This window comes from Paraburkholderia humisilvae (assembly GCF_902859855.1).
In the GTDB taxonomy this organism is placed as follows: Bacteria; Pseudomonadota; Gammaproteobacteria; order Burkholderiales; family Burkholderiaceae; genus Paraburkholderia; species Paraburkholderia humisilvae.
The window spans coordinates 1-56,997 of the sequence record NZ_CADIKH010000007.1 but is presented as its reverse complement, the minus strand read 5'-3'; the positions used below and the strand labels follow the sequence as shown (position 1 = coordinate 56,997).

The following is a 56,997-nucleotide window of genomic DNA, read 5'->3' as shown; positions in this document are numbered from 1 at the left end:
TCTCATCTCCGACGTTGCCAATGGCCATGCCGATTTCTGCGTCATCCTCGTTTATGACGTGAGTCGATGGGGGCGATTTCAGGATGCGGATGAAAGTGCGTACTACGAATACATCTGCCGGCGCGCCGGCATCCAGGTTGCGTACTGCGCCGAGCAGTTCGAGAACGATGGGTCACCTGTCTCGACCATCGTTAAAGGCGTAAAGCGTGCAATGGCCGGTGAATACAGCCGCGAGTTGTCCGCGAAGGTGTTCGCCGGGCAGTGCCGTCTGATTGAGATGGGCTTCCGGCAAGGGGGTCCAGCGGGCTATGGGTTGCGGCGCGTACTGGTCGACCAGCACGGCCTCATGAAGGCGGAACTGTGCCGCGGCGAACACAAGAGCCTGCAGACCGACCGGGTCATCCTCATGCCGGGCCCTGAAAGCGAGGTGCGAACCGTCAATCTCATCTATAACTGGTTTATCGATGAGTCGCTCGATGAATACGCAATCGCAGCTCGCCTGAATGGCATGCATGTGCGGACTGACCTTGACCGCGAGTGGACACGGGCAACCGTACGGGAGGTACTGACCAACGAAAAATACATCGGCAACAACGTCTACAACCGCGTGTCGTTCAAGCTGAAGAAGATGCGCGTGACCAACACGCCGGACATGTGGATTCGAAAGGAGGCAGCATTTCAGGCAATTGTGCCGAGCGAAACGTTCTACACCGCTCAGGGCATCATGAGAGCGAGAGCGCGTCATTACTCGAATGAGGAGCTTATCGAGCGACTGCGCAACCTGTACCGCAGTCGCGGGTTTCTGTCTGGCGTCGTGATTGACGAAACCGATGGCATGCCTTCAACCTCTGTCTATGTGTACCGCTTCGGCAGTTTGATTCGTGCCTACCAGACCGTGGGTTTTACTCCCGGCCGGGATTATCGATACGTTGAGACCAACCGCTTCCTGCGGCAACTGCATCCGGAAATCGTTGCGCAGACGGAGAAGAAAATCGCGGACCTGGGCGGCACGGTAGTGCGCGACCCGGCGACCGACCTGCTGACGGTGAACGACGAGTTCACGGCGTGCATCGTGCTCGCGCGCTGCCAGGCGCATGACAATGGCCGCAATCACTGGAAGGTGCGCTTCGATACGAGCCTCCTGCCGGATATCACGGTCGCGGTGCGGCTCGACCACGCGAATGCTTCGGCGCTGGACTACTACCTGTTGCCGCGTCTGGATTTCGGACAGCCTCGCATTCATCTCGCCGACCAGAATCCAATCGAATTTGAGAGTTATCGCTTCGACACGCTGGACTACCTCTATGGCATGGCAGCGCGCGCCCGTCTGAGGAGAGTAGCGTGAACGCGCGGCAGCAGCTCGGAGAAATCCGGATGGTCCCCGTCAATCAGATTGAAGTCATCAATCCGCGGGAGCGCAATGGTCGGGTTTTCAGTGAAATCGTCGACAACATCAAGGCCATCGGTCTCAAAAAGCCAATCCTGGTCACGCCGCGAGCAACGGCTGGCGGCATAGAAAAATACCTGCTCGTGTGTGGCGAGGGGCGACTGAAGGCGTTCCGCTCGCTTGGGGAAGCGACCATTCCGGCACTCGTTGTGAGCGTGAGCGACGAAGACGCGTTCGTCATGAGCCTGACTGAAAACATCGCGCGCAGACAGTGTCGCCCACTCGAGCGGCTTGCCGGCATCCGGCAATTGCAGGAGCAGGGATATGCGCCGAAGGTCATTGCCGAGAAGACTGGTCTTACGCCGGCTTACGTTCACGGCATCCTCACGCTGCTGCACCAGGGAGAGGAGAGACTTGTCGTTGCGGTGGAGAAAGGGCTTGTTCCCCTGAATGCGGCTCTCACGATTGTCGGCGCCGGCGATGACGACGCCGAAATACAGGCAGCACTCCAGGAGGCGTATGAGTCGGGCAAATTGCGGGGCAAGCAATTGATGAACGCACGCCGTGTCATCGAGCGCAGAAAAGCACTCGGGCGAAGCACGGCGCGCAACATGACGAGCAGGACTGCCGGCGTCACGACATCGAGTCTCGTACGCACGTATGAGCACGAGGTAGAACGTCAGAAGTCCATGGTGAGAAAGGCCGAATTCACGCAACAGCGTTTGCTATTTGTGGTCGGCGCATTGAGGCAACTGTTTGCCGATGAGAACTTTGTCAACCTGTTGCGCGCGGAGGGCCTGGCGAGCTTGCCGAAGTATCTTGCCGAACGCGTCTGGTCAGGCGGGAGTGCCACATGACTGGCGTAACCCTTGGATTCATCCCTGAGCCGCTGTCGGTGCCGGTCTCGAGCATCCTGCCATCGCGCAGAATACCGACGCCCGTGATTGAGTCGCGTAAGTTCAAACAGATTAGGACGTCCATTGAGGAGGTAGGCCTCATTGAACCACTCTCCGTAACGCCTGCGAACCAGTCCTCCGGACAACATGTTCTGCTCGATGGGCATCTACGCCTGCTTGCCATCCAGGACCTGGGGCACGAGCACGCTGCCTGTCTTGTCGCGACCGATGACGAGAGCTACACCTATAACAACCGTGTCAATCGCCTCTCTACAGTCCAGGAGCACTATATGATACGGCGCGTTATCGACAGAGGCGTTTCGCCCGAACGATTGGCGAAAGCGCTCTCCGTGGACGTATCGCAAATCATAAAGAAGATGTCGCTGCTCGACGGCATTTGCCCGGAGGCGGCTGAACTGCTCGGAGACCGGCAGTTCTCGCCGGACCTTGTTCGCGCGATTCGCAAAATGAAGCCCACGCGGCAGGTCGAATGCGTTGAGCTGATGGCGGCCGCGAACAACGTGTCAGTCGCCTACGCCGAGGCATTGTTGGTAGCCACGCCTGCGGCACGTCTTGTGGATGGCAAGAAGCCGCGCAAACTGACTGGCGTTAGCCCGGAGCAGATGGCGAAAATGGAGCGGGAAATGAGCAATCTGCAGGGGCAGTACAAGCTCGTGGAACAGACTTACGGTCAGGACGTGTTGAATCTGGTGCTTGCGAAAGGATATCTCGCCAAGCTCCTCGAAAACGAATCTGCACGTCAATACGTTGCCCAACGCCATCCGGATTTGATGGTGGAATTCGAGTCCATCATCGCGACGATTTCTCTCGACCAGCAGCAATTCAGCGCAGCTATCTAGCCGCACTCTCACATAGTGGCGGTCCGCATCGCGGGCGACGCGCTCCGAGATGAGCGACGGCGTTTGCGCTCTGCGCAACGCAATGGCAATGTTGTCGTCTTCGCTTCGCTTTTGCTTAGCTGCGTCCCAGTTCTACGACCGCTGCTTTACTCCGAGCTTCGAGTCGTACTCCACTCGGGGCAGGGAATTCGTTACTGATACCGACCGACCCGAAACTCCTGAGGCAGAGCCAGAAAGTACGGATTAGTGTTCCGCCCCAAGCGCGCCGCTTTTGCTTCCGTGCCTCAATTTGCTGCGCTATCGCGATATTTGCCCGACGCAACTGCTCGGCGAGTCGCTCCTCAGAAAACAACTCGGGTATTTGCTCGCGTATCTCCGCGAGCGCCTGCTGAGCTTCTGCGATGCTTTGAACAAGTGCCTGCATTTCGGCATCACTCGAGAAAGAGAATTTCTGTTTCATTTTATTACTCGGATTCGTTTTTCATTCAGGTACCTTCGAAGGGCTGCCCAATTGCGACTGCCCGGAGAAAGGTCGAAGCTCATCGCTGTGGAATCGGCGTGTTCTCGCCAAAACTTTACTCCCGAAGGCGTCTCGACTAGGTCTAGCAATCTTCTACATCCTTTCAATTCAGAAGGGAGCTTTCGAACAACCTCATCCGAAATCGCGCCGTCAAAGCCCAGTCTTGCAAACGTATAGGCACCGTTATGCCGCATGGCCGTAGTCGACTCGGCGCTCTGAATAGCCTGCAGTTCAATCTGGCGAAATCCTAAGGCCGTCGCTGTGTTGGCACAGAGAGCAACCATACGAGTAGCGACTCCTTTAACTTGGTGCCTAGAACTCACCTCTAGCTTCTGCGGAAAAATTCGATGCGGTCTACGCGCCTCGTCAAACGTGAGAGGCAACATGAACGGATTGACCAACATTTCGTCATTTGCAATAAGCATAGAAACAACTCCACCGACGCAATCCACGGACACTGTGCTACCCGATGGCGCACCAGAGAGTAGCTTCCAGTCGCTTTCACTCCAATCGAAAGCCTGCCTGACGGAGGGGTTGATATAGATATGTACTTTCGTCAAGTCAAACAGCGCACGGGATTGTGCATCCATGTACATCCAGCGCTGAAGATTGCTGAGGGCTTGCCACTTGATAGGCATGTGTATTTTCTTCGATAAAATCGGGAAATTAGCAACCTCATAACGGCAAGTTGGTGACGCTTCTTTAGTTTTTTGAGAAACGGCTATCAATCTCAAGCCGAAATTCTTAGACACTAGGCTACGCTTGCAACCGTGACTAATCAGCTCAGACCGTCATAGTGGCTAATTGTTGTTGTCCGCGGCCGCTGTTCGACTAATGTGCGGCGGATACTTCAAGTCGTCGTCGATACCGGGGGAACTGATGCAGCACGGACGAGAGCCAGATGTATCTTGCTGCCAGGGACTGGTCGTCTTTGCAAGTCAAACTCAAGACTTTTCGCTCCGACGATGGCCAGCCGTCCCAGGTCAGCAGTCTTTACCAGTGCGCCACGCTGCGCACCATTGGGCAACGTGTGCGCACCAACTATCTCTATTGGTGACAGTAGTCTCGCAAGTGCGGACGACTTTGTTCCCATAGCCTTCGCGAGGTCTGCGAGCGGTACATAACTCTGGCGGAATGAGAGCAAATGGTGCGGCAGCACAACCCTACAAGGCTGACCACGTAACCGGATTTCTTCGGACGCTAACACGCCGGAATCAATCCAATGTGAGATGCTTTCCCATTTCCAGCCGGTCAACTTCGACAACTGCTGAATAGACATGCCGGCTTCTAGCAATGGCGTCGAAAAGTATGGGGTAACGTCGGCTCGCAGGAAGGCCATCTCGCCGAGTCTGTGACCGCGCACGACGGCCTTTACCTTGCCTTCAGCAATTGCCTGCATCAGGGACTGGATGGCTTGCCGGTCGCCCATACGTCTGCTGGTCAGTCCTGCCCACGTGAGTTTTTCGTCATCTGGGGCTGCAGCAGGTTCTGCAGCTTCGCTGATGCGCGCGACCACATCTAGTACGGATTGGCGCTCAACCAGACCGCCCTTCAGTATGTCTTCGCGCCAGCTCACATCGGACCGAATCACGCCTGCCGCCATCATGTGCTGAAGCACGGATGGCGGCACACCCGACAGCTCGCAAGCTTGCGCGCCGGTCATCCATTCACTGCGCCGTTGCTGGATGCGTGCGACTTCGGCGTGCGGGATTTCATTGACCTGCCCGCGCTTACCCGGGAGGCGCGTGCGGTAATCGCACTCTCCGGCCTGGATGGCTTTGTGCAGGCGTGAAGCACTGACGCCAATAGCTTTTGCCGCGTCGGGCGCACGCATGTACTTGGTCACCTCCTCCGCCATGGCTTTCGCCGAGTCCAGCCCGAGCGTGCCGTCGAATCGCGCAGCAGCGACTTCGATGACGATTTTGAGGAACGGCTGGAGTGCGCCGCCCAGACAGAGTTTGCGCAGGCTAATGTACCAGGCGCCAAGCAACGTGTTAAGTGTTCGGGCGCCGGGCTTACCTGCGGCAATGCGTTTCTCGACATGCGACTGGAAGCCCGCAGGCCAATCAGCCAGCATCGTTTCTAGAGGCTCGAGTAAGTCGATGGCTTCAGCAATAGAGTTCGGCAATGCGGCCCCTCGAGGAGGTGATGGCAGCGTTGGGTCGGCGTACAGGCAAAGCGTGCGCACGACCTTACCCAACTTATCGATGTCCACGCCGCCCGACTGTTGCCCAGTGCTGGCAATGAGCGTGGACAGCCAATGCTGTGCATGGCTTGAAGCTGTGCGAGGAAGCATGCGAAGGTCGTGACCGCAATCACATCGGTCAATGAGATAGCGATGGGGCGACAGCATCTCTCCACAAGCGTCGCACCTGTCGACAAGCCGGAAACGGTGGTGAGGGCACGCGGTGGCGTACGTGTGCTCCCAATAGTGACGCAGGTGGCCTTCTTCGGCCAGGCACCCCGGACAGACAGCGTCGGACTGGGCGCGATGCAGGCGGCCCCATCTGCGGCATGCCACTTCCTGGTTGCTCGCAAAATGCGCCCATGAATTTTCGAGACCAAGCTGTCCCGCGACAAAATCGGCATGACCGAGCAGTGCGCTGCGATTGCGTTGTACGCCAGCGAGGCCTGCCAGCTCGCGCCAGCTAGACAGCACGTTATCGGCAGCGAGCCTGCGGTAATACCCATGCCCGGATTCGTCGTCCCGTGGCGCATACGTTATGAGCAGACTCATTTGCCACCTCCGGATTGTTCGCGGATAACAGGAACCGGGAGGTCGTTGTCGTTCATCACCTGCACGAAGGACTGGTGAAGGGCTGCGGATGCGACATCCGACTGCATGGCAGCGTGATTCTGGAACGCTCGGAAGTGGTGGGAACCGGCGGCTTCGATTGCATCTGCTGCTGCCTGGCAGTCGTTGAACGTGAGAGGCCGTGGCAACTCATACGCCATCTGACTGGCCAGCTCCTGCATGAACCGGCTCAACACGCCAATCAGCCCGCCGGTCAGCAGGTAGCACTGGTAGGTGAGTGCAGGTATCGGCAGGTCTATCGGATAGCCAGATTCGCGAAAAAGATTTGCATAGGTCGCAACACACGTATGGAATGCCTTCATGTTCTCGGGAATTCGGGAATCGTAAGGTAAAAGGAGGCGCCGAGCCGACGTGCGCATACGCAACTGCTCGTTGTGCTCGAACAGACGCTCGAGACGTGGCACGCCGAACAGAAAGACCGTCAGGCGCGAATCCGCCAATGTCTTGAACCAGTCTCCAGCCGAGCGTGGCGGCACCCGCGCACCCGGTTCGACGAGGTGGCTCGCTTCCTCAAAAATCGCGACGCGCGTACCGGCGAGCGTCAACTGGTCCAGCATGCGGTTACCCATGGCACCAGAGGTGATGCTGCGCTGAACCGGCAGGCCAAGCGCTGTGAGCACGCTCGAAGGCAATAGCAGTGGCGACACGGGCGTGGGCACCGGCACAACGAGCAGAGGCACGTGACGCCGTCCGTCGACCTTCGTTTCCGGAAACGTCCGTCTTAGCGCATTGATGAGCATCGACTTGCCGACACGCGACGGTCCCATGACGCGCTCGATACGACTCGCGCCTCCATCAATGGCGTCCTCGATGCGCTGCCTGAGCGGCTTGAGTTGCTCAAGGAAAAGCGGATGCGGGAGTTCGCAGGTCTCGATAGCTACGCGTAATTGCTTTGCGGGTGTCATTACAGTAAATCTCCGCTGTCACGGTCCAGCACGGGAAGCAGGGCCACGTCGTCGGGCATCGGACTGATACGCCGCACGGCGGCAGGTGGCGCTTCCGATGCTGTATTGGGCCCGCCCTTCAGCAGCGGCGGCGGTAGCAGCGGACCCGGGTGCTTCGTCGCGCGCTCGATGGCCTTGGCCACTTTCTCCAGGCGTGCGGTCTCGCGGTTTCTCTCGTGCTTGCCCGATTTTTTGCTTTTGGGTGCAAGAGATTCGGCCACGACCGTTTCATGCATATCTCCGTCGAATTTCTCGGCCTGCGGAGCTGGCTTAAAGCTGGTTTTGTGCCTTTTAAACCGCTCCTTTGCCTCCTTGAACGACCAGGCCGGTGTCTCGGGTCGCAAGTGCTCATATGGCAGTGGGACGAGTGGAACATCATCGCCTTCATAGATATAGACATGTCGGAAGTCATCCGGGTTGAACAGCACGTGCAGAAACTGCTTTTCGCCATACCTACCAATCAGGGTTTCAATTTCGTCATCCTTGTAATGCAGCCCGTCTACCGTGATGCCCGTCTTCCGGCTCAGCTTGTTCTCCGTGTGCTCGCAAAGCGCAGCTAGCCACTCCGCTCGCGATGGTGGAAGCGAGACCGCGATGCATGACGCCTCGAAATGCTTCCAGCGCTCTGCAGGAGAGTCGCCCGTCAGAGAGTCCGTGAGGACGACATCCCACCGCAAACGCTCGAGTGGAGTGTGAATCCACTTTTCGTAGTACCAACGGACAACCCAGCGCTCAAGTTCATCGATTGTCAGGAGCTTGTCGCCAAGCGCAACCGGGTCACGCTTTCCATCCTCGCCGTCCATGCGCGTGCAGCCAGGCAGTCCTTCGAGGGCCTCCTTGAGAGAACGATTAAAACGTTCGATAAAAGGCTTTTGCTGCGGAGCTCTGGATTTACAGTGCTTGACGTCAACGCCGAGCTTTTGGAGGTTCTCGATACGGCTGGTTTTGGCCTCCGGCCCGTTATCGAAGATGAGCTGGCCCGGTGTGCCACACACATTCATCTCGTGGTCGATGCCCAATTCCTCGAATCGTTTCTTCTTGATGGGCGCCATATACATCTCTGCGCACGCGAGCGTATCGGTATCTCTCGGCGCGCCAACGACAAAGTGCCAACCGACTGGATAGCTTGTGCAACAGTCGATGGCATGCACGAGGTAGAGCTGGCTGCTCACGCCGCTCGGTGTCTCGACGACGTATGGCAGGTGCAGTGCATCCTGCTCCACCCGCTCGAAGGGCACTTCAGCACGGATGCGCCTCTTCGCGAATGACTTCCCTGCCACGGCGTCCCTCGGAAGCATACGGTTGTGCTCTGGGTCGGCGCTGGCGAAGCGCAGGATGGTCTCTTTCACATACCTGATGCTTATCGGAGGGTGGGTTGCGGGCAGAAGAGCGCCGAGCACGTTGCGGTTGACGTAGTCGGTCACTTTCCTCAACGACCAGCGGGACATGGGCACCAGATAAAGTCGCTCAGCGACAGTACAAATCGTATCAACGACTTCCTGCGGATACCGCGGCACGCGGTTACCCTTGTTTTTGTTTCCGCGAAGAACCGGCAGGCCGGCCATGTCGTGCCTTCGATACCGATATATCGTTGACAGCCGCGGAAAGGGTCGCGATAGCGGCGAGGCATCATGACCGTACTCTTCTGCGGCAAGTTGATATGCCTGCAGACAACTGATGCCTCGCTGCGTCTGGATGTTCTGGATGCGCCGTATGACCTCATAGGCGAAGAGGCTACGTTCGTCCAGTGCTTTGTCGCCGGGTTGCGCGGCATGACTGAAGCGAGGTTTGCCTGCGCGAAGCAAGGTCTTCTTGCCAGCGTGGATGTCTGCCGCAATGTCCTCTATTTCGATGTACCTTTCCTCACGCTTCTCGGCATCGAATACCTTGATGCATCCACCGCGAGGGTGTGGGTCAAGTACTTCCAGATAAGCGTCGCGATTGCCGGGCGGAGCAAGCCGGTCACGCCGGAGCAGGATGGGCTTCATTTTTCTACTCCCTCAAACAGGCAGAGATGGGCCAGGTCCCCATACGCCAGGGACAATTCAAGCGTGCCGCAGATAGGGTGATGGGCAAGGTCGCCTTCGAGCACGCCGCTGACCAGCAAGACAGGAATCAGACCGGGCAGTAGTTGAAGGTCTGAGCACAACGCGCGCACCGAGACAGGCCCACCTTCACAGCGACGTGTGACGCTCTCGACGAGTTCGTCGGTCAGATGCGCCTGGATTTGATGGGTAGCCTGCTTGAGCACCCTCGAATTCATCCGGATTGGATGTCCGGAGCTTGCCGGCGCCACCACGGTTCGGAGCGGGTAGCTATTGGCAGCCAGAATCGGGCGGGCCCGCGCAACTTTTTCCCAATAGACGTCGTCTCCTTCGAAGCCTTCGGCTTTGACTTCGACCGCATGATGCAGTCCGTCTTGCCAGTCGATGCTGAAATCGACCGTGTAGAACTTCGGACCTGGCACATCGCGATGCTTGTGCGAGGCTTCGCGCAAGGCATCTCTCGAAAACAGGAGGCGCTGGTCAATCAGGTCGACACAAAATGGCTGTGGCCGAAAAGCTCTGACGCGCGGGTCAATCGCCAGAAGATGCGTAACGAATCGCTCGGCGTCGGATTCGACGTTGAGGTGGCCACCTGCTTTCTCGCTGTACGTACCGAATTTCGCCTTGCCGTATGTCGACGCCGTGTGACGGATACCGGTGTTGGCTGCACTCACGCGACCGCGACGGCCATAAGCCACGGACGCGCGGGTCATTGCGCACCTCCTGTCCAGACGGAGTTGCTTTTAGTGGCTAGCCCTTCAACCGACCAAAGGGTGAAGCAAGGGCGTGCGTTAGTACCTGCATGGTTAGTCATATTGTCCTCGCGAGAAAATTGAGTTCGCGAGGCGTGTAGGCACAGTGCCTCGTAGCTAAAATTTCTACGCGGCAAAACATTTTGAGATGCGAACTCGACGTGTCTCGCTTAGCGTGCGGTACGCGAGTCAGCCGCGCCGTGCTGCACTCGCGAGGCTTGATGTGCGCCCGTCATAGGAAGTGACGCATAGAACAGTGGTCGCAATCGGGCCGCGCGACACACAATCACCTGTCGCAACTTCATCATCTAAAATCTTCAAGCACCCTGCTTGAGAGCTGGGAGCTCTTGCTCCCGTACAATCCAATGAGTGCTTTGCCTACAAGGGGCTCGTTGCCACGAATGTTTTACTTTTTTGTTCCCTAAGCCCGCAGGAAATTGAGACTTTTGTTTCGATTTCATCCTAGTCCATCTGGCATAGAATTCAAGGACCGTTCGTGGAGGCATCAACCCCGTGGACCCGCCTCGCAACGCGCGTGCTGCGTGTTGCACTTGCACGGAAGGATTTGACCTACGCGCGACTTGCAGTGGCATTGGTCGACCTCGGGTACACCGAGACCGAGCGCTCACTTATTCTTAAGGTGACGCGGGGTACCGCGAAGCTCGAGTTGCTCCTACAAGTCATCGACATCTCCTCCGCCCGACCGCCCGCCGTCTGGTCGGCAGCAATGCGCTCACAGGGGGACTGGGGGCAGCGTGCAGCCGCCGTTCTGTCGGCCGAACTGGCAAGACAACCGTGGGTTACCTCAGACGAGCTGATTCAGCGCCTTCGCCGATTCGGCAACAACATCTCGGAAAGGGCTCTTATGGCCCATATCTCAGATGGCTCGCTGTCTCTCGCTGTTGCGCTGCAGTGCTTAACCGCGTTAGGTAGCACGAGCCTCGACCAATACATCGATGCCGACGACCTGGTGGACGCTGCATTGGCCAGCGCATCCGAAATTCGCTCGCCGTAACCGCGGCATTTCTCTCTTGCGGTTCTTCACCCGCCGACCTAAAATTTAAGTGAGATTTTTGTTTCACTTTTTTGTGAGCGTTTAGTTTCTGCGAGAAACAGGTTCTTCGCATAGGAAGCAGCCGTCGGAATGGATGTTGCCCCAAGACCGGTAAGCAGTGCGGCACGGACTCACCCGGAGTCGAACTATGCCCCTCTGGCGCCCCCAGTCAGTTCAAGAAGAACCCGAAATTGTGCTCATCAACTGGTCCGTCCGGCGCACCGAGCGCGGCGAATGCCACCTCGTGGGCATGCGGGTCGACACACTGACCGGTCGCGTCTCATCTGCGATTGCGAGTTTCGACGCACACACTCGGACCGCCGAAACGAGTACCGGCCGGATGTATCGGCTGCAGGGCGAACCTGGATGGAATACCGACTCGGCGGATGTGTGGCAATCGTGGTGCAAGATGTATCGCGTTGCATCGTCACGTGACGTGACAGCCGATATTCTGGCGACGGCGAGCAAAGGCTCCTCCGCCTTCGTTGCGAGCGCTCGGGGCATCAATATCCGTGACTAGCACAGGAGGCAACGTGACAACGCCGGAGCAACGAACGCGTGCGGTCATCAGTACTCGCGACTTCTTACAGACCCTTGCGACAGCGAAGGAAATTTCCATCCCCGGCCTGGTTCAGTCTGTTGCGCTTGGTCTCCTGCGTCACTACCCGCTGGACGCTGACATGGCCGTATCTGCCTCCATGCTCCCCAGCCTCTGGTTACAACCTGATAGTAAATCGCAGGAGGCGCCTCGTATTGCGGCCAGTACGGCTTACCTGCGCGATGCCCATAACAAGAGGGTATCGGTACATACTCGGATGCGATGTGCGTTTGAATCTGTCTATTTTTGTTGCTGTGAGCTTGCCGAAAGCCAAGGCCAGTGCATCGATGGAATGAAGCATCCGAATAGCGAAGTCATGCAACTTGGGCTGTCAGCAATGAACGCGTCAGCGTCGGACGACCATGCGGTCAAGTTGCTAGCAACGTGGAATGCCGAGGCGAGCCCGTACCTGCCTAGCGTACCAATCGAAGCTGCTTGCAGTCTCGCCGAGCGCATCCATCACATTGCTGCTTCGGTACTCTCACAGCCAAGGCCGAATTGGGTCGAACCTTGATGTCATCTGCTAGAGTTCAGCGAGACCAAATGAGGCGCACCGGGTGGGCCATCGCGATGCGGCGCATCGGCGACGAATTCGATATAGCGCAATTTTTGGCGTCGGCGCTTGTGCGCAAAATCGCTGCAAACAAATTCCAACTACTGGCAGCCGAGCGAGACACGTTTCACGAGCTGCCTGATGACGTCATTGCTCGCATAGAACAAATTGTTTGCGAGGCGTACCTTGAGGCCGGCGAAGATGTGGGCGGCGACATCCTGCGTGAGCACCTTTGGCAGCAAGCGCTTCGCGCGCGGCGCGATATGGTTGCAAATGGGGAGCTGATTTCCGAAGCCGATTTCCGCCAACGCCTCGGCGTGACTGAGGGGCGTCTGAGCAGCTTGTTAGCAGACGGGAGCCTCTTCACACTGGAGGTCGACGGAGCGGTGTACTACCCAGCACAGCTTGCGGACCAAACACACAATCGAAGTCGGCTACAGGCAATATGCCGAATCATTGCATCTGCACCAGCTGACTCCCGGCTGGGGTTTTTATCCTCGCGGCGTGGAAGCCTTGGTGACCGCAGCCCGCTCGACATGCTCGAGAACGACGATGATTTCAAATCGCTGAGTCGCCTAGCTGCGGCTTGGGCCGCAGAGTGGTCGCGCACTGCCGTCAAAATGTACGAGGGCGAACACCAAGCCGTGCCGACGGATGTCGAGCCGCTGTACACAGCGGTAGTAGAAATCGACCCGCGCCGACCGCTGTGGGAACGCGCCTCTGAAGCGTTGCACGCGCCCGGATACGAATGGCCTTTGGGCCCATACCCCAAACTAGCGCCGTTCACGCTTTTTGTTGAGCGACAGATAGCAGGAAATCCCGAACCGATTTCAGAGGCCCTTGTGCAGATAAGCGTTGACGGCGAATCACTCCGTGTACGCGTCGTCCATAAGGACGCGCCGGCTCTGCCACCACAAACCTTGCCTGCAGGGAAGCGTCTATCCGTCGTTGAGGTAGCCCAACGGGTCATCGCTCACCTCATGAAACGCTAAGCGCGGGGCCCGCGCTTTCAAATGTCACGATGCCCTGAATTAGGTCACTGCCATGCCACGAGTCACGGTCAAAGTGCTCTCTTGCGGAGACCCCAGCCCCGGATGCCGCACGCACCCCGGTCTTGTAGCGCCGATGGACTACGCGTGGACCATCGACAGGGCGGATTTTCTCAAAGGCCCGCGCTAGATGCATACGCAACTTTCTGCCGCGTATCTACTGCCACCGCCGAGACGCCGCGGTGGACTGGTTCTCTATGTCGATTTCGATGGGGTGGTCCAGCCCGAGAGCGTCTATTTCTATCCCCGTCTCGGGCCGGTGCTGGTCAACGCGCCCGGCCACGAGTTGTTCGAACACGTCTGGCTTCTCGAACAGGAACTGGCTCCCTACCCAGACGTCCAGATTGTCCTTAGTACATCCTGGGTACGCAGATATCACGGCAGCATTGCGAGGGTCTCCCGCCGGCTGACGCCTAGCTTGCAGGAACGCGTCATTGGAGCGACATTCCACTCCAGAATGGATGAGAGAGAGTTCGCAGCGGCACCGCGAGGCGTTCAAATATGGGCTGACGTTGTGCGCCGCAAACCATTGGATTGGCTCGCGCTGGACGATGATGGTGCACAGTGGCCTGCATGGTGCCGCGACAAGCTCGTGCAAACTGACGAGATTCTCGGCATCTCCGCACCAGAGGTTCTCGAGGAGTTGCGGACGAAGCTAACCGCGATGGTGCACCGATGATGATAGGGCAATACAAGGTGGGATGCCGACGTCGCGCGAGTCAGCAGGCGACTGCGCCGAAGTCTTGTATACAAGGATACACGCGCGACTGGCAAGCCTTTCTGAATGGCCACCGCTAAAGCAAACGACCTGATGTCAGTGGGCGAACTCGCACAGCTGCTGAATGTGACGGCTTCTTATGTGCGAAAGAAGCTTCTGCGCAAGCACGTCTTACGCCCAGTCACAATACGGCGCGGCCGCAAGTATGCATCGCGCACGAAAGCGGAGGCCTATTGCGCAAAACGCAAGAAGGTTGCACGCAGGGCACTGCGAGGACTGGCGCGCGTCTCGCAGGAAGCGGGCTTGTACCGTGATGCCATCACCGCAACAAACAGGTGAGGAGAAACGTGATGACACTTGGTGAATGCATATGCGTTGCTCATTGCGCACCTCCGCTCATAGCAAGCGATAGCGGCGCACCTTGCTCCAGTGGCGAGCCGCGACGCAGTTGTTTGGCGAGAGTTCGTGAAACGTGGATGGAGCGACGATTCTGTTCAGCATCGTGCAGTCACTCGACCATCCTCGGCACAATTTCTAGCTAGTGCGCGGCGTTGTCATTATTAGATGCACGCGAGCGCGTATTCGCGGTTCGCTCGCGCGCCCAGTCAGCGCGCGGGGCCGGTGTTTACGCCGGCCCGCGATACTGGGGGCTAGGCGGCAACGGGGTTCCCGTCTCTCGCGAGCCGTGCGCGTGTTCTTGCGATGTGCCTGAGCAATGTTCTATTGCGCAGTGAGACAGGACGCCCTCGGGCCGTTCGGCGTTGCAATCAGCGAAGCTCCCGCGTCTGCAGTCACGCGGTGTCAGCGGCCGGAACCCACTGAATTCGGCGAAAGGGCGCGCGTGCGAGCGCCACGTCGGATAAAATCGTAGAAATCTATTTGTGTCCAAATAGATTTCCTTCTGCAGCACCCGCGACCGGTGAGGCAGTTTCTCATGTATTTGGCTGATGTTGGCAAACAAGCGATTTCAAATGGACGTGCACTCTCTACCAGACCACATGGACGATAGGCCAATTGCAGACCGATGGCAGGACATCGTCCAACACGTGAAGGAAGAGTATCTTTCAGAAACTCAGGCATACCCTTGGATTGTCGGGTTTTCTGGCGGAAAGGATTCGACAGTCGTGGCACACGCCGTATTCGAGGCTCTGCTCTCCATCCCGCCTTCGCGTCGCAATCGACCCGTGCACATCGTATCGAACGACACGATGGTCGAGAGTCCGCTCGTAATGGCGCACCTCGATAGCGTTACGACTTTGATTGAGGGAGCCGTGGAGGGGCTAGGTCTTCCGATGACGGTAGCGCGCACCAAGCCAGATTTGGATAAAACTTTTTGGGTTCTGTTAATCGGAAAGGGATACCCAAGTCCAAACTCGCAGATGCGTTGGTGTACGGACCGTCTTAAAATTCAGCCGACTAGCACCTACATTAAAGACAACATCTCAGCACACGGAGCGGCGATTGTAGTGCTGGGTGTGCGTCGAACAGAAAGCATTCGACGGATGCAGACCGTTAATAAGTACGAGAACCTGCGGGGCTCAAACTTGAACGAGCACTCTAGCATCGCTGGCGCGTACATTTTTCGTCCCATCCTAGAGCTGAGCACGGATGATGTCTGGGAATTACTTGGTTCGTTTCCAGCGCCGTGGGGAGGCACACACACCAAATTGTTTCAGCTATACCGCGATGCCGAAGGGGGAGAGTGTCCCGTCGTACTCAGCAAAGACGAAGCTCCGGGATGCGGCACTAAAAATAGTCGGTTCGGCTGCTGGACGTGCACGGTAGTTGAAAAAGATAAAAGCCTGCAGGGATTTATCGACTCGGGACAACATGCGTACAAACCCCTAGTCGCCTTTCGTGATTGGCTGGTAGATATTCGCAACGACCCAGCGCGAAGAAGCGCGATTCGAAGGAATGGGCGATTGACCTTTGACCTTTCCGGAAAGCACATTCCGGGTCCTTTTACGATTCAGGCTCGGCGGGAGATTTTAGAGCGCTTGCTTCAGGTTCAAAGCGAATTCGGCGGGCAATTAATTACGGACGATGAGGTCAATCTCATCCACAAGTTCTGGGCTATGGACTTGCAACAACAAGAGGGGCTTGCAAATGTCTGAAATAAATAACGACGAGACCAACGTTGCAGATTTGCCGCTGTGGTGCGACGAAGAGGCTAATACTCGGTTGCTCGAGGTGTGCGAAAAATTCAAAGTACCGATTGATGTGTTGACGGAATTGGTTTCTCTTCAGCGAGAGCGACAACATCAAGAGCGGGCGCATGGGATTTTTTTACGTTTTGAAGAAATTCTCGGAAGAATGGATTAAGGGGCTGCCACGTGTGGATTTCAAAAATTGAATTAACTAACTTTAAAAGTTATCAGCACGCGGAGCTTGAATTTCCTGAGCCGTCGAACGGTAGAAATATTGTTCTGGTCGGTGGCATGAATGGATACGGAAAAACATCGATTTTAGAGGCGCTGTACCTCGCACTTTACGGCAAGGATGCGATTATCCACTTGGCTCGCGCTGGCTTGAAGACAGACGAAAGCAAGGGATACCCGACGTTTCTCGAACGTGCCTTTAACGGTGAGGCTAAGCGAGATGGGCAGGATGTAATGTCCATCCGAGTCGTGATTAACCGGACGAAGACTAAGGCTATCAATATACGTCGGCAGTGGTTTTTTAAACAGTCTGGAATGTGGACTCGCGACGAAGAAGTTGTCGTACGTGAGGAATTGCGAGGGGTGCCAGGCGCGCCGATGAAAGATGGAAAGAACGGCTTCTCTCTATCCGACATACTCGATGACCAATTTGTGCCGGCCCATATTGCTCCATTCTTTTTCTTCGACGGCGAAGAAGTGAAAAAGCTCGCTGACCAATCTCGTATTGAACAGGTAAAGCAGGGTTTGGAGGGTCTACTCGGCATTGTACTATTACGGCAACTGGCGGAGCGTTTGCGAGATTTTGAAACATCGAAACGCTCCTCGGTTTCAAGCGTCGACGAAGAAAATATTCAAAGAATGTTGGAATCACTCACGACGGGCGAGGCACGGCTGACGGAGTTGAGAAAAGATGCTTCCGAGAGCGAAGAAAAGCTGGTGCAGCGCAAGGCCGAGCGGGAGTCTTTTATTGAGCGCATTACTGCTTCCGGTGGTGGCGGCGGCGACATCGCTACAGTCAAGGACCTTGTTGAGGATAGGGAAGGTCTTCGTGCCGAGTTGCGTGATGTTCAAAAGCAGTTAGAACGAATTTTGGCGGACCAGTTACCGTTTCATCTGATGCCAAAGGCGTTGCTCGAAGACTTTAAAAAACAAGTTGAGAGTGAACTTGCATTGGCGGAATGGCAATCCGAATGTCGGACGCTGCAACCCAAACGCGATAAATTTGAATGGGCATTCCTTGGTGCAGAAACTCCCGCGTTCCAACCAGGATTGACGACTGAGCAACTTGGGGTCGTCAAGGCTCGTATAGAGTCGGCTTGGGCATCGCTCTTTCACCCCGCGCCAAGCAATTGTGCGGACGAAGTCGTACATACGTATCTGCATGAAGGGCTTCGAGAGAAAGCGTTGTCTTTTTTAAGTACTATTGCTGTCGGGCAGCAAGATGTGCACGACCTATTGGCGCAGCAGCGCAATTTGACAGAGCAATGCGATGAAATAGGGAAGAAGATTTCCCGTGTTGAGGGTATCGACCGCGACGGTACACTTGCTGGCTTAAAACAGGAGTTGAAACGTGTCTCGGATGAGATTGAGTATCTTGAAGAGCATATCCGTTCGGAAGACCGAGAGGTTACGAGCTTGAAAGTACCGTTAACAACACCAAATCACGATACTTGCAGGAAAAGAAAAGACTCGATGACGCAAGTCCGACTCGAAATTTGCTGGACAAATCAAATCGCGTTCGCTCGGTAATTGAAGAAGTTGTTCCGCTCCTTTTTCCACTAAAGGTACAAGCGTTGGCGTCCGCAATGACGCGAGTTTATAAGCAGCTGGCGCACAAAGACCAAGTGGCAAAAATCGTAATCGACAATGCCGGTGCAACGCGAATTCTGGGCAAGACCGGGCAAGAAATTGTGTTTGACCGCTCCGCAGGCGAAAATCAGATTTTTGCGACGGCGCTGATTGCGGGTCTCGCAGAAGTGTCGGGCGTCAAGGCGCCAATGGTCGTGGATACGCCGCTGGGTCGGTTGGATAGCAAGCATAGAGAAAATATCTTTCGATTTTGGACTGGTAATTCCTCGCGTCAGGTTATTTTGCTTTCTCAAGACAAAGAAATCGACGCCGGTTTTTACAAAGGCATCAAAGATAATGTGGCGGAGACATTTCTTCTTGAGCATGTCGATGTCGGCGACGGAATTGGTCGGACGACGGTGACGCGTGGTAAGTATTTTGGAGTTACTCGATGAGCGATTTAGACCTCAACCAGGTTTTGAGTTCACGTTACCGAACCAGCCAAGAGGCAGACGGCTATACGGACAAACTACGCCAGAATCTGGCGTTGGCGACGAAAGCACAAGTCGCGCGTCTTGCCATAGGTCGGTCTCTTTCTATGGGCGCGTTGCCTAGTGGTCAAGTTGATTCGAAAGGTATGGATATTCCGGCCCAGTCATTATTTACTCCCGAGAATATTGGTGCTTGGGTGGGCCTCCTAGTAACTCACGCTCGTTCGACCAACGGTGAAATCGTGGTATCGCAGGACGCACTTCGCAGTGCGATTCGTGCGCATTGGCACCGAGGGGCAGTTGCGCTTTGGAACGATTGGACAACGGCGGACGACTATGATGGTTTTATCGCAACACTGGTTCGCCGCTCAGAAATGCCAGATTTCGCTGAAAAACGCCCGAATAGCGCAAGCTTGAAAATCGATTCGCCCTCGGATTCAATTCGACCAGTTGACTCATCCACCCAACTCACGAAAGCACTTGATGAATTGGGTATAAAAATCCAAATTAAAGAGGTTGTCCACGGCCCACGTCTTACTCGGTATCGAGTATTGCTCGTTAAGCTAGGCGATTTGGGGAAATTGAATCGAAGTATTCCTCAGCTTGGTTTGGCAATGAATCTCGGTCGAGCAGAGGCGACGGTATCGAATGGGGACGAACCGAAAACCGTCTTTATAGACCTACCTCGCCCGCGCTCCACTTGGAAGACAGTAGGAATGGAGCGGTTGCGCGAGTGGTCACAGAAGATGCCGGCAGATGCGAATAAGCTTTTCCTGTATGCAGGTGTTTCTGTCACCGGAGAAGACGTCTCGTTTGACCTGTCGGCTGCCCCACATTTACTCGTTGGGGGAACGACGGGCTCGGGGAAAAGCGTCTGTCTTCACTCCTTTATCTTATCGCTGCTGTCTTTGCATGGGCCTGACTCGCTTCAACTTGCGTTAATTGACCCGAAACAAGTCGAATTCAAGCCTTACGAAAAACTTCGGAATTTATACAGAGGAGAGGTTGCGACTGAAGCTGCGACCGCCAAGGAAATGCTAGCCGAGCTAGTCACAGAAATGGAAGCGCGTTACTCTTTGTTTAATCGCATCGGCGTAGCAAACATTCCTGAAGCACGGAAGAAAGGACAAAAGATTCCGTCTATTGTCGTCTTTATCGAAGAGTTAGCAGATTTAGTGATGGTGGACAAAAATATTGAGCCTTTGCTTGAAAGACTAGCTCAGAAGGCGCGGGCCGCCGGAATACATCTGGTTTTGGCCACTCAACGGCCAGATGCAGATACCTTTTCAGGGCTCATTCGAGGCAACGTCCCGTGCCGCGTCGCTCTTACTGTTCAAAAGGGGACGGAGTCAACTATCATTCTCGATGAGAAGGGCGCGGAAAGCTTGTTGGGGCAAGGAGATATGCTGATAAAACTGCAGGGAGAGTCGCCGCGACGAGCCCATGGCGTACTGGTAGAGACGGATAATGTGGTTCAGTTTGTTAGTCATCTATCGAGGTAGCAAATCGTCTAGTACCGGTACTAACTCCGACGATGGTGATGTGGGAGCACACGGGCAAATAACTTAGCTGTGTTGGGCCAGAAACGACTCCGACCGGCAAGGCAAGCCGAATCGCATTCGTCATGCCTTGCAGCTGAGGCTCGCGCCGAAGCTGCTGCATTTGCGGGGAAAAGAGTGACGCGGAGGTCGCGGCGAAATCCCCGGTGAGCGAAGCCGATGCGCGTGTTCACAGAGAACTAGCCACACGACTACGCCCGTGCGACGCCAGCCGAATGCAATGGCAGCGCGTCAGAGGCGGGCTGAAGCACTGTGCATATATCTTTGCGGCTGAGGGGGAAATAATAAGGGCCGCATCAGCGGCCCTTATTGCAATGTACTTGCCAGTCCGTTACGCAACGGACAAGCTCTCAAGCTCCGCGATAACTGTTTCCGCGCGGCGAATTGCAAATTTTACCGACTCGTCGCGTCGGTTCATTGCTTTCAATTGTGACAACCATTCGACCCAAACTTCCTTGGGGTCGCCAAGGTCGGGACTCTCAAGAAATTTCATCGTAAGGTTCTCCGGAAATTTGACGCAGCAGCGCACACGGCTCCAACAAGCGCAGCGACATCATCGCTACGCAGCGAATCGTAAAGCCTTCTAGTCGCCTCGTCAAGCTGATACGTATAGCGTATCACTCTTGCTTCGTTCAAACCTAGATTGAAAATGTGGTTTCTCAGTAACGTGTGCACTCGTGCCTCGAGGCCGGGTGTGGACTTAAGGCACCTCATGAACGTAACGTCACATTCAAGCAAGCAGTCGTCCAGGCGCTTGACTCTAAGATTCTCCGCGCGAAACCACTGTTTTGCGTGGCCATGCGCGTACTTCAACATTGTTCCCGGCAGCTTACTAATGTTCCACAAATCTTCCCTGGATAGACTTGAGCCTCCGGGATGATTGTGGTGTAGGACACATCGACTGCGTTTGTCGCGCAAAATCGTTACAAACTTCTTTGGTATGGATACCGAATTGGTTGATTTGTCCGTTGTTCTGCCGAGCATCTTCCCGGTGTGACAGCAGTATCCAGACAGGTATTCAAACCCAGTTCTCTTCCCGTTACCAATAACATAGGTTCGACAGTGAGCATCCAGCTTACGTTGTCGGTCAACTGCAATCAAAGACATTTTGGCCTGAGCGGACAGAAGTAGGAATCTAGGGGCGGAAAAGCGGAGAGTGTACCGCGCGCTTATTCGCCTCAGACACGCGCCGACCAATTAGGCGGTACATAGACCCCATCGATAAACAGTGACAATTAAAGAAAATGACCCATAAATTTATCAACTTATGGGTCCGTTTTTCTTAGGTTATGAGGCTATCTACAGGGCCGTTAAACATCGATGTTTCCTGCCCTGAGCGCATTCGATTCGATAAACGCCCGACGCGGCTCCACTTCATCTCCCATTAGAGTAGTGAAAATTCCGTCAGCGGCAATGGCGTCTTCGATCTGTACTCGAAGAAGTCGGCGTACGTTAGGGTCCATCGTCGTTTCCCAAAGCTGCTCCGGATTCATCTCACCCAAACCCTTATAGCGTTGCTTCGAAATATTACGTTCGGCGTCCGCTATCAGCCATTTCATGGCGCTCTTGAAATCTCCGACTGCCATACTGCGCTCCCCCCGCTTAATCACTGCGCCAACTCCAATCAAGCCCTTGAACGTATTCGCAGTATTGACGAGCTGCTGATAATCCGCGGTCAACTGGAACTCCTCGTCTATGACGGAAACCTTCACGTTGCCGTGATGACGCCGCTCAACACGCAGCGAACGCAGTTCCCGCACCGGGTCATACATCGGATACACGCTGACTTCGGGCTTTAATGCGTCGTCGCGCAGCTTTGCTTCAAGCGACTTAGCCGACGCCTCCGTTGAAGCCTCACTAGAAAGGTCAATCGTCACGCCGTCCATCACAGCTTCAAGCGCGTTCGCGTCATAGAGCCTGCTTAGACGGTCAACCACTCCTTGCGCGAGCAAATAGGATCGAGCGAGTTCACCAAGCGCGTCGCCGGCGATCGGCGTCGCGCCTTCCGCCGCGATCAACTCCGAACCATTCAAGGCAAGTCGAAGCATGTGCGAGTTGAGTTCAGCAGCGTCCTTCAGATACCGCTCGTCTTTGCCAGCCTTAACCTTATAAAGCGGCGGCTGCGCGATATAGATATACCCCCGCTCAATCATCTCCGGCATTTGCCGATAGAAGAACGTCAGCAGCAGCGTCCGGATGTGCGCACCGTCGACGTCAGCGTCGGTCATGATAATGATGCGGTGATACCGAAGCTTATCGAGGTTGTAATCTTCCTTCCCGATACCGCAGCCAAGCGCCGTAATCAGCGTAACGATCTGCTCAGACGACAGCAGCTTGTCATACCGAGCCTTCTCAACGTTAAGCACCTTCCCGCGCAACGGAAGAATCGCTTGGAACTTGCGATCACGACCTTGCTTCGCCGAACCGCCAGCGGAGTCGCCCTCAACGATATAGATTTCTGACTTAGCCGGATCCTTCTCCTGGCAATCAGCCAGCTTCCCAGGCAGCCCAACCCCATCAAGCACACCCTTCCGCCGCGTCATCTCCCGCGCCTTCCGCGCAGCATCCCGCGCGCGGGCAGCATCCACAATCTTCCCACAAATAATCTTCGCATCAAGCGGGGTCTCGAGGAGAAACTCCTCAAGCGCCTTGGCAACCACATCTTCAACCGGCGCCCGCACTTCAGAAGAAACCAGCTTATCCTTAGTCTGCGAACTAAACTTAGGCTCCGGCACCTTCACAGAAAGCACGCAAGAAAGCCCCTCCCGCATATCATCACCGGAGGTTTCAACCTTAGCCTTCTTAGCAATCTCCTGATCGGTGATGTACTTATTCATCACCCGCGTCATCGCAGCACGCAAGCCAGTCATATGCGTACCACCATCCCGCTGCGGAATATTGTTAGTAAAGCAAAGCACATTCTCGTTGTAGCTATCGTTCCACTGCATAGCCACTTCAACGCCGATACCATCCTTCTCCCCGACGATATGAAAAATCGTCGGATGCAGCACGGTCTTGGTCTTGTTGATGTACTCAACAAACCCCTTCACACCGCCGGAGAACGCAAAATCCTCTTCCTTACCCGAGCGCTGATCCGTCAACTTGATCCGCACACCGTTATTCAGGAAAGACAACTCCCGAATCCGCTTGGCGAGAATGTCATAGTGGTATTCAACATGACCGAAGATCGTCTCATCAGCCATAAAATGCACTTCCGTCCCGCGATTCTCCGTATCCCCAACCACAGGAATCGGCGAAACCCGCTCACCGTCCATTTCCTCGACGATACGGTTCTGCGGCACCCCGCGATGAAACTCCATAAAGTGCTTCTTCCCATCGCGCCGCACCGTCAACCTTAGCCACGACGAAAGCCCGTTCACGCACGACACACCCACGCCGTGCAGCCCGCCCGACACCTTATAGCTGTTCTGATCGAACTTCCCGCCCGCATGCAGCTCCGTCATCACAATCTCAGCCGCACTGCGCCGCGGATCATGCTTATCGTCGTGCTTGATCCCCGTCGGAATCCCACGGCCGTTATCGGTCACCGAAATCGAATTGTCGGCGTGAATAATCACCTGAATATCGTCACAGTATCCCGCCAGAGCTTCGTCGATCGAATTGTCCAGCACCTCGAACACAAGGTGATGCAGACCGGTCCCATCCGATGTGTCGCCGATGTACATACCCGGTCGCTTGCGCACCGCCTCCAGACCCTCCAGGATCTGAATCGACGAGGCGCCGTAGCTGTTATCGGGTTGGGTATGGTTCAGTTCACTCATGGGGTTCCTTCCGGTTCTGCGTAGTGCTTCGATACTGCAAGAGGGTATTTTTAAAACACCATAAAAACGCCAAAGGGGCGATGCGCCCCTTGGTCTGTTCTTATTGTTTGGGCGCGTTAAATGCGCATTGGCATCACCACGTATTTGAACTCGTCGTTTTCGGGTATCGTGATCAGCGCGCTCGAGCTCGCGTCGCCGAGGCTCACCTGCAACATGTCCACCTTCAGGTTCGCCAGTACATCCAACAGATACGTGACGTTAAAGCCGATATCCACGGCGTCGCCCTGGTATGCGATCTCCAGTTCTTCCTGCGCTTCTTCCTGATCCGCGTTCGTCGACATGATCTTCAACTGGCCCGGCTCGATAATGCAGCGCACGCCCTTGAATTTATCCGACGTCAAAATGGCCGCGCGCTGCAGCGAGCGCTGCAACTCTTCACGGCCAATCACAAACGAATTCTTGTGCGCCTTCGGAATCACACGCTGGAAATCGGGGAATTTGCCTTCCACCAGCTTCGACACCAGCTCCACCTGCCCGAAGCTGAACTTCACTTGCGTCGGCGCAATGTCGATCTTCAACACATCGTCGATATCTTCCAGCAAGCGCTGCAGTTCGAGAATCGTCTTGCGCGGGATAATCACTTCCTGGCGCGCAAACGACCCCTCGATCTTCATCGATGAAAAAGCCAGGCGGTGGCCGTCCGTCGCGACCGCCATCAATTGATTCCCGTCCACCACCAGCAGCATCCCGTTCAGGTAGTAGCGGATATCCTGCTGCGCCATCGCGAAGTACACCATGCCGAGCAGCTGGCGGAACGTCTTCTGCGGAACCGCGAGGTTCGCGCCGAAGTCCTTCGCTTGCGAGACCGTCGGGAACTCATCCGCGGCCAGGGTCTGCAGCGCGAAGCGGCTCTTGCCGGACTGCACCGTCAGACGCTTGTCGTTCAGCGTCAGCGTGACTTGCCCGTCGGGCATCGCGCGCAGAATGTCGAGGAGTTTTCTTGCTGCAACCGTCGTCGCGACCGATTCGCCACCGACGCCAAAGTCGCCATGCGTCGTGATCTGTAGCTCGAGGTCCGTTGATAGGAACGACACATCGGGGCCGTTCTTGGTAATCAGCAAATTGGCGAGGATCGGCAACGTATGGCGGCGTTCAACAATGCCACTCACGGTTTGCAGCGGCCTGAGGAGGTTATCTCGTTCGGTCTTGACCAGTTGCATAGAGTTCCTTCGTTGATGTGTCGGCCTGCTTGCGCCACCTGTCCGCTTCGATACCGCTTCGACTCGTCCATTGACGCAAATTGGCCCCGGCCCCCCGCCGGCGCCTGTCCCGCGCGCCGTCCGGCGTCATTCGTCTTACCCCGCTCGCCTTAGTCGACCCAAAGGTCGCCCGGCCGGGCGGTTAAACCTATATTGTGCCTGAAAACGGTAGCGCTTCCTTAATTTGGGGGCGCCCGGCGAAATAAACAGATCGGATTCCGCCGATCCGCCCGCATCGCCTTGACAAGCCCCCAGGCTGTGCACGGATTCGCCCGCCGCGCCGCCCCACCGTCTCTGAGCGTCAGCCCTTGAGCGTCTGCTCGAGCACGTGCAGCTCGTGGTTCAGCTGCGCGTCCTTGCCCCGTTCATCCGCAATCTTTCGCACCGCATGCAACACGGTCGTATGGTCGCGGCCGCCAAAGAGTTCGCCGATTTCCGGCAGGCTCTTCTGCGTCAATTCCTTCGCGAGGTACATCGCGATCTGCCGTGGGCGCGCGATGTTCGCAGGCCGCTTCTTCGAATACATGTCCGCGACCTTGATGCTGTAGAAGTCAGCGACGGTCTTCTGAATGTTTTCGACAGAAATCTGGCGGTTCTGAACCGTCAGCAAATCTTTTAGCGCTTCCTTCGTCAATTCAATCGTGATCTCGCGGCCATGGAACTTGGAGTACGCGAGAATCTTCCGAAGCGCACCTTCCAGTTCACGCACGTTCGACCGAAGGTGCTTCGCAACGAAAAACGCGACGTCCTCGCTCAGGCTCACGCCTTCCGATTGCGCCTTGCGCATCAGAATCGCGACGCGCATTTCAAGTTCGGGCGGTTCGATCGCGACCGTTAGCCCCGAGTCGAAGCGCGAGATCAAACGGTCGTCGATACCCGAGATTTCTTTCGGATACGTATCGCTGGTGATGATCACCTGCGCCTTGTTCGCGACCAACGCCTCGAACGCATAGAAAAACTCTTCCTGCGTGCGCGATTTGCCGGAGAAGAACTGGATATCGTCGATCAGCAGCAGGTCGAGCGAGTGGTAGTAGCGCTTGAAGTCGTCGAACGCTTTGCGCTGGTACGCCTTCACGACGTCCGATACGTACTGTTCCGCATGGATGTAGCGGATGCGCGCGCCGGCTTTGTCCATCAGCAGCTGATTGCCGATCGCATGGATCAGGTGCGTCTTGCCGAGGCCCACGCCGCCGTACAGAAACAGCGGGTTGTACGACACGCCCGGATTGTCCGCGACCTGAATCGCCGCGGCGCGCGCGAGCTGGTTCGCCTTGCCGGTGACGAAATTGTCGAAGGTCAGTACCGGGTTCAGCTTCGAACGCTCGTACATCGAGTCCGCTTCGCCGCCGTTCGCCGACGCGGCGCCCTGCGCCGGGCGCCAGGTGCGGCGTGCCGCGGCGGCTTCGTTTGCGTCGAGGCTGGGAAGATCGAGGTCGGCGGCGTCGTCTGCCGCGCTTTGTTGTGACGAATGGCCGTGCGCATACTGTGCGGCGCCCATCGCGCCACCCGACGCGGATGCGCCCGCCCCTCCGCCAAAGCCGCCGCCGATGCGCGCGGCCTGCGCCGCTTGCACGGCGCTCACGGCCGCGTCGACCGCGGCCGCGCCGCCATTCATCGACGACGGACGCGCTTGGGCCTGCGCCGGCGGCGCGCCACGCATCGAAGCCTTGGGATCGAGAACGAACTGCACGTCGACCGGCGTATGCCAGAAATCGCGCGCGAGGTCGGTGATGCGTCCGGAAAACTGGCTCTTGACCCAGTCGAGCTTGAACCGGTTCGGCGCCGCAATGCTCAACGTGTGCGCGTCGGCGTCGAAGGAAACCGGGGCCAACGGTTTGATCCACGTCACGTACTGCTGGGGCGTCAATTCACGCTCCAGCAGTGCGGAACAGTGTTGCCAGAATTCGTTCATCAAGTCGCTGTCGTTATGGTGCACCGCGCATTCGCCGCTGCTCTTGTCACTTATCTCGCGACGAGGCCCGAAGTAGCCGGACGAAACAGCCCCAGACGCTTGCGCCACAAGGGTTTGCGGCTGCGAGCGCCGTGGAGCGGCAGGCAGGATTCTTGGGATGTAAGGCGAGATTCTAAACCCAAATCGCCCCCGAAAGTTGAGTTATCCACAGGGCACGATCAACTGCGCGCGCGATACCGCTCATGGCCTGCATGCCGTACTTTACCTGGCGTTTGTCCGGCGTTCGCCCACCGAACGCTTACCTAAACTATTGACGACCAAAAGAAAACCGGTTTAAATAGCGGGTTCCGCAGAAACCAATTTCCTGAGCCATCCGGTCGATGCAGGTGCCGGGTCGTCAAGCGCCCGTTCCAAGCCGTTCCAAGCGCGCGCCGCACAGTCCGCGAGCGGTCATGAGCGGTCCCGAAGTGGACATTTCACACAAGAGAAAGTGAGAGCAACATGAAACGTACTTACCAGCCTTCCGTTACCCGCCGCAAGCGCACCCATGGCTTTCGCGTGCGCATGAAGACCGCCGGCGGCCGTAAGGTCATCAACGCTCGCCGCGCGAAGGGCCGTAAGCGTCTCGCCGTCTAAGGTTAGCGCCCGGTCGTCGTCATCAGCGGTCTTTGCGCGTCTTCATCTGGAGTGCCCCGCGTTGTGGCTGATCCCCGCGATGTGGCGGGAACGGCAGCAGTGGCGTCGCAACCGGGTCTCACCGCTCAGTTGCACGCCGCGCCAGCCGCCTTTCCCAAAGCCGCCCGGCTGCTCAAAACGGATGAGTTCTCATCCGTTTTTCGTTTGCGCCCGTGGCGGCGAACCGCGCACTTCGTCGTCTATGCGCGGCCAACCGGAAATGAGGCGCGGCTCGGGTTGGTTATCGGCAAGAAGTTCGCGCCGCGCGCCGCCACGCGGAATCTGATCCGCCGGCTCGCGCGTGAAGCGTTCCGGGTGCGTCGCGGGGAGTTCGGCGGGTGGGACGTGTTGATCCGGCTTCACACCAAGGTCAACAAGCAAGCTTTTCCGAGCGCCACGTCGGTGCCGTTGAAGGTGTTGTGCCGCGGCGAGATCGACACGTTGCTCGATAAGGCGGCGCGTGAAATCGCGCGGCGAGAAGTCGCACCCTCGGCCGCACCGCCCGCTGCTTCGACACCTGCTGGCGCAGGGTCACCACCAACGCGATGAAGCCGGCGCTTGCGTTGCGCGCCTTCGCCTTCATTTGACGGGCTGACGAGCCAGCGGCAGCCGGCTTTTCCTGATGCGCGGCGCGGGTCCGGCCGCCCTAGCGATGCAAACGGTTCTGTTCGCTTTACTGCGGTTTTACAAAGTTGCCGTGAGCCCCCTGCTCGGCAGCCGGTGCCGTTTTTATCCTTCCTGTTCTGATTACGCGCGCGAAGCAATCCAGTATCATGGCGCCGCGCGTGGAACGTACCTCGCCGTCAGGCGTCTGTGTCGCTGCCATCCGTTTTCGGCCGGCGGCGTCGATCTTGTCCCGCCACCCAAATCTGAAAAGCGCTGAGGCGCTCTCGCCTCGACACTGAGACAACGCATGGATATCAAACGCACGGTCCTATGGGTCATCTTCTTCGTATCGGTTGTCATGCTGTTCGACAACTGGCAGCGGTTCCATGGGCATCCGTCGATGTTCTTCCCGAGCGCCACGCAGACGCACACCGCGACCACCGCGGCGTCCGGCACGGAGACGCCCGGCACGCAGCCGTCGGATCTGCCGCAGGCCGCTAACGCCGGCATCGCGCCCGGCGCCACCGCCCCGGCCGAGCAGCAGGCCGCGCTGGTGCCGTTCAGCACCGACGTCTTTCGCGGTGTAATCGATACGCGCGGCGGCACGCTGTCGAAGCTGACGCTGATCAAGCAAGGCGACAACGGTAAAGAACCGGACCTCGTGATCACGCTGTTCGATCACACGAAGGATCACACCTACCTCGCGCGCACCGGCCTCTTCGGCGGCGATTTCCCGAACCACAACACCATCTTCACGCCACTGCCAGACCAGACGCACGAGCTCGCGGCCGACGCGAACACGATGAAGATCAGCCTCGCGTCGCCGGAAATGGGGGGCGTGAGGACTATCAAGACCTACACGTTCACGCGCGGCAGCTATGTGATCAACGTCGATACGAAGGTCGAGAACGTCGGCACCAAGCCGGTCGCACCGACCGCGTATATGGAACTGGTGCGCGACAGCCAGGCGGTCGAAACGCCGCGCTTCTCGCACACGTTTATCGGGCCGGCGGTCTACACGAACGAGCATCACTTCCAGAAGCTGTCGTTCAGCGACGTCGACAAGAACAAGGACGACTACGCGACCTCCGCCGACAACGGCTGGGTGGCGATGGTCCAGCACTACTTCGCCACTGCGTGGATTCCGAAGGAGGGCGTGAAGCGCGACATCTATATCAACAAGATCGACCCGCAGTTGTATCGCGTCGGCGTCACGCAGCAGCTGCCGACCATTGAGCCGGGCCAGTCGTACACCGTGTCGGCGCGCCTGTTCGCCGGTCCGGAAGAAGAGCGGATGCTCGAAGGCATCGCGCCGGGCCTCGAGCTCGTGAAGGACTACGGCTGGGTGACGATCATCGCGAAGCCGCTGTTCTGGCTGCTCGAAAAGATCCACAGCTATGTCGGCAACTGGGGCTGGGCGATCGTGCTGCTCACGGTGCTGATCAAGGCGGTGTTCTTCCCGCTGTCCGCGGCGAGCTACAAGTCGATGGCGCGCATGAAGGAAATCACGCCGCGCATGCAGGCGCTGCGCGAACGCTTCAAGGGCGATCCGCAGAAGATGAACCAGGCGTTGATGGAGCTCTATAAGACCGAGAAGGTGAATCCGTTCGGCGGCTGTCTGCCGGTCGTGATCCAGATTCCGGTGTTTATCTCGCTGTACTGGGTGCTGCTGTCGTCGGTGGAAATGCGCGGCGCGCCGTGGATTCTCTGGATTCACGATCTGTCGCAACAGGACCCGTACTACATTCTGCCGGTGCTGATGGCCGTGTCGATGTTCATCCAGACGCGACTGAACCCGACGCCACCGGACCCGGTTCAGGCCAAGATGATGATGTTCATGCCGATCGCGTTCTCGGTGATGTTCTTCTTCTTCCCGGCGGGTCTCGTGCTGTACTACGTCGTGAACAACGTGCTGTCGATCGCGCAGCAGTACTACATCACACGCATGATGGGTGCGAGCAAGAAGAAGAAACCTGCCTGACGAGTGCCGCGCACCAATAAGAAGCCGTCCCTCGGGACGGCTTTTTTGTTGCCTGACTGTTGTTGTGTCTTGTTGTCGCCCGACGCGCCCGGTTGATCACTCGTCTTCGACGTCACCGTAGAATTGCGCGATCAGTTCCTGCACCAGATAGCGATGATGCGGCGCAAGCGAGGCGATCTTGTTCGCCATCTCGAGCGATTCCGCTGAGGCCGGATATTTGTCGTCGGACGGCGGGGGCGGCGCGGCCTTGGGCTTCTTCTTCGCGGTGGTCACCTTCGGCGAAGGACCATAGTGCAGCCAGTGCAAATCGACGCCGAGCGCTTTCGCAAGCGTTTCGAGCTTGTCGTGTTTCGGGATCGTTCGGCCTTTGAGCCATTTGTCCACGGTCTGCGTGGAGACGGGCTCGCCTTGATAGCGCAAGTTGAAAAACCGCGCGAGGTCGGTCGGACCTTCCGGCTTTTCCGGAACGCGTCTTAATGCGAGCTTCAGGCGATCGGCAAAGGCCTGTTTTTCGTCGGTAGTAGGCATGCGCAGATTGTGCAATTCGATCCGCCGCCCGTAGCCAACCAGACGCGCTAGGATTAACTTAATTGAGATATGAGTAACTCAACTAAGAGGCGAATCAGACAAGTCATCGGCGTGGCTCTGAGGCGCGCAAACCAAAGTGATGAAGGCGAACGCGCACGAGACTCTCGCGGAGTGATCTGAATTTATCTGTTGTTTACCCTATCTCAATTAAGATAAGTCTGCATACACAGCCAGAAAATTAGGACACTGCACCGGGTCCAAGGCGCGCCGAACCGGCGCGTTACAATGCTCGGCGCTTGAAAACCCCCGTCGCGCGGCGCAGTTTGCGACTTTTCAGATTGTCGATTTGCCATGCTCTCAACCGATTCCGATCCGATCGTCGCCATCGCCACCGCACCCGGTCGCGGCGGGATCGGCGTCGTGCGGATTTCGTTTGGACGGGCAGGGGAAGCCGCGGCCGGGTCGATGATGCGCGCGCTGACCGGGCAGTTGCTGAAGCCGCGTCACGCGAGCTACGTCGGGTTCCTGGACGACACCGGCAAGCCGCTCGATCGCGGGATCGCGCTGTACTTTCCGGCACCGAATTCATACACCGGCGAGCACGTGCTCGAACTGCAAGGGCACGGCGGTCCGATCGTGCTGCAACTGGTGCTGCAACGCTGCATCGACGTAGGCCGCGCCTTTGCGCTGCGTCTCGCGGAGCCGGGCGAATTCACGCGGCGCGCGTTCCTCAACGACAAGCTCGACCTCGCGCAGGCGGAAGCCGTCGCGGATCTGATCGAAGCCAGCACCGAAGCCGCGGCGCGCTCGGCCGGGCGATCGCTCGAAGGCGCGTTCTCGCGCGACATCCATGCGCTGGTCGAAGACGTGATCACGCTGCGGATGCTGGTCGAAGCGACGCTCGATTTCCCGGAAGAGGAGATCGATTTCCTCGAAGCCGCGGACGCGCGCGGCAAGCTCTCGCGAATGCGCGAGCGCCTTGCGGCCGTGCTCAGCGACGCGCGGCAGGGCGCGTTGCTGCGTGAGGGTTTGTCGGTCGTGCTGGCGGGGCAGCCGAACGTCGGCAAATCGTCGCTGCTGAATGCCCTCGCGGGCGCTGAACTGGCGATCGTCACGCCGATTGCCGGCACCACGCGCGACAAAGTCGCCCAGACGATCCAGATCGAAGGGATTCCTTTGCACGTGATCGACACCGCCGGCTTGCGAGACACCGAAGACGAGGTCGAAAAGATCGGCATCGCGCGCACGTGGAACGAGATTGAAAAGGCGGACGTGGTGCTGCACTTGCTCGACGCGCGCGAAAGCATGACCGCCGAAGACGAACGGATCGCCGAGCGCTTTCCGAAAGGCGTGCCGGTGGTACGCGTGTTGAACAAGACCGATCTGACAGAATTCGCAGCCGCCGTGCGCGTACTTGATGATGCTCGCGACGCCGAGTCGCGCGAGGTGCGGCTTTCGGCAAAACACGGTGACGGAATCGCGTTGCTACGCGCCGAACTCTTACGAATCGCCGGGTGGCAAGCGGGCGCGGAGAGTGTCTATCTTGCGCGAGAGCGGCATCTGATTGCACTGCGCGCCGCCGCCGAGCACCTGACGCTCGCCGCGCAGCACGCCGACCAGAACGCACAGGCACTGGACCTGTTCGCCGAGGAATTGCGGCTGGCGCAGGATCAACTGAATTCGATTACCGGTGAGTTCACATCCGACGATCTGTTGGGCGTGATCTTTAGCCGGTTCTGTATTGGCAAATAGTCTGTCGGCCGCCTGCGGTCTGCAGTCTGCGGTCGAGTCCTGACGGATCAGTAGGCCGTGTATTCGGTTGCCTCCCAACCTCCGGTTAGGACAACTCCCGGAAGAATGCGGGAATTCACATACTTCGCGTCAAAAAGGAATTCACCGAAGATGGCCTGCAGCGACTTCATCTTGGCCGGATGAATTTTCAGCCAGTCTCGTTGAATGATGACCCAATGCCACTCAAACTCTGACGAGGGTTCGTACTTGATGTCATAGGATTGCCAATCGTCCTCATAAAAGCTCGCCGCTTTGCTATCCAGCTCTTCCTTCCGCGAGTCCAATAGAGGGCGATTCGAATTCTCGCGCAGAGCGTGCCCCTGATAGATAGGCTTGTGGGTCTTCGGATGCTCGGCGATTACCTGGAGGTTGCGTCGCAGCTCGGCCTTGGGCACGGCATATCCGCCGAGCTTTAACGCGCATTCGTGAATGGTCTCGGGACTGGTGCGCGCTTCATCGAAAAATATCAGCATGCGCGCCACCTGATGGCAAATCGAGATGAACGCGGCACAGGTAAAGCCGCGGTTTTCGCTTAGCGCAACGTTGCCCTTGATTGCTCGGGAAGTCCATTTCAGCACGCGTAGCAGTGAAGCGAACTCGAATGGAATCCCACCAAAGTTATCGTAACGGATCATGCCTTGGAACCGGCTTGCCTGAGGTCCGCCTTCGGGTAACTTGAGTTTGGGATTGAGCTTCTCGATTAGCTTGGTACTCGGGTAGTCCCCATAGGGCGTTGGAGTCAACGTCCTGGCAAAGGTCTGCGCAACCTCTGCCGCGCGCAAGCGTAGCCTTTCGTCGGTGGGATGGGCATGCAGATACCCTCTGACGCCCGCATCTGTCGCATACGTCGACGCATCGGCAATCTCCAGCTTAACGGCGCCCGCGTGCACGTACCGGTCAGGGTCATCGAGGAACAAGGTCACATGACAAGGCTGCTTACTTTTTGGGTCGGGTGGGTAGCGCGTGAAGACCAGATCGCCTGTCTGAAAATTGCCGATGTTATCGGTCAGCCTGCTCATACGCCCCGCCTTGCCCGATGGATCTTTCCGATCGGCATAGCTTATAAGCGCCTGCTGCAAACCAACAATACCTGGAATCAGGTAGCCTCAAATGCGTCTTGAGGTGCAGGCGTCATGGTTCCGGGCTCGTGTGATCACCCTGCTGGCGAGACACGTCGCCGCTGGGCGCCGGTCGGTCGCTGGTTGCGGAATCAACGTTCGCGCGATTACTTCGGCCGTGAGTACCGCCCCCCACGTAACGACCCGGCTGTCCGCCTAACGTCGCCTTCGATATCGCAAGGCTTTTGTCCGGGCACCGCCAGGTCTGCCCGTCCCGCTGCGGGGTGCCCCCGTGGACACAGAAGAGGTCGGTCGGCGCCGCCAGCACCACGCAGGGCACCACAAGGGTAAGCATCGACGCCACCCAAAAAACGATAGACATGGCTAGTCCTCCGAGCGCCGAAGCGCGAACCGGCGGAAACATCTTCCGGGTCAGCAGGTTCGCCCTCTAATGATCTGGTTCAGGCGCCTTCGCCACGTCCGGATTTCGTGGCGCGTGAGCTTTACTATGACCATGTCCGCCGCCGCCGATCTTTACGTGCGGCTGATCGGACGTGCTGGCCACGCTGGCTCCGGAGGTCGCCAATTTGCCACCCGGACAGCGCCACGTTTGGTCCACCTGGTGTGGGGTTTCGCCGTTACCACAGGTCCACGCTGAAGCGGGCCCGGCCGCGTCAGCTCGAGCCAGCAGCAGGCCGGACGTCGCTGCAAGCGCGAGCGCCGGGATCGCCCGCAGGATCTGGTTCATGGCGCCGCCTTTTCATCGCCGAGCGCACCCGGTCGAGCGAGTGACTGAACAAAGCACGCCCCCTGAGTCTGTTCGGGATCAGCCGAGCACGTCTTGACCACCTGCACCAGAAAGGCGCGCAGAGCCGTGTCGGCAGAGTCATCCGCCTCTCCCCCGGTCCCATAGGTCGGCACGCCAACCGTTGAATATTCATTGGGTATGATGCCCGCGCCATAGGCCATGCCGGCTCCGATCAGGAACGCGACGAGCCCGGTCGAGGCGGTCTTCAGGTCGATCTTTGTGCCGGCGGTTTCTGCAGTAACCTCCGCGCCACCGTCGTTGACCCCCAGCAGGATGAACATGATTCCGATGCTCGACACAGCGAAGCCGATTTGCATCACGACGATCTTCATGCGCTGCTTGTCGTGCACCACCCCGTAGTTCGAGTGCTCCGCGAAGACGAACGAGGCCAGCGCGTAGGCGTTCACATCCTTGCTGTCCGTGACGACTTTCTGTACGCCCGCGATCGTGTGCACAACGCTCTCCCCGCCGGGCCCAAAGTCGCGCTGAAGGTCCCAGAGTCCATAGACCGCCAGTCCGATAAGGAAGGCCGGAACGAGCGCGCCGAACGCCACCACGATGGCGATATGCACGCGCTTGCGGCGGCACGCGCGAGCCCGGACGGCCGGCGTAACCGGTGGCGCGACCGCGGGTGGGGGCATTGCCCTGGTTGCGCTGGCGGTTGAACCTTCAAGGCTTGGGGTGTCCATGGGCACGCGCGCTCCACGTCTGATCGGACGATTCTCCTACCGTAGCCCGAGGGGGACGCAGTTCAACAGGAGTTCGCGCTGGACGTGCGAAAGCCCACACACGGCGCACACGTTTCCGAACGACTGGTGTGGGGCGCGTGGTTGGCGGCCGAATCAGCTAAGCAGGCAGGTGTAGACGCGACGATCTGTCGTCCAAGCCGTGTCATCCGACGCGCCGGTCAACCCGACCCGTTACGCCGACTGCACCGCGTCATGCGTTTCCCACGTCCCATCGCCGGTTCCGTCGATCGGATGCGGAAACGTCACGCCGAAGCCGCCGGCATCGAACTCATCGAGTTCGAGCAGCAGACTATCGATTGCGCACAGCTGAGCCTTGGTGAGCATCGGCGATTCAAGCAACCGATGCAGGCGCTTTCGCCAATAACCCGACGACAGAATGGGACCACCGAGATCCCCGGTGAGTGATGGACGCATCACGCGCGCGATATGTGCAATATCGCGGTCAATCAAACCGTTCATATGCGCCCCCCGGTGCAATTGTCAGGTCAGTACGTTCGTTTACTTCTGATGTTCTGATGAATACTCTAGCTTCGTTTCCCTGTACGCGCCACCCTCGGAAACAGCCTGGTTGCATTTAATGCGCATGAGCGAATCGATCTGCTGTACAAAGCGTACGCGCGCGGTGGCAATCGCAATTGCGCAAACAGTGTGGTCTTTCGGGGGTATTTTGCGGCGCACGACAATCCGGCCGCACAGAACCGTCACGCCGCGCCAGCGGACCGCTTGCCCGTTACGCGACGCACGCAAACAGACTCATTCACAACGGATCATCGTCCGCTGTCCCGCCGCTCGGTTGTGATCCCAAACTGCACAACGTGGTAAGCGCGAGACTCAGCAACATCAGAGCCAACACCGACACGAAGTACGCCATCCAGGAAAACGAATAGACGACCACGGACACCTCCCCGCATCGCGGAGGGAACCCGACTTTTGGGGCGCTCAGTGATGCAACAGGCTACGGATCGGATGCCGCCAATCCATCCGGTGCGCCGCCTCGAACTCTTCCTCGAGCTGATGGCGGTGTTCCTGCCAAAGCTCATCGGAAAACAGGAAAGCGACGATCAAAAGCGGAACAATCAGAAATGCGCCCAAAACCAGATGCTCGATCACATTTGCCTCCTGTGGATCGATGTTGACTCGCAATTTCATTGTAGGCGTCCTGCCTACCGCTGCAGGCAATTCATGTCGGTGAGCACGCACAATCTTTGCTGAGCTTGCCCCACGCTAGGCGCAGGCCTTTCTCCAGGCCGCTGCGAGCACGCCGGCCCCGATCAGTAAGCTCCCACCCGTTCGGTTCACAGCAAGCTGCACGCCCGGACGACGGATCGCCCGCCGCGCCGCCGACGCGAGCAGTGCATAACCCAGCGCATTGATCGTGCCAAGCGCGACGAACGTCGCCTCGAACACGGCAATCTGCGACCAGGTCGCCACTTGTGTATCAATAAACTGCGGCACGAATGCGACGAAAAAGACGATGCTCTTCGGATTTAGCGCCGTCACTGCGTACGCGTGACCAAAGATACGGCTGGTACGCGTCTCAGCACGGGTCGCAAGCGCCGCGTCGCCGGATACGACCGGCGCACGCCACAATTTCACGCCCAGATAGATCAGGTATGCCGCGCCGACCCATTTCAGCGCGGTAAAAAGTGTCGCGGATGCGGCGAGTATTACGCCGAGGCCGAGCATCGACGCAGTCATCGACGTCAGGTCACCCAGCGCGACGCCGGCGGTGGTGGCGAGCGCATAGCGGCGCCCGTGGCCGAGCGCGTACGACACGACCAGCAACACGGTCGGGCCTGGAATAGCGACGAGAATGGCTGATGCGATAGCAAACGGAAGCCAATGGGCCAGCGTCATAGCGAGAATCTCCCTGGAAAGTCGCTCGATTTATCCACGAACTTTCGCGAAGCGCAAGACGAGGCGACAGCGTCGCACATCGGCGGGTAGGGCGTTGTCGTTCAGGCATTATTTTTATTCTTCGTTTGCCACATCGTTCCGTGCTTTTCCGCCAATCCGTTTGGTGACTTTGTGTGCAATGCATCAAGCCGCGTTAAATCGTTTAGCCGTTCACTTAATAAATGATTCTCGTAAACGAGAATGCTCGCCGGAAAGGATTGTCAGACAAAGCGTCTGAACGCGAGCGCTATCGTTCGGGAAATTAACTATGCATCGCCTCTATGCGGGATAACGCCCACCGATATACCTTCGCGACGGTGCGACAATCCGCCACTATTGCGGTCGCACACAACATGTGCTTGTCGTAATTCAAGCATCTTCTAAAGTGAGAGATGCGGGTCTCCCCCTGAAGTTAAATACATAGCTAACCTGAGTATTAACCCGCACGGAGGTTTCCATGAAGATGCGCATCGCGGTTCTCTTCGTTATGGCCGGTTTAGCAGCGGCGTCTGCCGCTCAGGCTCAGGACATCGTCGTCAAACCGCAGCAGACTGTGCAATTCAAACCGAATTCGTATGGCTGTCTGTCCAAGGATAAGCTCGACGCCGTGAATCAGCATGAGCAGGCAGGCGAGCAGCAGAAAATGCAGGAGTACTTCTCCGGCTTCCAGTGCCTCTCGACCCCTGAAAACGCGAATTTCCGCGTGGTGCGCGTCGTCGGACACGAAGTTGAATTCGTGAACGCGGCGAATAGCGACACCGAAGGTCTTTGGACCAACGACCGGTTTATCAAGCAATAGTGGGTTTTCACCCGACGCACAGTCGGGAAAAGTCAGACGCCGTCAGTCTTTAGAAGACCGAACAAGTCCTCGTACGCCAGCAAAACGGCTGGGCGATAATTGCCCAGCCGTTTTGCTTTTGCTCGTCCCGCTCGCGAATTCCGAAACCTGTCCGCCTTGATTGCATGCTTTGCGCATGGACATGCGGGTAACACTGCACATCCAGGCGCGGCAACGTCCTTCCGCCATCGCGTTGTCATACCGGATCGGCAGATTCGGTATCATCACGTTCCTCCTGCCTCTCCTGATGCCGATGATGTGCAGTTGTATCGCGGCACGCTCGTTGCTTCGTTTCAGATCATAGGAAGCTGAACGGCTGCAGCGGTAAGCGGGAAACGTCCGTGACCGCCGCGCCTCGGCAAAACTGTTTCATCGGCGAGACGCGATGCGCGCGGCAGAGGCGGTACGAAAATGGCACGGTATTACGGCCCCGAATCACTCTTTACGATCCGATCCGCGTTTGCGGGACCGGGACTTTCCATGGCGCTCAAATCGACAATCTACAAGGCCGAACTTCAGATAGCCGATATGGATCGGCACTACTACGCCGACCATTCGTTGACCATCGCGTTGCATCCGTCCGAGACCGCCGAGCGGATGATGGTCCGCGTCGCCGCATTCGCGCTGTTTGCGCAGGAGCGGCTGGAGTTCTGCAAGGGCCTCTCCGATATGGACGAGCCGGATCTCTGGGAAAAGGATCTCACGGGTGCGATCGAAACGTGGATCGACGTCGGCCAGCCAGATGAGCGGCGCATCGCAAAGGCGAGCGGGCGCGCGAAAAACGTCGTCGTGATGGCATACGGCGGGCGAACATCCGACATCTGGTGGCAAGGCGTGCGCAACAAGGTCGAACGGCTGCGCAACGTGACGGTCTGGTCGCTCGGTGACGACGTCGCGGACGCACTGGGCGCGCTCGCGCAACGGACGATGCGTCTGCAGTGCACCGTGCAGGACGGTGCCGCGTGGCTCGGCAGCGCTGACTCGGACGCGGTGCCAATCGAATGGACGGTGCTGAAAGTGGCGCCGGATGCCAACCCGGTGATGCACGGCGTCAAGTGAGCAAAGCCGCCGGGTGGTGCGAGTGGCGACGAAAGCGAGCGCCCACTGACAATTTCAATCGCGTGCGGACCGAGCGATAGCCGGGCAACACCCGGACGATGAGCCACTCAAAGCGAGGTGGCGCGTGCGGCCTCTGGCGGCCCCTTGAGTTCGACCATATTGCCTTCGGGATCGAACAGGTAAAGCGACCGGCCAAACCCATCCGCGCCATAGCGAACGGCTTTCTCCCCGACGCGCGCACCGCGCTCGATCAGATGCGCTTCGAGCGCGGCTTCATCGAACGGTTCGATGCGCAGGCACAAGTGATCCATATTGCGGCCGGCGCTTGGGGAGCCGCTATCCGGACGGTCGATCTTCGCGCCAATCTGCAGCAGATCGATCAACGAACGCCCCGCCCGCAGCTGGATCAATCCGATGTCCCGCTGCTCCTTCTCGACGCTGCAGCCCAACGCATCGCAGTAGAAGCGGGTCATCGCGTCGGCGTCTGCGACCCGGATAACGACGTGGTCAATCTCGCGGATGTGAAACTTCATGGTTGCCGCCTCTTCGTTGATTCCAGCCGTGATGAAGAGTGTAGGGGAAAGGTGGAGCAGCCGGGCGCAGCGCGGCAAAACTGAAAGGAAAGGTCTGGTGAGCCAGCCAGTTGCCGGCGCCCATCGCAGCCGCATAGGCTGTGGCGCCGCGGCCCGGAACGCAGACGAAACGTATGGACGAAAAAAAGCCCGCTGAATTGAGCGGGCTGAATCCATATCAGGAGGAGACATGGAGGAGACAGGAATCACTATACACAACGGCTTACCGCGACGCAATATTTTTTTAAGGGAAAACCCGATGTCGTGTCGTTTTGCCGCATCAGCAGAAGGATTTGCGCTCCGCCCCCAATATGTGGGAGTGCCGGCCCCTACACGCCACGAACGGCGATGACAGCGCAAGAACCGGAGCGTAGTGTGTCGACGTGCGCCGTACATTGGAAACCGTCGAAACCTTATCCACGAGCGCTGACGATGAAAACCGCATATTCAACCGATTCCGACCGCTGGGCCGCTGTCGCGCGTCACGACGCGCAAGCGGACGGCGCCTTCTTCTACGCGGTCAAGACGACCGGCGTATTCTGCCGCCCATCGTGCGCGTCGCGACAGCCGCGCCGGGAGAACGTCGAGTTCTTCGCGACGCCGGACGACGCGCGCGCCGCCGGTTACCGCGATTGCAAGCGCTGCCAGCCAGGCGGTCTGCCGCGCGAAATGGAGATCGTGAATCGCGCGTGCGCGGTGCTCGATGCGGATCCGCAGCAGCGTCTGACGCTCGCGCAGTTGAGCGATGCGGTGCATGTCAGCGCGTTCCATCTGCAACGGTTGTTCAAGCGTGTCGTTGGCGTTTCGCCAAGGCAATATCAGGCGGCGCAACGCGGCGCGGCATTGCGCGACGCGCTGCAGCGAGGCGCGAATGTGACACGCGCGACCGTCGACGCCGGTTTTGGCTCCCCGTCGCGGATGTACGATACCGCGCCCGCCGAGCTCGGCATGGCGCCGTCCGCGTATCGCCGCAAGGGCGCGGGCCTTGTCGTGCACTATACGGGCGCGTTCACGGCGCTGGGTGTCGTGCTCGTCGCGGCCACCGGCCGTGGCATCTGCAAGATCGCGTTCGGCGACGACGAGGCGGAGCTCGTCGCGGGACTGCGCGACGAATTCGCCAATGCGGAACTCGTCGAAGATGCGGCGAAGCTCGCACCGTTCGTCGCGCAGATCGATGCCTACCTGAGCGGGTCCCGGCAGCGCATCGACTTGCCGCTCGATATCGCGCCGACGGCGTTCCAGCAGCGCGTGTGGGATGCGTTGCGCCGGATTCCATACGGCGAGACACGCAGCTATGCGGAGATCGCCGAGGCGGTCGGCTCGCCGCAGGCGGTGCGGGCGGTCGCCGGCGCATGTGCGTCGAACCCGGTTGCGCTCGCGATTCCATGCCATCGCGTGTTGCACAAGGACGGCTCGCTGAGCGGTTACCGCTGGGGCGCGCAGCGCAAGGCGGCGTTGCTCGATGCGGAACGGCAACGCCGCGACGGCGCGCCGCGTGCCGCGTCATCGGCCAGTGGCGCCTCCGTCAGCGGTAACGCCATCTCAAACGCTACGACCGCCGACCTGGATCACGCCCCTTGAGTACGCCAATCAACGTCAAACTCGAACTGCCGTTCAAAGCGCCGTTCGACTGGCCACGCACGCTGCGCTTCTTCGCGGGCCGGGCGACACCGGGCGTCGAAGCCATCGAAGACGGTGCGTACCGCCGCGCGATCGAATGGGCGGGCGACAGCGGCACGCTGCAGGTCACGCGGCATCCGCGCAAGCACTGCCTTGTCGCGACACTCGACGGCGCCGCAGCACGTCACGCGGACGCGCTCACCGCGCCGATTTCGCGGATGTTCGACCTGCACGCGGACCCGCGCGCGATCGGTGCATTCCTTGCCGCCGATCCGTGGCTCGCGCCGCTCGTCGCCGCGGCGCCGGGTCTGCGCGTGCCGGGTGCATGGTCCGGTTTCGAGCTCGTGGTGCGCGCGATCGTCGGTCAGCAGGTCAGCGTAAAGGCCGCGACGACGATCATCGGCCGACTGGTCGAGCGCGCTGGCAAGCGCATCGAAGACCACCCGCACGAGCGCACCGCATGGCGCTTTCCGACGCCGGCCGCGCTCGCCTGCGCCGATCTCGCGCAAATCGGTATGCCAGGCAAACGCGTCGCCGCGCTGCAGGGCTTCGCGCAAGCCGTCGCGACCGGCTCCGTGCCGCTCGATGATCCCGCCGCCGACACGACGACGCTGCGCACAACGCTGCTGGCGCTGCCTGGCATTGGCCCGTGGACGGTCGAATATGTCGCGATGCGGGCGTGGCGCGACCCCGACGCATGGCCCGCGTGGGATCTCGTGCTGATGCAGTCGATCGCCGCGCGCGATCCGGCGCTCGTCCGCCCGACGCAGCAGCGCGCACGCACAGACGCCTGGCGGCCATGGCGTGCCTATGCGGCGATGCATCTGTGGAATGAAGTCACCGATCGGATGGGCGCGGCACGCGGCGGCTGATCGTTTCCATCACTAACGGATGCGGCAACCGCGCCGGCCAACGACGGTGCTTGAACGCAGCGGGCAGCAGCACCACCGTCAAGTATCCAAACGATTGCGCGCCATGTAAAACGCCCGCGCGCAGCGTACAGTAGACGCACCGCGCGACATCGGATTCATCGCGAATCGTGCTGCTGTCGACTCGCGTTGCAAGCTCGCAAAATCGCGTCAAGCAGCCGTCGTGGCGAGATGTTAAAGTGCCCGCTACTGAAAATTGCGCCGCACGAGGTCGACCGCACCAAGCATGCGGTAGCCGGACACTACCGGCAACGTGCGATATCCGTTCAATGCCCAACACGAAATCATCCCGCACGACCGACGCGCTGCTGCATCGCCTGTCCGTGCTGACTTCCGGCCCGCAGCGCGACGCGCTGACCGCGGGCCTGCGCGGCATCGAAAAAGAAAGTCTGCGTGTGACACATGACGGTGTCCTCGCGATGACGCCGCATCCTCGCGCGCTCGGCGCCGCACTCACCCATCCTTCGCTGACCACCGACTATTCGGAGGCACTGCTCGAACTGATCACGCCCGCCGAACACGACGCGTCGCTCGTGCTCGAGCAGCTCGACACGTTGCATCGTTTTGTCTACTCGCAGCTCGGCGACGAGATGTTGTGGAACAACTCGATGCCCGGCCTCCTGCCTGAAGACGATCAGATTCCGATCGCGCACTACGGCACGTCGAACATCGGCAAGCTGAAGTACGTGTACCGGGTCGGCCTTGCGCTACGCTATGGGCGCACGATGCAATGCATTGCCGGCATCCACTACAACTATTCGCTCAACGAAGAAGTGTGGCGGCTGCTGCATGCCGATCAGCAATCCACCGCCAACGCGGTCGACTTCCAGTCGGAACGCTACCTCGCGCTGATTCGCAACTTCCGCCGCACGAACTGGCTGCTGATGTATCTGTTCGGCGCATCACCCGCGCTCGACCGGCACTTCCTGCGCAACCGCGCCCACACGCTCGACGTATTCGACGCCAACACGTTCTACCGTCCGTATGCAACGAGCTTGCGGATGAGCGACCTCGGCTACTCAAATACGACGGGCCAATCCGCGCTGCACGCGGACTATGACACGCTTCCCGGTTATCTCGACGCACTGGCCGAAGCAGTCAGCCAGCCGTATCCGCCGTACGAAGCGATCGGCACGAAACGCAACGGCGAGTGGGTACAGATCAACACCAACGTGCTGCAGATCGAAAACGAGTTCTACTCGACGATCCGCCCCAAACGCGTCACCTATTCAGGCGAACGTCCGCTGCATGCGCTTGCGGCGCGCGGCGTGCAATACGTCGAAGTACGCTGCATGGACATCGATCCATTCGAGCCGATCGGCATCTCGCTGGAAACCGCGCGTTTCCTCGATGCGTATCTGCTTGTCTGCGCGCTCGAAGACAGCGCGACGCTGCCGCCGCCCGCCTACGCGGAAGCGAACAGGAACTTCTGCCTCGTCACGATGGAAGGGCGCAAGCCCGGCCTCGAATTGATGCGCGACGGCCAGCCGATCGCGATGGCCGCCTGGGCAAATGAATTGCTCGACCGCATCGCGATTGCCGCGGCCACGCTCGACGCCATTCAGGGCGGCGACGTTCACGCGCGCGCGGTCGCCACGCAACGCGCGAAACTCGCGGACCCGTCATTGACGCCGTCAGCGCGCGTGCTGCAAACCATGCGGGACCGACAGCAAGGCTTTCTCGCATTTGGCCTCGAACAAAGCGAAGCACACGCGGCGCACTTCCGCACGCGGCCGCTCGATGCCGGGTCGACGAACGAATTGATGAGACTCGCGACGGAGTCGCTCGCGGCACAAGAAAAACTCGAGCGGGAAGAGGTCGGCTCGTTCGATGCGTTTGTCGCCGCCTATCGTGCCTATACGCTGAACCGCTTCAGTGTTTGACGCGCTTGTGAAACATTGCGCGTTCCGCGTGCGAGCGTGCCGCAAGGTAACGTCTACCCGTTTTCGTTGAGCGTTCGCGCGCTGATCAGCAAGAATTCCGCCGCCGTCGCGAACGTCTTCACACCGATGAAACACACACGACGCGTACGGGTCCAACTCATATTGCAGACCGACCGGCGCGCGACGCAAAAACATGCGCGGCCGGCGTGCTTCGTTCAGGGAGGAAGAAGTGCGATGAAAAGAGGTCTATTGGCGATGTTGTGCGTGCTGGCCGCCGGATGCTCGACGCGCGGGCAGGTTAACCCCGACGTGATGCAGCTGGCGACCGCGCCGCTCACCTGCACAGCGAAGGCCGAATGCGATACGTGGTGGCAACGTGCAAAGACCTGGGTCACCGATCATTCGCGCTATGAAGTGACGACCAGCACCGATTCGCTGATCCAGACTGCCGGGCCCGACGGCGGCAAGCGCGCGCTTGCCTATCAGATCACAATGACGGGCAACAACGACGGCACGTTCACGATCGGCTTCTCCGCGCATTGCGATAGCCCGCTCGGCTGCAAACCCAACCCGTGGGAAGCGGGCGCGGACTTCAAGCAGTTCGTGCGCGGCGGCAACACCAATGAGAACGCACCGGACCGCATGCCGACTCCGTCCGCTGGGCACCCGGCGGACGCGATGCCCGGCCAGACGACGTCATCGCCGACCGGCGAACCCGTATCGCAGTAATCAGCCAAACGCATCACCGCGCGACTGAAGAATGCTTTAAGACTTCTCCGATTGGTGTTGAAGAGGGCCGAATTTATCGTTCGAGCACCTTCAATTCCATCGGGAAGCCCCCATGACCCTTCGACTCTCCGTCGCCGCCGCGTGCATCGCATTCGCGGCTGGTTGCACCACTTCATCCGGTCTGACCTACAACAACGACGTGATTACCCTGGCCAATGGCACGCAAGCGCATCGCGTGCAGTGTCAGGGCCTCGCGGAGAGCACCGAAAGCTGTATGGACCAGGTGAAGAAGGTGTGCGGCGACAAGCAGGCGTTGCGCGTCTCCGCAGTCGATCGTGCGGCGTCCGGCTTCAAACCCGACAACGACCCGCGTGAAATCCTCTTCACCTGCGCGACGCCCGTCGTTCAGCAGCCGGTGCCGCAGGCGGCGCCGCGGCCGGTCGCGCCTCCGGCTGCGCCCGCACCGGTCCGCAAGGTCACATTGCAGGGCGACGCAAACTTTGACCTGAACAGCGCGTCGCTCACGCCCGCCGCGAAAGCGAATCTCGACGATTTGATCGCTGCCAATCGCGGCGTCGATATCCAGCAACTGACCATCGCCGGCTATACCGATTCGACCGGCTCGGCTGCGCTGAATGATCGGCTGTCTGCCGCACGTGCCCGTGCCGTTCAGGCGTATCTCGGTTCGCACGGCCTGCGCGCCGCGAAGCACAGCGTCAACGGCTACGGCAGCGCATCGCCGGTCGCTTCGAATGCGACGGCGGCGGGCCGGGCCAAGAACCGGCGAGTCGAAATCCAGGTCGACGGCCAATAAAGCGATTCCGCGGTTTCCTTTTCCGCCCTAAGACGCGGGCCGTCGTTCCCCGGTCTCGCATTGCGCGGCGGCATCGGCATCAAGCCGATGCCGTTTTTTTTCGTCCGTACGGCCCGGTGGCCGCGCATCGCGGCCATCTTCAACAGGAAACGGCCCGGAACGCAGGCTCATGTATCGATAGGCTGCGCGTATCCGGGTGATAGTCTTCCATGCCTAGGCAACTAAAATGTGACGCGGACGCTGTCCATTTCTGAGTAGTCTTTACCGCTCAATCGACCGCAGCAGTGCCGCATCACGCCCGCTTCAGGCGCCTGGCCGACCCCTGACACATTGCAGGGTATGACATCAAACTGACCCTGCTCTGCATACAACGCAACGATAAGCGTAGCAATGCGACCAAATTTGTATGACAAAAATGGGATTCTTCGGGACCACCTCGCCGAAAAACAACACAAGCCCTAGGGACTCGCGCGAAGTATGTTGAAACTTAATTGCATAGGCAATATTATGTCAGTCAACGAGTTACGCGCGATTCGCGCCACCCGAGGCTATGTTCTGACCGATTCGCCGCGCGCCCGCCACAGCCGGCCGCAGAGGAAATCCCGCGATGCTGTACCTGAAAAACACCCTTGGCGGCTTAAGCCGCTCCCTGATCGATTCCGCGCTGCTTAATTTTCAGAAGCCGTATCGCTGGTGGAAGCTTGCGCTGTTCGCCGTCGTGTTTGTGCTGCCGGGCGGATCGCTAGGGGTGTTGTTGCTCGCGTGGATCGATCATCGGCGTATGCGTCGCGGTGCGAAGGCCGCATCGGTCAAGCCGGTCGCATTGCTGGTCGCGACATCCGTGAAAGCGAAAGCGCCGTCTGCGATCAAGAGCATTGCGCCGGGTGCGGCCATCTGCCAGACGCGTTCTGATGCGCCCGCCTGCCGTGCGGCTGCCGGCAAGCAGGCTCGTCAAATCTCTGCGGACTCTCGCGTCTGAGCGTTTTTTTCGGCAACGCGTCGACGGTTCGGCACAGTGAACCGCGGTTCTGCGCTAACCGACGATGCGATGCCGGCCGGCTTCCGGCCCATCGCCTCATCCCGTCCCCCAGCAACGCATCGGCGCTTTCGGCCCGTCCGCCGCAGTAACGGCACGTAACCGTGCGGAAACCCTCCGTAACACACCTGCAAGGCGCGTCGCATTACTCTTCTGTTTTCCGCGCGCGAGGCGCAGTAAGCTACCGGTCGCGCACGCAATCTCGTTCGTGCTGCAGCCTGGTTCACGTGGCAGCTTCGTTCGTGCCGCGGCACCATTCCATGCGTTTGTTCACCCTCACACAGCGACCACGCGAGCGCCGCCGGGTGTTTTGCGTCATCCGCCGGCCGAATCGACAGGAATTCAATTGCATGCAGTCTGATTTCACCTCGCGCCGCCGCGCCGCCACGCCCCGCGCCATGACGATCGCCGTCGCCGCGGCGCTGTGCGCGATGCTGGCCGGCTGCGCGGTCGGCCCCGACTACAAGCGGCCGACAACCGATATTCCGGCGTCCTACAAGGAAGCGGCGGAGGGCTGGAAAGTCGCGCAACCGTCCGACCAGCAGGATCGCGGCGCGTGGTGGACCATCTATAACGACCCGCAACTGAACGCACTCGAAGACAAGCTCAACGCGTCAAACCAGACCATCGCCCAGTTCGCCGCCGCCTACCGGCAGGCGCGCGCGCTCGTCGCCGAAGCGCGCTCCGCGTATTTCCCGGTGGTCACGCTCAATGGCAGCGGCGAGCGGCAACAGTCGCCGGCGCGCAGCGGCGGCTTTGTCACCGGCACCGGTTCGGTCGGCTCGTCGGGCGCGATTACCAATAGCTTCCGCCTGTCTGCCGACGCGACATGGGAACCGGACCTGTGGGGTCAGGTGAGCCGCACTGTCGCGGCGGAAAAAGCCGGGCAGCAGGGCGCCGCCGCCGATCTCGCGAACGCACGCCTGTCCGCACAGGGGACGCTCGCGCAAACCTACTTCACGCTGCGCTCGCTCGATGCACAGCAAAAGCTGCTCGACGACACCGTCGTATCGTTCGAGAAGTCGCTGCAGCTGACGCAAAACCGCTATGCGCAGGGCGTCGCCGCGCGCTCCGATGTGATCCAGGCGCAAACGCAGCTGCAGTCGGCGCAAGCCGCGGCAATCGACAATGGCGTCGCACGCGCGCAGAACGAGCACGCGATCGCCGTGCTGATCGGCGAACCTGCGTCGACGTTCTCGCTGGCGCCGGCGCCGCTCGATGCGACGCCGCCCGATGTGCCGGCGCAACTGCCATCGGCACTGCTTGAGCGCAGGCCCGACATCGCGTCCGCCGAGCGCAAGGCAGCGGCCGCGAACGAGCAGATCGGCGTCGCGATTGCCGCGTACTTCCCGACGCTCACGCTTTCCGCGAGCGGCGGTTTCGAAAGCTCGGTCTTCTCGCAGTTGCTGACGGCGCCGTCGCGCTTCTGGACCGTGGGCCCGCAACTCGCGGCAACGCTGTTCGACTTCGGCTTGCGCAGCGCACAGACCGACGCGGCGCGGGCTACCTATGACCAGAACGTCGCGGCTTATCGCCAGACGGTGCTCGCCGCGTTCCAGGACGTTGAAGACAATCTCGCGTCGCTACGCATCCTCGGCAACGAAATCGTCATTCAACAGCAGGCGGTGCAGTCGGCGCAGCAGGCGCTCGATATCGTGACGAACCAGTACAAGTCCGGCACCGTCGACTTTCTGACCGTGCTGACCGCGCAAACCACCGCCTTCACCGCGGAACAGAAGCTCGCGACGATCGCGGGGCAGCGCATGGTGTCGTCGGTTGGGCTCGTGAAGGCGCTCGGCGGCGGCTGGGACGTCGCGCAAATAGATCGCGAAAACGGCGGGATGGCGGCACCGGCGCCCGCCACGCCTGCGTCAGCGCCGCAGGCAGCGGCAGATGCGGCACCCGTCGCTGGAACGACGGCGGCGGCACGCGCGGGCGCAGCGACAAAAAACGTTCAGCCAGTCGCGCAGAAGCCCGCTACGCCTGACGGCACGCGCAACGACTAGTCATCGTCGGCGCCGCTTCAATGCGCAAAATTCAGCGCCACGGTGCCCTGGCCGGTCGGCGCGCCGAGCAGATTCAACAAACCCGCGAGATTCTCGAGTGCTTCCGGCGTCGCACTCGCGGTGCCCTGGAATGACGTCGACCCTCCACCCAACGACCCATGGCCGTTGAGCAGCAACGGCCCCTTCAGCGTCGACAGATCGACCATCGCAGCCGCGCCTTCCGCCTGAATCACCACGCGATACGACCCGAGCGGCTTCACGCGCGACACGCTCGAACTCATGTCGTTCAGCCGCACGGAGAGTTGCCCGAACGCTTCGCGGCCGAAGCTGCGCCAGTCGGTCCACGCCAGCCGCACGTCGCCTTGCAGATTCAGCGTATTGAACGGCGCGCCAAGCCCCGCGAGCAACGACGCCGGCACCGCGATCTGACCAGCCGTCATCAGCGCGCCGCGGCGCGTTACGTCGACCTGAATCGCATCCGGCATCGCGTCGGTCTGGCGCATCTGCATTCGCACGCGGCCCGTGAAAAGCGGCCAGAACGACGTGCGCCATTCGATGCGCCCAGGCAGCAGTGTCGCCCCGCCGCCGTCAGGACCGGCCGCCAGCATCAGCACGGCGGAGCCCTGCCACAGCGATCCATTAGGCTCGACGAGGTTCACATGCCCTTGCGTCGCCTTCGCGAACTGCGGCGTGATCCACGCGGCCGGCAGCATGACGAGCAGCACCGCCCCGCATGAAACAACGGCGACGATCACCCACGGCAACGCGGCGCCGATGCGCCGCATCCAGACATTCATCACAGGTCCCGTCCGCGTGGGATCACTTGATCGTCGCCGGCTGTAGCGACGCGGTCAGGTCGACCTGGCCATCTTCTTTCAGCGCGGTCACATGCGCTTCGGACACCTGCACCTTGAACTGGCGACGCACATCGTCGAGCCACGCGGTCCACGCGGGAAACGACGCATTTTTCAGCTGGATCTGCACCGCGCTGCCGATGACCTGCACCTGAATCGGGTTCAGTCCGTGATCGCTCAACGATGCGGTGAGCGCATCTTTCAACGCGCCGCCCGTCGGCGCGACCCCTTGCGCGACACCCGTCAGCGCCCGCGCTTCGTTCGCCTGCGCGGTCATTTGCGCGAGTTCCCGCTGCATGCCCGGCAGCTGTTCGAGCAGATGCGCGCGGCCTTCCTGCGCCGGCGACCACAGCACCGACCACGCGATCACCATCGCCAGCACCACGCTGCCCCATGTCAGCAGTGCTTTTTCGCGTGGGTTGCGCGCGCCCCAGAAGCTGGCCCATGCCTCGAGCAGTTGTTCTTTCATTGTCCGCTCCTGATGGTCCACTTGCCGGTATTGCTGTCCACCGCGCCATTCAAACCGTTGCGCGCAAGACGCTGCGGGAAGTCCGGGTCGACCTTCACTTGCGGCTTGAACGTCACATCGAGACGGTGGTTCTGGTAATCGAGCGCGGCAAATCCGTTGACCGGCAGCGGTCCAAGCGATCGCGCCAGGCCGTCCGCCAGCGATAGAAAGTCGTCCGGCGACAGTTCGCCCGCCGCGACGCGCAGCTGCTGCAATTGCCGCGTCATCTGGCCGGACGCGTCGAGCACGACGGTCGTCTTCGGGAACGCGTTGAGCAGCGCTTCGGTCATTTGCGAGCTCAGCGCGTCGCGTTGGCGCGCGAGCATCAGCCACTGCACATTGGCGCCGACAATCGCGACGAGCGCTGCGGCGGCGATCAGCGCGATCGGCGCACGCAAGCGCCGCAGCGTTGCGCGGTCGAGACGCCACGGCTGCGACATGAACTCGAACTGGCACAAATCGAAGCGGCACTGGAGCGCGCGCTGCGCAAGCATCTCGAACGTCAACGGCTGCGCGTCGGCTTGCGCTGCCGGCGCGTTGGCCTTCCCGTGCGGCTCGCTGCCGGGCAGGCCGGTGAGCGCGTAGAACGTAAGCGGCGCGTCGCCCGTGAGCGCAGCAAGCGTCGCGCCGACCGCGGCCGCGGGCACGGCGAGGCCCTCGCCGATGCGCCCGCGCGCGATCGCCAGTTCGACGCGAGGCGACGGCGCTTCCTGCGGCACGTCACCCAGCAATACCGCGGGCGCGGACTGAATCGCCTCCCCCAGCAATGCGGCCACGATCGGCTCGCGCGACGCCAATAGCAAAGACGCTTCAGTACTGGCCGACGACGCTGCTTCGCCGGCCGTCCCGGCGTCAGCGCGCGCGCCTGACGCACCTGCGGCACCCACTTCGGCGACCGCATCGGACATCGCTTCGCTAAGCACATCGAGCGGCACCGCTTCGGCCTCCGGCCGCGGCAGACACGACGTCACCGGCACCGCGCGCAGATTCCGGTGCCCGGCGGCCACGAACGCTTCATGGATAAAACGGAACCAACCGCGGTCGATAATCGCGAGCAGCCGCCGCCCGTCCGCGAGCGGTTGCGTGTCGATCGCGATATGGCAGGTCTGCGGGTCCTGGATCAATTGATCTTCGACGACATTCGGCAATGCCTGGCGCAGCCGCGGCCCTTTCAGCGCGGGCACGGTGGCCGCCATCATCAGCAGGTCGCGCGCGGCGACCATCAGCACCGTCGACGATGCGCGCGGCAGCAGCGCCAGCGAAGCCTGGCCGGCGCGCATCGTGTGCCCCGACTTGTCGAGCAGCAGAAACGGCATCTCCGGCAGTTGCCATTCCTGCGACGACACCGCCGGATCACGCGGCGGCAATAGAACGATCAGCGTGCTCAAAGCCCACTCTCTTTGGGAAAGGCGTTATTCATAGTTGGTCCCGCTCCCGTACGATACGCGTCGTATGAGTCAGCGCGTCGCGATAGACGAGCGTCGTGCGGTCCACTTCGGCGCGTTCGTGCTGCACACGTCCGTGCACGACGAAATAGCTCGAATTGACGTCCATCTGGCTCGGATCGAACACGAGGTTCTGCACACCGGCGCCGCCTAGCGCCAGTTGCACATCGGCGACGTTGTGAAAGAACACCGTTTCGCGGCGTGCGACGAGCGCCTGCGCGCTCGACACGCTCATACCCGGCACGATCGCGGCGATCACTTCGGCGGGAGCGGTGTTCATGTTGATGGCGGTGACAGTCGGCAGGACCGTGACGAACGGGCGCAACCGCTGGACCATCTCGGGCGTGTAGCCCGGCACGTCGAGTAGCGAATCGACGCTGGTCATTTGCAGCGGCCCGCTACCGGTGTTCTCGTTCGAATCCGACAGCCCGGGGTTATCGGTGAAGTCGCTGCCGCCGGCAACGCCTCCACCCACGACCGGTCCGCTGGCCGCGATCGGCGCGTTCACCGGGTTCGACGTCTGGAAACGCGTGGCCGAATGCGCGAGGCTCGCGCGAACCTGCAGCGCCGTGTTCTTCGCAAGCTGACTATTCAGGCCGAGAATGCTGAGCAGCCGCTGGTACGAGGCGATGGCCTGCACATTCAGCTGCAGCGCGCCAGGCGCCGCCGACGTCACGAGATTACGCAGGTTGAACTTCGCCTGCGCGTCTTCGATCGATCCCGACAGATAGGTTTCCGCGCCTTCCGAGCCGCGCGTTGCGCCGATCTGCCCTAGAAAATCGGACAAGCGTGTTTTCGCAATCGGCACACCCCAGACGCCGCCGAGATACGTGATCCCCGCTGACGTATCGCCTTCCGAACGCAGAATCAGCCGCGTCCAGTCCAGCGCGCCGCGGCCGACCCACTGCGCTTGCGCAAGCAGCCGCTGATTCTCGATGCGGCGCACCTGGACCTGCTGCCGCCATAGAATGCCCGACACGAGAATGGCCGACAGCGCGACCACCAGCAGCGCGCTGATGATGGCGGCGCCGGATTCGCGCGCTCGATGCGCATCGGGCAGCGACCGCCGCGCCGGGTGTTGACGCAGCCGGCGCGGCATCGGCAGTGGCTTCTGGCGTGCGCCGCGCAAAGGCGGCCGGCAGGCTTTCACGAGCATCACTCCCCGACCAGGAACACCCGCGTCACCGGCCGCTTCAAGGTAGCCGCGCCGATGCTCAGCTCGAGCCCGGTCACGACGCGTGGAATCGGCGCGTTGCCGAGCTGCGGCACTTTCAGGTTGTTCAGGTTCTCGCTCATCGAGGATTCCACGTCCTTCATCTGCGTCGTCCAACCGACCTTCGGCACATACACACGCGCGGTAATCGTGCCGACGCCGGTCATCAGCGGCACCGCGCTCCAGTTGCTGTTCTCGTCGCCGGATAGCGCGCTCCGCACCTCGCCGAGGTTCCTGAGCGGCGGCGAAGCATAGCGCGTCACGTGCCCTTCGAACACGCGATACCGCACCACCTGCAGCCGCGGCGCCACGCCCGGCGCATCCAGTTCGCGCACGATCTGCAGCCCGCTCGTCGCGACCGACACCGACGGCTGACCCACTTCGTCCTCAGTCGCCGCCTGGCGCGCGTCGATGCGCATCTGATCGAACAGCTGCGCGAAAACGCGCTCGTCTTCCATCGCGTTCGTGATGGTCTGCCGGCCGCGGATGATCTCATCGAGCCCACGCCACGACAGCACCGCGATCACCGCGAGAATGGCAATTGCGACCAGCAGCTCGATCAGCGTGAAACCGCGCGCGGACCGCCGGCGCCGCGTGCGACGCTGAGCGCCGCACGCAACATCACGCCTCGCGCCGCGTTCAAAGCGGCCGGCTGGTTTCATTCGGGACCACCGTCACCATTTGCGCAAGTGCGCCGGGCTGCCCCGGCATCGTCACCGACACCTCGACGCGGCGAAACACCGGATTCGGCGTCGCCGTCACGCGCTCGGTGCAAATCAGCTGCAGGTTGCCCTGCGAACAATCGAAACTCTGCGAACCGACCTCGGGCCACGAATGCGTCAGCCGCAGCTGCGCCAGCGTATTGTCGGCACTCCAGCCGGCGAGCAAGCGTCGGTGCAGATCCGCTTCGCCATTCGCGAGGCTGCCGACCGCACGCAGCGATGCAGCGAGCGCGACCGCGATGATCGCGAGCGCGACCAGCACTTCGATCATCGTGAAACCCTGCGCCCGATGGCGTCGATTGCGTGATGGGCCGCGCGACCCTGGCGCACGTGCCGAAGTCCTGCTGCGAAACCCCGCGCGCCGCGTCATCAGCGCACCTCGTAGCGGCCGTTGCCGGTGCTGACGATGGTCGCGCTGCCCGCACCCGAGTAGAGCGTCACGCTCACCGGCGCATCGATGCTCTCGGTACCGAACAGCACGCGGTCGCGCTGCGTATCGGACCCCGACGACCCCGGATAAACAATCGACACCCCCGTCACACCGCCTTCCCAGTTTCGCGGGCCCAGCAGATCGTCGCGCAGCGGCCGCCACCCGTCTTCGGTTCGGATATCGAAACGAAAGCCGTTTTCGGCCGGCATCCAGGCGATCGGCCGTGCGCGCACCTGCGCTTCGTCGCCGGCCGACTCGAACAGCAGCGCCAGACGCTGCGCTTCCTCGTTCAGATCGGTACGCGGATTGCGCGAAAGCGACAGCGACGCGAGCGACACCAGCAAACCCGCGATCACCAGCACGACCATCATCTCGAGCAGCGTAAAGCCGCGCTGACGCCGCGCGAGCGCGCGGCGAAGCTCGAAGGGCGGGCAGGGGAGCGAGCGCATCGTGCGAAAAAACCTTAACTACCGACAGGTGACCGACCCGCGCGTGTCATTGCCACGAGCCGACGTCGGCATCGTTGCCTTCGCCACCCGGTTTGCCGTCGGCGCCATAGCTGAAGACATCGATTTCACCGTGCACGCCGGGGTTCAGGTACTGATACTGATTGCCCCACGGATCGTTCGGCAGACGCTCGAGATAGCCACCATCCTTCCAGTTATTCGGCACCGGATCGGTCGACGGCTTTTCGATCAGCGCGCGCAGGCCCTGCTCCTGCGTCGGGTAGCGGCCGTTGTCGAGACGATAGAGCTTCAACGCCTGCATCATCGTGCCGATGTCCTGCTTCGCGGCGACGCGCCGCGCTTCGTCAGGCCGGCTCATGATTTTCGGCACGATCAGCGCGGCGAGAATGCCGAGAATCGCGATCACCACCATGATTTCGATCAGCGTGAATCCCCGTTGACGACGGGCGCGGGCACCCGCGATTTCCGTGCGGCGATTCGTCCACATTTGCATCATTTGCTACCTCATTTCGATAAATTGTCGATCGGTCGCGCTCGGCAACCTTTGTGCATCTTGCGCCTCATGCGCGGAGCGACGCATTTTCGCGCTTCGCTTCCGGCACACGTTCAGATAGCGCGGCCGGTCATTCTAATGTCATGCCGTCGTATGGTTTCGATCCATCGCAACTTTCACATTTATCCGTACAATGTCGCGCATGACTGCCCTTCAAGTTCGCCTTCTGTCCCTCGTGTGCTTCGCCGCATTCTGCGCGACGGCCACTTACTGGTTCGTCACGCTGACGTCACACCGAGGTGACACCGTGCCCGCCGCTGCCGCGCGCGCGCCGGTGTCGGTCGATCAGGCGGCGACGCTGTTCGGCGGCCAGCTCACGCGCTCCATCAATCAGGACGTGCGGCTTTACGGCATCCTCGCGCTGCGCGAAGGCGCCGCCGCGATCGTCAGCGTCGGCGGCGAACCGCCCCATGCGGTATCGCTGGGCAGCGCGATCATGCAAGGCGCGAAACTCTCCGAAGTGCGTGCACGCTCGATCATCATCGATCGCAATGGCGCGCATTCGGAAGTGTTCCTGCCGGCCAACGCGCCCGGTCCTACCATCTACGTGCGCTAACCATTCCCACCATCCCGCTGAACGCCGCGTGCTCACTGCACGACTTATTGCACCAGGTTGTTCAGCTCGATGATCGGCATCATCACCGCCAGCACGATCACCAGCACCACGCCGCCCATCGCGAGAATCAGCAGCGGTTCGAGCAGGCTCGTCAGGAACATCGTGCGGCGCTCGAGTTCGCGCGATTCGCCTTCGGATGCGCGGTCGAGCATCGTCGTCACGTCGCCGGTCGCCTCGCCTGAGCGGATCAGGTGGACGAGCACCGGCGGAAACGTCTTCGTATTGCCGAGCGCGCGCGACAGCGACGTGCCTTCACGCACACGCACGATGGCGTCGTCGATATTGATGCGCATCGCGCGATTGCTGAGCGTTTCGCCGGCCGCCTGCAAGGCGCGCAGAATCGGCACGCCGGCCGCGGTCAGAATGCCGAGCGTGCTCGCAAAGCGCACGGTGTTATAGCCGCGCACCAGCTTGCCGAGCAGCGGCGCGGTCAGCACCCACCGGTCGAACGCGAGCCGTGGACCAGGTCGTTTGAGAATCGTGCGCACCACGTACACGACTACCACCACTGCGATCAGCATCGCCCACCAGTAACTTCGGACGAAGCCGGACAACGCCATCATGATGACCGTCAGAATCGGCAATTGCTGCTTCGTGCTCGCGAACACGTTGACGACCTGCGGCACCACGTAGCTGAGCAGAAACGTGACGATGCCGAACGCGATAATCGTGACGATCGTCGGGTACGTGAACGCGAGCACGATTTTCTGCTTCAGTGCATTGCGTTGCTCGATATAGTCCGCCAGGCGCGACAGCACCAGTCCAAGCTTGCCGGTGTGCTCGCCGGCCGCGACCAGCGCGCGGTAAATGTCCGGAAAATCCTTCGGATGCTGCGACAGCGCGTTCGCCAGCGAATGGCCTCCGAGCACTTCGGCGCGGATCGAGGCCATCAGTTCGCGGATGTAGTCGCGCTCCGATTGCTCGGTGAGCACCGCCAGCGCTTCGTCGAGCGGCAGACCCGCGATCAGCAGGCTTGCGAGCTGGCGCGTCAGAATTGCCTGCTCGCGCTGCGACAGCTTGCGGCCGAGCGACAGGCGCTGGCTGCGTTCGCCGCGCGTACGGGTCGCGGCAGGCTCGACGACGAGTGGCGTCAACCCCTGGGTGCGCAGTTGCGTGCGCGCGCCGCGCGCGCTGTCCGCATCGAGCACGCCTTTTTGTGCTTTGCCCGCAGCGTCGATCGCTTCGAACCGGAAAGCAGGCATGCGCTTACGCTCCGCCCGTCACGCGAATCACTTCTTCGAGCGACGTGAGGCCGCTCGCGAGCCAGCGATTGCCGTCCTCGCGCAGCGTGCGCATCCCTTGCTTGCGCCCGATATCGAGAATTTCGGCGTCGGCCGCATTGCGGTGGATGAGCGCGCGGATTGCGTCGTCAACCAGTAGCAGTTCGTAGACGCCGCGTCGTCCCGCATAACCCGAATGCCCGCACTTCTCGCAGCCGACCGGGTGCCACTGCTTGTGGCCTTCTTCTTC

At 59.9% G+C, this 56,997-nt stretch carries 56 protein-coding genes (1 of these 56 only partly in view); 28 read left to right on the top strand and 28 right to left on the bottom strand.

Annotation, left to right across the window (positions count from 1 at the left end; genetic code table 11):
• The 3 genes in view from HV796_RS08780 to HV796_RS08770 are tightly spaced (at most 29 nt apart) and all read left to right on the top strand, a layout consistent with a single transcriptional unit that may run on beyond the window.
• Positions 1-1,345 carry the 3' portion of a recombinase family protein gene (locus HV796_RS08780; RefSeq protein WP_175226088.1) on the top strand. The gene continues 221 nt to the left of window position 1, outside the view, so only the last 1,345 of its 1,566 coding nucleotides appear in the window; its start codon lies beyond the left edge, outside the window; it ends in the stop codon at positions 1,343-1,345.
• 29 nt (positions 1,346-1,374) lie between these two features.
• Complete coding sequence (locus HV796_RS08775; RefSeq protein WP_377693783.1) at positions 1,375-2,244, top strand: ParB/RepB/Spo0J family partition protein; 870 nt, start codon at positions 1,375-1,377, stop codon at positions 2,242-2,244.
• Positions 2,241-3,143 (top strand): plasmid partitioning protein RepB C-terminal domain-containing protein, encoded by a 903-nt coding sequence (locus HV796_RS08770; protein ID WP_175226086.1) that lies wholly within the window; start codon positions 2,241-2,243, stop codon positions 3,141-3,143. Before HV796_RS08775 ends, HV796_RS08770 begins: the two co-directional genes overlap by 4 nt.
• 115 nt (positions 3,144-3,258) lie before the next feature.
• Here the strand turns inward: HV796_RS08770 and HV796_RS08765 are convergent, their stop codons facing one another.
• The 6 genes from HV796_RS08765 to HV796_RS08740 form a co-directional block, all read right to left on the bottom strand.
• Entirely contained in the window at positions 3,259-3,603 is a 345-nt protein-coding gene (locus HV796_RS08765) for a hypothetical protein (protein ID WP_175226085.1), read from the bottom strand.
• Entirely contained in the window at positions 3,600-4,415 is an 816-nt protein-coding gene (locus HV796_RS08760; RefSeq protein WP_175226084.1) for a hypothetical protein, read from the bottom strand. Before HV796_RS08760 ends, HV796_RS08765 begins: the two co-directional genes overlap by 4 nt.
• A 98-nt stretch (positions 4,416-4,513) precedes the next feature.
• Positions 4,514-6,400, bottom strand: a complete 1,887-nt coding sequence (locus tag HV796_RS08755) for a TniQ family protein (RefSeq protein ID WP_175226083.1) — start codon at positions 6,398-6,400, stop codon at positions 4,514-4,516.
• Positions 6,397-7,383 (bottom strand): ATP-binding protein, encoded by a 987-nt coding sequence (locus HV796_RS08750; protein WP_175226082.1) that lies wholly within the window; start codon positions 7,381-7,383, stop codon positions 6,397-6,399. The genes HV796_RS08755 and HV796_RS08750 overlap by 4 nt, the downstream gene beginning before the upstream one ends.
• Positions 7,383-9,410: a Mu transposase C-terminal domain-containing protein gene (locus tag HV796_RS08745; protein ID WP_175226081.1), complete on the bottom strand. Its 2,028-nt coding sequence runs from the start codon at positions 9,408-9,410 to the stop codon at positions 7,383-7,385. The genes HV796_RS08750 and HV796_RS08745 overlap by 1 nt, the downstream gene beginning before the upstream one ends.
• Positions 9,407-10,180 carry a hypothetical protein gene (locus tag HV796_RS08740; protein ID WP_175226080.1) on the bottom strand — a complete coding sequence of 258 codons (774 nt, stop codon included), beginning with the start codon at positions 10,178-10,180 and terminating at the stop codon, positions 9,407-9,409. The genes HV796_RS08745 and HV796_RS08740 overlap by 4 nt, the downstream gene beginning before the upstream one ends.
• Positions 10,181-10,715: 535 nt before the next feature.
• Here HV796_RS08740 and HV796_RS08735 point away from each other — a divergent pair.
• From HV796_RS08735 to HV796_RS08690, 10 genes are all read left to right on the top strand, one after another.
• Complete coding sequence (locus HV796_RS08735; RefSeq protein ID WP_175226079.1) at positions 10,716-11,234, top strand: DUF6471 domain-containing protein; 519 nt, start codon at positions 10,716-10,718, stop codon at positions 11,232-11,234.
• 187 nt (positions 11,235-11,421) lie between these two features.
• Positions 11,422-11,793 (top strand): hypothetical protein, encoded by a 372-nt coding sequence (locus HV796_RS08730; protein WP_175226078.1) that lies wholly within the window; start codon positions 11,422-11,424, stop codon positions 11,791-11,793.
• Between the two features lie 13 nt (positions 11,794-11,806).
• Complete coding sequence (locus HV796_RS44080; protein WP_246355772.1) at positions 11,807-12,385, top strand: BPSL0761 family protein; 579 nt, start codon at positions 11,807-11,809, stop codon at positions 12,383-12,385.
• Positions 12,386-12,441: 56 nt separating this feature from the next.
• Positions 12,442-13,416, top strand: coding sequence for a hypothetical protein (locus tag HV796_RS08720; RefSeq protein WP_246355771.1), 975 nt, complete (start codon positions 12,442-12,444; stop codon positions 13,414-13,416).
• 187 nt (positions 13,417-13,603) lie between these two features.
• Positions 13,604-14,152 (top strand): HAD domain-containing protein, encoded by a 549-nt coding sequence (locus tag HV796_RS08715; RefSeq protein WP_175226076.1) that lies wholly within the window; start codon positions 13,604-13,606, stop codon positions 14,150-14,152.
• 1,037 nt (positions 14,153-15,189) lie between these two features.
• A complete protein-coding gene (dndC, locus tag HV796_RS08710) occupies positions 15,190-16,305 on the top strand; it encodes a DNA phosphorothioation system sulfurtransferase DndC (RefSeq protein WP_175226075.1) in 1,116 nt (371 codons plus the stop codon).
• The gene (locus HV796_RS08705; protein ID WP_175226074.1) at positions 16,298-16,513 is read left to right on the top strand and encodes a DNA modification system-associated small protein; all 216 of its coding nucleotides are present in this window, start codon (positions 16,298-16,300) and stop codon (positions 16,511-16,513) included. The genes dndC and HV796_RS08705 overlap by 8 nt, the downstream gene beginning before the upstream one ends.
• Before the next feature lie 11 nt (positions 16,514-16,524).
• Entirely contained in the window at positions 16,525-18,099 is a 1,575-nt protein-coding gene (locus tag HV796_RS08700; RefSeq protein WP_175226073.1) for an AAA family ATPase, read from the top strand.
• On the top strand, positions 18,066-18,593 hold the full coding sequence (locus HV796_RS08695) for a hypothetical protein (RefSeq protein WP_175226072.1): 528 nt from the start codon (positions 18,066-18,068) through the stop codon (positions 18,591-18,593). Before HV796_RS08700 ends, HV796_RS08695 begins: the two co-directional genes overlap by 34 nt.
• Positions 18,590-20,131, top strand: coding sequence for an FtsK/SpoIIIE domain-containing protein (locus HV796_RS08690; protein ID WP_175226071.1), 1,542 nt, complete (start codon positions 18,590-18,592; stop codon positions 20,129-20,131). Before HV796_RS08695 ends, HV796_RS08690 begins: the two co-directional genes overlap by 4 nt.
• Before the next feature lie 388 nt (positions 20,132-20,519).
• On the opposite strand, the gene HV796_RS08685 is transcribed toward HV796_RS08690, so the two are convergent.
• The 4 genes from HV796_RS08685 to dnaA all read right to left on the bottom strand — a co-directional run bounded on the left by HV796_RS08685 (position 20,520) and on the right by dnaA (position 27,141).
• Positions 20,520-20,681, bottom strand: coding sequence for a hypothetical protein (locus tag HV796_RS08685; RefSeq protein WP_175226070.1), 162 nt, complete (start codon positions 20,679-20,681; stop codon positions 20,520-20,522).
• Positions 20,682-21,498: 817 nt separating this feature from the next.
• A complete protein-coding gene (gene gyrB, locus HV796_RS08680) occupies positions 21,499-23,970 on the bottom strand; it encodes a DNA topoisomerase (ATP-hydrolyzing) subunit B (RefSeq protein WP_175226069.1) in 2,472 nt (823 codons plus the stop codon).
• Positions 23,971-24,086: 116 nt separating this feature from the next.
• Positions 24,087-25,190 carry a DNA polymerase III subunit beta gene (gene dnaN, locus HV796_RS08675; RefSeq protein WP_175226068.1) on the bottom strand — a complete coding sequence of 368 codons (1,104 nt, stop codon included), beginning with the start codon at positions 25,188-25,190 and terminating at the stop codon, positions 24,087-24,089.
• A 340-nt stretch (positions 25,191-25,530) separates the two neighbouring features.
• Complete coding sequence (gene dnaA, locus HV796_RS08670; RefSeq protein ID WP_217477865.1) at positions 25,531-27,141, bottom strand: chromosomal replication initiator protein DnaA; 1,611 nt, start codon at positions 27,139-27,141, stop codon at positions 25,531-25,533.
• A 501-nt stretch (positions 27,142-27,642) separates the two neighbouring features.
• On the opposite strand from dnaA, the gene rpmH reads away from it, so the two are divergent.
• The 4 genes from rpmH to yidC all read left to right on the top strand — a co-directional run bounded on the left by rpmH (position 27,643) and on the right by yidC (position 30,403).
• The gene (rpmH, locus tag HV796_RS08665) at positions 27,643-27,777 is read left to right on the top strand and encodes a 50S ribosomal protein L34 (protein WP_006998755.1); all 135 of its coding nucleotides are present in this window, start codon (positions 27,643-27,645) and stop codon (positions 27,775-27,777) included.
• 81 nt (positions 27,778-27,858) lie between these two features.
• Positions 27,859-28,365, top strand: coding sequence for a ribonuclease P protein component (gene rnpA / locus HV796_RS08660; RefSeq protein ID WP_175226244.1), 507 nt, complete (start codon positions 27,859-27,861; stop codon positions 28,363-28,365).
• A 103-nt stretch (positions 28,366-28,468) separates the two neighbouring features.
• Positions 28,469-28,699: a membrane protein insertion efficiency factor YidD gene (gene yidD / locus HV796_RS08655; protein ID WP_175226067.1), complete on the top strand. Its 231-nt coding sequence runs from the start codon at positions 28,469-28,471 to the stop codon at positions 28,697-28,699.
• Between the two features lie 30 nt (positions 28,700-28,729).
• Positions 28,730-30,403 (top strand): membrane protein insertase YidC, encoded by a 1,674-nt coding sequence (yidC, locus tag HV796_RS08650; RefSeq protein WP_175226066.1) that lies wholly within the window; start codon positions 28,730-28,732, stop codon positions 30,401-30,403.
• A 96-nt stretch (positions 30,404-30,499) separates the two neighbouring features.
• Here yidC and HV796_RS08645 read toward each other — a convergent pair whose 3' ends face one another.
• On the bottom strand, positions 30,500-30,931 hold the full coding sequence (locus tag HV796_RS08645; RefSeq protein WP_175226065.1) for a helix-turn-helix domain-containing protein: 432 nt from the start codon (positions 30,929-30,931) through the stop codon (positions 30,500-30,502).
• 351 nt (positions 30,932-31,282) lie between these two features.
• Here HV796_RS08645 and mnmE point away from each other — a divergent pair, with 351 nt between their 5' ends.
• Positions 31,283-32,683 carry a tRNA uridine-5-carboxymethylaminomethyl(34) synthesis GTPase MnmE gene (gene mnmE, locus HV796_RS08640; RefSeq protein WP_175226064.1) on the top strand — a complete coding sequence of 467 codons (1,401 nt, stop codon included), beginning with the start codon at positions 31,283-31,285 and terminating at the stop codon, positions 32,681-32,683.
• A 47-nt stretch (positions 32,684-32,730) separates the two neighbouring features.
• On the opposite strand, the gene HV796_RS08635 is transcribed toward mnmE, so the two are convergent.
• The 6 genes from HV796_RS08635 to HV796_RS08610 form a co-directional block, all read right to left on the bottom strand.
• Positions 32,731-33,741 (bottom strand): hypothetical protein, encoded by a 1,011-nt coding sequence (locus tag HV796_RS08635; protein WP_175226063.1) that lies wholly within the window; start codon positions 33,739-33,741, stop codon positions 32,731-32,733.
• 487 nt (positions 33,742-34,228) lie between these two features.
• Positions 34,229-34,528: a hypothetical protein gene (locus HV796_RS08630; protein WP_175226062.1), complete on the bottom strand. Its 300-nt coding sequence runs from the start codon at positions 34,526-34,528 to the stop codon at positions 34,229-34,231.
• Positions 34,525-35,277, bottom strand: a complete 753-nt coding sequence (locus HV796_RS08625; RefSeq protein WP_175226061.1) for a hypothetical protein — start codon at positions 35,275-35,277, stop codon at positions 34,525-34,527. The genes HV796_RS08630 and HV796_RS08625 overlap by 4 nt, the downstream gene beginning before the upstream one ends.
• Before the next feature lie 231 nt (positions 35,278-35,508).
• On the bottom strand, positions 35,509-35,796 hold the full coding sequence (locus tag HV796_RS08620) for a hypothetical protein (protein ID WP_246355770.1): 288 nt from the start codon (positions 35,794-35,796) through the stop codon (positions 35,509-35,511).
• Between the two features lie 480 nt (positions 35,797-36,276).
• Positions 36,277-36,447, bottom strand: coding sequence for a hypothetical protein (locus HV796_RS08615; protein ID WP_166676324.1), 171 nt, complete (start codon positions 36,445-36,447; stop codon positions 36,277-36,279).
• A 114-nt stretch (positions 36,448-36,561) separates the two neighbouring features.
• Positions 36,562-37,194, bottom strand: a complete 633-nt coding sequence (locus HV796_RS08610; protein ID WP_175226060.1) for a LysE family translocator — start codon at positions 37,192-37,194, stop codon at positions 36,562-36,564.
• A 496-nt stretch (positions 37,195-37,690) separates the two neighbouring features.
• Between HV796_RS08610 and sap1 the strand changes: the two genes are divergently transcribed.
• Positions 37,691-38,032, top strand: coding sequence for a surface attachment protein Sap1 (sap1, locus tag HV796_RS08605; RefSeq protein WP_175226059.1), 342 nt, complete (start codon positions 37,691-37,693; stop codon positions 38,030-38,032).
• Between the two features lie 519 nt (positions 38,033-38,551).
• Entirely contained in the window at positions 38,552-39,130 is a 579-nt protein-coding gene (locus HV796_RS08600; RefSeq protein ID WP_175226058.1) for a YaeQ family protein, read from the top strand.
• A 107-nt stretch (positions 39,131-39,237) separates the two neighbouring features.
• Here HV796_RS08600 and HV796_RS08595 read toward each other — a convergent pair whose 3' ends face one another.
• Positions 39,238-39,663 carry a VOC family protein gene (locus HV796_RS08595; protein ID WP_175226057.1) on the bottom strand — a complete coding sequence of 142 codons (426 nt, stop codon included), beginning with the start codon at positions 39,661-39,663 and terminating at the stop codon, positions 39,238-39,240.
• A 471-nt stretch (positions 39,664-40,134) separates the two neighbouring features.
• Here HV796_RS08595 and ada point away from each other — a divergent pair, with 471 nt between their 5' ends.
• From ada to HV796_RS08560, 7 genes are all read left to right on the top strand, one after another.
• Complete coding sequence (gene ada, locus HV796_RS08590; RefSeq protein WP_175226056.1) at positions 40,135-41,283, top strand: bifunctional DNA-binding transcriptional regulator/O6-methylguanine-DNA methyltransferase Ada; 1,149 nt, start codon at positions 40,135-40,137, stop codon at positions 41,281-41,283.
• Positions 41,280-42,194, top strand: a complete 915-nt coding sequence (locus HV796_RS08585; protein ID WP_175226055.1) for a DNA-3-methyladenine glycosylase family protein — start codon at positions 41,280-41,282, stop codon at positions 42,192-42,194. The genes ada and HV796_RS08585 overlap by 4 nt, the downstream gene beginning before the upstream one ends.
• Before the next feature lie 326 nt (positions 42,195-42,520).
• On the top strand, positions 42,521-44,134 hold the full coding sequence (gene gshA / locus HV796_RS08580) for a glutamate--cysteine ligase (RefSeq protein ID WP_175226054.1): 1,614 nt from the start codon (positions 42,521-42,523) through the stop codon (positions 44,132-44,134).
• Positions 44,135-44,368: 234 nt separating this feature from the next.
• Complete coding sequence (locus HV796_RS08575; protein WP_175226053.1) at positions 44,369-44,863, top strand: hypothetical protein; 495 nt, start codon at positions 44,369-44,371, stop codon at positions 44,861-44,863.
• Positions 44,864-44,975: 112 nt separating this feature from the next.
• Complete coding sequence (locus HV796_RS08570; protein ID WP_175226052.1) at positions 44,976-45,677, top strand: OmpA family protein; 702 nt, start codon at positions 44,976-44,978, stop codon at positions 45,675-45,677.
• Positions 45,678-46,284: 607 nt separating this feature from the next.
• Positions 46,285-46,656, top strand: a complete 372-nt coding sequence (locus tag HV796_RS08565) for a hypothetical protein (RefSeq protein ID WP_175226051.1) — start codon at positions 46,285-46,287, stop codon at positions 46,654-46,656.
• A 407-nt stretch (positions 46,657-47,063) separates the two neighbouring features.
• A complete protein-coding gene (locus HV796_RS08560) occupies positions 47,064-48,719 on the top strand; it encodes an efflux transporter outer membrane subunit (protein WP_175226050.1) in 1,656 nt (551 codons plus the stop codon).
• A gap of 17 nt (positions 48,720-48,736) precedes the next feature.
• Here HV796_RS08560 and HV796_RS08555 read toward each other — a convergent pair whose 3' ends face one another.
• The 8 genes from HV796_RS08555 to gspG are packed head-to-tail and all read right to left on the bottom strand — an operon-like array spanning position 48,737 to position 54,851.
• Complete coding sequence (locus HV796_RS08555; RefSeq protein ID WP_175226049.1) at positions 48,737-49,516, bottom strand: type II secretion system protein N; 780 nt, start codon at positions 49,514-49,516, stop codon at positions 48,737-48,739.
• 22 nt (positions 49,517-49,538) lie between these two features.
• Positions 49,539-50,042, bottom strand: a complete 504-nt coding sequence (locus HV796_RS08550) for a type II secretion system protein M (RefSeq protein WP_175226048.1) — start codon at positions 50,040-50,042, stop codon at positions 49,539-49,541.
• Positions 50,039-51,469, bottom strand: a complete 1,431-nt coding sequence (gspL, locus tag HV796_RS08545; RefSeq protein ID WP_175226047.1) for a type II secretion system protein GspL — start codon at positions 51,467-51,469, stop codon at positions 50,039-50,041. Before gspL ends, HV796_RS08550 begins: the two co-directional genes overlap by 4 nt.
• A gap of 28 nt (positions 51,470-51,497) precedes the next feature.
• Positions 51,498-52,625: a type II secretion system minor pseudopilin GspK gene (gspK, locus tag HV796_RS08540; protein WP_175226243.1), complete on the bottom strand. Its 1,128-nt coding sequence runs from the start codon at positions 52,623-52,625 to the stop codon at positions 51,498-51,500.
• Between the two features lie 56 nt (positions 52,626-52,681).
• The gene (locus HV796_RS08535; protein WP_175226046.1) at positions 52,682-53,401 is read right to left on the bottom strand and encodes a PulJ/GspJ family protein; all 720 of its coding nucleotides are present in this window, start codon (positions 53,399-53,401) and stop codon (positions 52,682-52,684) included.
• The gene (gene gspI / locus HV796_RS08530; RefSeq protein WP_175226045.1) at positions 53,379-53,831 is read right to left on the bottom strand and encodes a type II secretion system minor pseudopilin GspI; all 453 of its coding nucleotides are present in this window, start codon (positions 53,829-53,831) and stop codon (positions 53,379-53,381) included. Before gspI ends, HV796_RS08535 begins: the two co-directional genes overlap by 23 nt.
• Positions 53,831-54,340 (bottom strand): GspH/FimT family pseudopilin, encoded by a 510-nt coding sequence (locus HV796_RS08525; protein WP_175226044.1) that lies wholly within the window; start codon positions 54,338-54,340, stop codon positions 53,831-53,833. Before HV796_RS08525 ends, gspI begins: the two co-directional genes overlap by 1 nt.
• Positions 54,341-54,386: 46 nt before the next feature.
• Positions 54,387-54,851, bottom strand: a complete 465-nt coding sequence (gene gspG, locus HV796_RS08520) for a type II secretion system major pseudopilin GspG (RefSeq protein WP_175226242.1) — start codon at positions 54,849-54,851, stop codon at positions 54,387-54,389.
• A 202-nt stretch (positions 54,852-55,053) separates the two neighbouring features.
• On the opposite strand from gspG, the gene HV796_RS08515 reads away from it, so the two are divergent.
• Entirely contained in the window at positions 55,054-55,467 is a 414-nt protein-coding gene (locus tag HV796_RS08515) for a type II secretion system protein N (RefSeq protein WP_175226043.1), read from the top strand.
• A gap of 44 nt (positions 55,468-55,511) precedes the next feature.
• Here HV796_RS08515 and gspF read toward each other — a convergent pair whose 3' ends face one another.
• The gene (gene gspF / locus HV796_RS08510; protein ID WP_175226042.1) at positions 55,512-56,729 is read right to left on the bottom strand and encodes a type II secretion system inner membrane protein GspF; all 1,218 of its coding nucleotides are present in this window, start codon (positions 56,727-56,729) and stop codon (positions 55,512-55,514) included.
• A 4-nt stretch (positions 56,730-56,733) separates the two neighbouring features.
• Positions 56,734-56,997: ATPase, T2SS/T4P/T4SS family (locus HV796_RS08505; protein ID WP_484555914.1), on the bottom strand; the 264-nt coding region annotated here is incomplete at its 5' end.

Excerpts from the sequence above, each read along its gene's own strand:
- rpmH (WP_006998755.1), top strand. The coding sequence starts at position 27,643 with ATGAAACGTACTTACCAGCCTTCCGTTACCCGCCGCAAGCGCACCCAT.
- HV796_RS08625 (WP_175226061.1), bottom strand. The coding sequence starts at position 35,277 with ATGGACACCCCAAGCCTTGAAGGTTCAACCGCCAGCGCAACCAGGGCA.
- HV796_RS08630 (WP_175226062.1), bottom strand. The coding sequence starts at position 34,528 with ATGAACCAGATCCTGCGGGCGATCCCGGCGCTCGCGCTTGCAGCGACG.
- HV796_RS08775 (WP_377693783.1), top strand. The coding sequence starts at position 1,375 with ATGGTCCCCGTCAATCAGATTGAAGTCATCAATCCGCGGGAGCGCAAT.
- sap1 (WP_175226059.1), top strand. The coding sequence starts at position 37,691 with ATGAAGATGCGCATCGCGGTTCTCTTCGTTATGGCCGGTTTAGCAGCG.
- HV796_RS08595 (WP_175226057.1), bottom strand. The coding sequence starts at position 39,663 with ATGAAGTTTCACATCCGCGAGATTGACCACGTCGTTATCCGGGTCGCA.
- gspI (WP_175226045.1), bottom strand. The coding sequence starts at position 53,831 with ATGACGCGGCGCGCGGGGTTTCGCAGCAGGACTTCGGCACGTGCGCCA.
- HV796_RS08610 (WP_175226060.1), bottom strand. The coding sequence starts at position 37,194 with ATGACGCTGGCCCATTGGCTTCCGTTTGCTATCGCATCAGCCATTCTC.
- HV796_RS08690 (WP_175226071.1), top strand. The coding sequence starts at position 18,590 with ATGAGCGATTTAGACCTCAACCAGGTTTTGAGTTCACGTTACCGAACC.
- HV796_RS08570 (WP_175226052.1), top strand. The coding sequence starts at position 44,976 with ATGACCCTTCGACTCTCCGTCGCCGCCGCGTGCATCGCATTCGCGGCT.
- gyrB (WP_175226069.1), bottom strand. The coding sequence starts at position 23,970 with ATGAGTGAACTGAACCATACCCAACCCGATAACAGCTACGGCGCCTCG.
- HV796_RS08750 (WP_175226082.1), bottom strand. The coding sequence starts at position 7,383 with ATGACACCCGCAAAGCAATTACGCGTAGCTATCGAGACCTGCGAACTC.
- HV796_RS08765 (WP_175226085.1), bottom strand. The coding sequence starts at position 3,603 with ATGAAACAGAAATTCTCTTTCTCGAGTGATGCCGAAATGCAGGCACTT.
- yidC (WP_175226066.1), top strand. The coding sequence starts at position 28,730 with ATGGATATCAAACGCACGGTCCTATGGGTCATCTTCTTCGTATCGGTT.
- HV796_RS08635 (WP_175226063.1), bottom strand. The coding sequence starts at position 33,741 with ATGAGCAGGCTGACCGATAACATCGGCAATTTTCAGACAGGCGATCTG.
- mnmE (WP_175226064.1), top strand. The coding sequence starts at position 31,283 with ATGCTCTCAACCGATTCCGATCCGATCGTCGCCATCGCCACCGCACCC.
- HV796_RS08555 (WP_175226049.1), bottom strand. The coding sequence starts at position 49,516 with ATGAATGTCTGGATGCGGCGCATCGGCGCCGCGTTGCCGTGGGTGATC.
- gspF (WP_175226042.1), bottom strand. The coding sequence starts at position 56,729 with ATGCCTGCTTTCCGGTTCGAAGCGATCGACGCTGCGGGCAAAGCACAA.
- HV796_RS08600 (WP_175226058.1), top strand. The coding sequence starts at position 38,552 with ATGGCGCTCAAATCGACAATCTACAAGGCCGAACTTCAGATAGCCGAT.
- dnaA (WP_217477865.1), bottom strand. The coding sequence starts at position 27,141 with ATGAACGAATTCTGGCAACACTGTTCCGCACTGCTGGAGCGTGAATTG.
- ada (WP_175226056.1), top strand. The coding sequence starts at position 40,135 with ATGAAAACCGCATATTCAACCGATTCCGACCGCTGGGCCGCTGTCGCG.
- gspG (WP_175226242.1), bottom strand. The coding sequence starts at position 54,851 with ATGCAAATGTGGACGAATCGCCGCACGGAAATCGCGGGTGCCCGCGCC.
- HV796_RS08620 (WP_246355770.1), bottom strand. The coding sequence starts at position 35,796 with ATGAACGGTTTGATTGACCGCGATATTGCACATATCGCGCGCGTGATG.
- HV796_RS08740 (WP_175226080.1), bottom strand. The coding sequence starts at position 10,180 with ATGACCCGCGCGTCCGTGGCTTATGGCCGTCGCGGTCGCGTGAGTGCA.
- HV796_RS08515 (WP_175226043.1), top strand. The coding sequence starts at position 55,054 with ATGACTGCCCTTCAAGTTCGCCTTCTGTCCCTCGTGTGCTTCGCCGCA.
- gshA (WP_175226054.1), top strand. The coding sequence starts at position 42,521 with ATGCCCAACACGAAATCATCCCGCACGACCGACGCGCTGCTGCATCGC.
- HV796_RS08575 (WP_175226053.1), top strand. The coding sequence starts at position 44,369 with ATGAAAAGAGGTCTATTGGCGATGTTGTGCGTGCTGGCCGCCGGATGC.
- HV796_RS08770 (WP_175226086.1), top strand. The coding sequence starts at position 2,241 with ATGACTGGCGTAACCCTTGGATTCATCCCTGAGCCGCTGTCGGTGCCG.
- HV796_RS08550 (WP_175226048.1), bottom strand. The coding sequence starts at position 50,042 with ATGAAAGAACAACTGCTCGAGGCATGGGCCAGCTTCTGGGGCGCGCGC.
- gspK (WP_175226243.1), bottom strand. The coding sequence starts at position 52,625 with ATGCCGCGCCGGCTGCGTCAACACCCGGCGCGGCGGTCGCTGCCCGAT.
- dndC (WP_175226075.1), top strand. The coding sequence starts at position 15,190 with ATGGACGATAGGCCAATTGCAGACCGATGGCAGGACATCGTCCAACAC.
- HV796_RS08560 (WP_175226050.1), top strand. The coding sequence starts at position 47,064 with ATGCAGTCTGATTTCACCTCGCGCCGCCGCGCCGCCACGCCCCGCGCC.
- HV796_RS08645 (WP_175226065.1), bottom strand. The coding sequence starts at position 30,931 with ATGCCTACTACCGACGAAAAACAGGCCTTTGCCGATCGCCTGAAGCTC.
- HV796_RS08525 (WP_175226044.1), bottom strand. The coding sequence starts at position 54,340 with ATGCGCTCGCTCCCCTGCCCGCCCTTCGAGCTTCGCCGCGCGCTCGCG.
- HV796_RS08685 (WP_175226070.1), bottom strand. The coding sequence starts at position 20,681 with ATGAAATTTCTTGAGAGTCCCGACCTTGGCGACCCCAAGGAAGTTTGG.
- HV796_RS08720 (WP_246355771.1), top strand. The coding sequence starts at position 12,442 with ATGCGGCGCATCGGCGACGAATTCGATATAGCGCAATTTTTGGCGTCG.
- HV796_RS08755 (WP_175226083.1), bottom strand. The coding sequence starts at position 6,400 with ATGAGTCTGCTCATAACGTATGCGCCACGGGACGACGAATCCGGGCAT.
- HV796_RS08565 (WP_175226051.1), top strand. The coding sequence starts at position 46,285 with ATGCTGTACCTGAAAAACACCCTTGGCGGCTTAAGCCGCTCCCTGATC.
- HV796_RS08730 (WP_175226078.1), top strand. The coding sequence starts at position 11,422 with ATGCCCCTCTGGCGCCCCCAGTCAGTTCAAGAAGAACCCGAAATTGTG.
- HV796_RS08705 (WP_175226074.1), top strand. The coding sequence starts at position 16,298 with ATGTCTGAAATAAATAACGACGAGACCAACGTTGCAGATTTGCCGCTG.
- HV796_RS08745 (WP_175226081.1), bottom strand. The coding sequence starts at position 9,410 with ATGAAGCCCATCCTGCTCCGGCGTGACCGGCTTGCTCCGCCCGGCAAT.
- yidD (WP_175226067.1), top strand. The coding sequence starts at position 28,469 with ATGCAAACGGTTCTGTTCGCTTTACTGCGGTTTTACAAAGTTGCCGTG.
- dnaN (WP_175226068.1), bottom strand. The coding sequence starts at position 25,190 with ATGCAACTGGTCAAGACCGAACGAGATAACCTCCTCAGGCCGCTGCAA.
- HV796_RS08535 (WP_175226046.1), bottom strand. The coding sequence starts at position 53,401 with ATGAAACCAGCCGGCCGCTTTGAACGCGGCGCGAGGCGTGATGTTGCG.
- HV796_RS08715 (WP_175226076.1), top strand. The coding sequence starts at position 13,604 with ATGCATACGCAACTTTCTGCCGCGTATCTACTGCCACCGCCGAGACGC.